This window comes from Lysobacter sp. GCM10012299 (assembly GCF_042649405.1).
Lineage (GTDB): Bacteria > Pseudomonadota > Gammaproteobacteria > Xanthomonadales > Xanthomonadaceae > Lysobacter_J.
This window is the reverse complement of record NZ_JBHRZC010000003.1, coordinates 288,358-344,678: the sequence shown is the minus strand read 5'-3', so window position 1 is coordinate 344,678 and position 56,321 is coordinate 288,358. Positions and strand designations below refer to the sequence as shown.

The following is a 56,321-nucleotide window of genomic DNA, read 5'->3' as shown; positions in this document are numbered from 1 at the left end:
CAAGATCCACCAGATCGATCCGGACACCGGCGCGATCGTGCGCACCATCGAATCCAACCGCTTCGTCACGGGCGTGGCATGGGTCGATGGCGAGCTGTGGCACGGCGTCTGGGACGGCGACGAAAGCGAGCTGCGCCACATCGATGCCGACAGCGGCACCGTGCTGGAGCGCCTGGAGATGCCGCGCGGCGCGGGTGTCAGCGGTCTCGAGTCCGACGGCGCCGGGCTGTTCTATTGCGGTGGCGGCGGGAGCGGGAAGGTCCGCGTCGTACGCCGGCCCGGCAAGTAGCGCCAACACCGAAACCCGCCTTGCCAACCAACTCCGGTCACCCGGCCGGAGACGGGAGCGCCTTGCCCGCGAATCGCGGCACCGGCGCACTCGCCACTCATGCGGAGAACATCATGAACATCGCGATTGACCGTTTCACCGAGAACGACCATCCCGTCGTCAGCAGGGACCGCTGGCTCGCCCAGCGCCTGCAGTTGCTGGCACGCGAGAAGGAACTCACCCGCCTGCAGGACCAGATCGCCCGCGAACGCCGCGCGCTGCCGTGGGTGCGCGTCGACAAGGACTACGTCTTCGACACGCTGCACGGTCCGCGCCACCTGGCCGATCTGTTCGACGGCCGCAGCCAGTTGCTGGTGCAGCACTTCATGTTCGCGCCGGGTTGGGAGCAGGGCTGCAAGAGCTGTTCCTTCATGGCCGACCACAACGACGGCGCCAACCTCCACCTGGCGCAGCGCGATGTCACCTTGATCGCGGTATCGCGCGCGCCCCTGGCCGACATCGAGCGTTTCCGCCAGCGTATGGGCTGGAAGTTCGACTGGGTGTCCTCGCATGGCAGCGACTTCAACCATGACTTCGGCGTCAACTTCAGCCACGAAGAGCGCTCCAGCGGCAAGGTCGACTACAACTACGTCCGTCAGCCGTTCCCGCACGAGGAAGCGCCGGGCATCAGCGTGTTCGTCCGCGATGACTCCGGCGAGGTGTTCCACACCTACTCGCGCTACGGCCGCGGCGTCGAGGTGATGATGCACACCTACAACCTGATCGAACTGACGCCCAAGGGGCGCGACGAGGACGGCCTGGACTACCCGATGGCGTGGGTGCGGCACCACGACCGCTACGAGCCCGAAGCACCGGCCAAGTCAGCCGCTTCCTGCTGCGGATGATGGCAACCTGGTGGCCATGGCTGGGCGTCGCCGGGCTCGGTGCACTGCATGGACTGAGCCCGGCTGGTGGCTGGATGTTCGCGGCCGAACGCGGCGTGCGCTCGGGCGACGTCGCGCAGGCGCTGCGTGCGCTGCTGCCCATCGCGGTCGGCCACACCGCGTCAGTGGCGCTGGTCGTCTTCGCGGTCATGCAAGGCGTGCTGATCGATCGCGTGCTGGTCCAGCTCGTGGCAGGCGCGTCACTGATCACGGTGGCATTGCATCGCTGGCTGGGTGACGCGCGGCACCGCAGCAACAGCCGGCAGGGCAGCGACGCCGGCATGGCACTGTGGTCCTGCGCGATGGCCACCGTCCACGGCGCCGGCCTGATGCTGGTGCCGGCGCTGGTGCCGTTGTGCATGAGCAACACGCCGGCGCGCGAGATCACGGCTTCGGGTTCGCTGGCCCTGGCCATGGCGGCGGTGGTCCTGCACCTGACGGCCATGCTTGCCACCACCGCTGCGATGGCCGCCGGCGTGTGCCGTGGCATCGCCCTGGTGCCCGTCCTGGTGCCGCGTACCGTGTTGCGTCACGCCTGGACTGCATCGCTGGCGATGACGGGTGCCGCGCTGTTGGTCCTTCGCTAGGCCCGGTTGCCAAATTGACCACGCCTGCACGCATGCGGGGCCATCGTCTGCGCACCAGCGAGGCCCCGCCATGCCCAAGTCGTCCAGCACATCCTGGTACACCCGTTTCGCCAAGTCGGCCGCCCACTTCTCCGGTCGGCCACGCGTGTTCGCTGCCGCCGCGCTGCTGATCCTGGTGTGGATCGTCACCGGGCCGCTGTTCGGCTTCAGCGATACCTGGCAGCTGGTGATCAACACCGGGACCACCATCATCACCTTCCTGATGGTGTTCCTGATCCAGAACACCCAGAACCGCGACACCGAGGCCATCCAGCTCAAGCTGGACGAGCTGATCCGCGCGACCAAGGGCGCGCACAACGCGCTGCTGGACCTGGAGGAGCTGGAGGAGATGACGCTCGACGAGTTCAAGGCCAGGTACCAGGCGCTCGCCACGGATGCGCGCAAGGAGCTTGGCCAGGGCGGGAAGGACACCGGCACGCCGGAGCCGTGACCTCGCTTACAGGTGGTACTTGAGCATCACGCTCACGGCATTCTGGTTGGTGTCGAAGAAGGGCGAGTTGACGATCTGGTACTTGTTCCACCACAGGTCGACTTCGACGCCGATGAACAGTTTCCCGGGCGTGTTCCAGATCTTCGCGCCCGCATCCCAGGAGATCTGCGGGTTGAGGTGGTAGCTCCAGTCCTCGGAGCCCAGCCCCATCACCCAGTCGAAGTAGCCATCGACCAGGAACGCCGAGTTGCCGATCTGGAACGGGTAGCTGGCGGCCAGCGTCATCTGCGCATCGTGGAAACCATGGCGGGCACCTTCGATCAGCTCCGATCGGCCATAGACGTTCAACTGCACGTAGTTGAACTTGCCCAGTCCGCCGAGCGGCCCGGCCTTGCGGACTTCGAGGTTCGATCCCAGCCCGACCAGCGCGGCCTCGGCGAGGTCGGGGTCCTCGCCGCGTTCGTACTGCATCGCCAGCAGGACGTCCTTGATCTCGAAAAGGCTGTGCTTGAACAGCGTGCGCGAGAGATCCTTGTCGAGCATCTTGCCGAAGCTCAGGCGCGGCCCGAACTCGCCGTACCAGGTGGAGTCCGTAGCTGGCTCGCCGTGGAAATCGGTGAAGTCGATGAACATGAAGAAGTCACCGATCTTCGACTCGTGCGCATGTTCGATGGTGAACGTCGACTGCTCATCGGGATCGACCGCGAAACCCTTGCCGTAAGCGAGCAGCGTGAAGCTCGTGTCGGTCCACAGGAAGAACGACGAGTCCTCAGCGGGCGCTGGCGCCTCCTGGGCGATCGCCGGGAACGCCGCCAGCGCCAGTCCACCCAGCAGCAGCCCGATGAGGACGCGCGCCGGCACGGCACGAGACCGCTACAACTTGCCTTCCGATCCGGTGTAGCTGACGTTCCAGACCTTGCCCTTCTGGTCGGTCATGCACGCCCAGGGCGCGTCCGCGCCGGGCACCTTCACCGAAACGGAAATGCCGGCCTCGCTGAACTCGGATGAGATCACCGAGAGCTTGCTGCTGGCCACGCTGGTCGATTTCGACACGGCGGCCAGGCAGGCCTTCTCCGACGCCGGGTTCGAGCTGCGCGGCGCCGCGGCCGGGGCAGCAGCGGCTGCGGGAGCGGCCGTGGTATCGCTGGCAATCCTGCACACGCCATTCGCGCGGTTCTTGCCGGTGTAAGACATGTCGGGCGAGCCGTCGGGATTGATCGAGATGGAGATCGTCGTGCCGGTCGCTGCGTCCTTGGCTTCGTAATAGTTGTCGTTGACGACCTTGAGCTTGGCTTCCTTGCCGTTGACGTAGACCGGCCCGCCCTGGTCGACGTGCACGTCGAGTTTGCCGGGGCAGGTGGCGTTGATCAGCGGCAACTTCGCATGGGCGCTGAAGGTGCACAGGCAGGCGGCGATCGCGAAGGGGATCAGGATCGATTTCATGACGGGTCACGCGGCTGGGGGACGGTGCTCATTACAGACTCCAGCGGTGATGCCTGCGTGATGGAATTGAAACACTGTGTCGCGGCCCGGACGGCGTGCGCACGGCATAAGATGTGGGCCTGATCGCACCGGAGCCCCTCCATGCCGCAGCTCGCGAACGTGAACCGTCGCATCGTCCTCGCCTCGCGCCCGAAGGGTGCGCCGACGCCGCAGGACTTCCGCCTCGAACAGACCGACGTGCCCACGCCCGGCGAGGGCGAGGTGCTGCTGCGAACGCTGTACCTGTCGCTCGATCCCTACATGCGCGGCCGCATGAGCGAAGCGCCGTCGTATGCGCCGCCTACCGCGATCGATGACGTGATGGTCGGCGGCACCGTCTGCCGCGTCGTCGCGTCGCGCCATCCGAAGTTCGCCGAAGGCGATCTCGTCCTCGGCGGATCCGGCTGGCAGGACTACGCGCTGTCGAACGGGCGCGACCTGATGCCGCTCGGCAAGACCGACCATCCTTCGCTGGCGCTGAGCGCGCTCGGCATGCCGGGATTCACCGCATACCACGGCCTGTTGAACATCGGCGAGCCCAAGCCCGGCGAGACCGTGGTCGTGGCCGCAGCCAGCGGCGCGGTCGGCGCGGTGGTCGGCCAGATCGCCCGGATCAAGGGCGCGCGCGTGGTCGGCGTTGCCGGTGGCGCCGACAAATGCCGCTACGTGCTCGACGAGCTCGGCTTCGACGCCTGCATCGACCGCAACGACCCGCAGTTCGCGCAGCAGTTGGCGGAGGCATGCAAGGATGGCATCGATGTCTACTTCGAGAACGTCGGCGGGGCGGTGCTCGACGCGGTGCTGCCGCTGCTCAACGATGGCGCGCGCGTGCCGGTGTGCGGACTGATCGCGCACTACAACGACGAGAAGCTGCCCGCCGGACCCGATCGCCTGCCGCTGCTGATGGGCCTGGTGCTGCGCAAGCGCATCCGCCTGCAGGGCTTCATCATCATGGATCACTACGCCGATGGCTTTGCGCCGTTCTACCGCGACATGAGCGGCTGGGTCGCAGCCGGCAAGGTGAAGCTGCGCGAGGACATCGTCGACGGCCTGGAGAACGCCCCCGACGCTTTCATCGGCCTGCTCGAGGGCAGGAACTTCGGCAAGCTGGTGATCCACGTCGCGGACTGACTTCACGACCGCCTAATGGCGGCTCGCCAAAACTGCTTGCCCGGGCGCCGGCACCTGGCGCGGTGGAGCGATGAGCATGGGCTTCGCAGTGCAGGTTGCGCTGTTCTCGGCTGGCCTGTTCGCGGGGATCGTGCTGTTCATCGAACTCGGGCGACGGCTGGGTGTCTCCCACCTCGCGCGTGAGAGCCGCGGGCTGACCAAGGGCGCCGATGCCGCTGAAGGCGCGGTGTTCGGCCTGCTCGCGCTGCTGATCGCCTTCACCTTCTTCGGCGCGGCCTCGCGCTTCGATGACCGTCGCCATCTGGTGGCCGAGGAGGCCAACGCCATCGGCACGGCCTACCAGCGGCTCGACCTGCTGCCGGACGAAGCGCAACCGGAACTGCGGGCGTTGTTCCGGCGCTACCTGGAAGTTCGCCTGGCAACCTACCGCGACGCCGAGAACCGCGAGTACACGAAAGCGGAGCTGGACCAGGGTTCGGCGCTGCAGGACGAGATCTGGCGCAACGCCGTGCGTGCGACCCGACGCCCGGATGCGTCGGCACCGGCGACGTTGCTGGTGATCAACGCGTTGAACGAGATGTTCGACATCACCGACACCCGCGTCGCGGCGACCCGCAGCCATCCGCCGCGCATCGTCTACTGGCTGCTGGCCGGCCTGTGCCTGGTCGCCGGGCTGCTGGTCGGCTATGCCACGTCGGTCAACCCCGACCGCAGCTGGCTGCACCGGTTCGTCTTCGCCGCGATCCTGACCTTGACGGTGTACGTGACGATCGAGATCGAGTACCCGCGGATGGGCCTGATCCGCGTGGATTCGGCCGACCAGGCCCTGGTGGACCTGCGCGAGCGGCTGCACTGAGCCGGCACGGCACTTCCGGCGGAAAGTTGACGTCCAAAGGCAAGTAATCGGGGTCCGGCCCCGCTCCAATTGCGGGATAATCGGCGGACTTCGTTTCCGCACCCGGTCAAGACCACAGCAGCCGCCATGAACAGCCAATACCGCAAGCCGCTCCCGGGCACCGCGCTCGACTACTTCGATGCACGCGCCGCGATCGAGGCGATCTCGCCCGGCGCCTACGACCGCTTGCCGTACACCTCGCGCGTGCATGCCGAGAACCTGGTGCGCCGCGCCGAGCCGGGCATGCTCGACGCTTACCTGACGCAGCTGATCGAGCGCCGTCGCGACCTCGACTTCCCCTGGTTCCCGGCGCGCGTGGTCTGCCACGACATCCTCGGCCAGACCGCGCTGGTCGACCTGGCCGGCCTGCGCGATGCGATCGCCGAGCGTGGCGGTGATCCGTCGCAGATCAATCCGGTGGTGCCGACGCAGCTGATCGTCGACCACTCGCTGGCAGTGGAGTACGGCGGCTTCGACAAGGACGCGTTCGCCAAGAACCGCGCCGTCGAGGACCGTCGCAACGAAGACCGCTTCCACTTCATCAACTGGACGAAGAAGGCGTTCCGCAACGTCGACGTGATTCCGCCGGGCAACGGCATCATGCACCAGATCAACCTGGAGCGGATGTCGCCGGTGGTGCATGCGCGCGATGGCGTCGCCTTCCCGGACACGCTGGTCGGCACCGACAGCCACACGCCGCACGTCGATGCACTCGGCGTGATCGCAATTGGCGTAGGCGGCCTGGAAGCCGAGAGCGTGATGCTCGGTCGCGCCTCGTGGATGCGCCTGCCCGACATCATCGGCGTCAACCTCACCGGCAAGCCGCAGCCCGGCATCACCGCCACCGACATCGTGCTGGCGCTGACCGAGTTCCTGCGCCAGTCGAAGGTGGTCGGCGCGTACCTGGAATTCCACGGCGAAGGCGCTTCGGCGCTGACCCTGGGCGACCGCGCCACGATCTCCAACATGGCGCCCGAGTACGGCGCGACCGCGGCGATGTTCTTCATCGACGACAAGACCATCGACTACCTGCGCCTGACCGGTCGCGAGGATGCGCAGGTCAAGCTGGTCGAAACCTATGCGAAGCAGGCGGGCCTGTGGGGCGATGCGCTCGAGACCGCCGAATACGAACGCGAACTCACCTTCGACCTGTCGTCGGTCGTGCGCAACATGGCCGGCCCGTCGAACCCGCACAAGCGCCTGCCGACCTCCGACCTGGCCGCGCGCGGCATCGCCGGTGCATGGGAAGACGTGCCGGGGCAGATGCCCGACGGCGCGGTGATCATCGCCGCCATCACCAGCTGCACCAACACCAGCAACCCGCGCAACGTGATTGCCGCCGGCCTGATCGCGCGCAACGCCAACGCGCGCGGACTCGTTCGCCGGCCGTGGGTGAAGTCGTCGCTGGCACCGGGCTCCAAGGCCGTGCAGCTGTACCTGGAAGAAGCCGGCCTGCTGTCGGAATTGGAAAAGCTCGGCTTCGGCATCGTCGCCTTCGCCTGCACCACCTGCAACGGCATGAGCGGTGCGCTCGATCCGGCGATCCAGCAGGAAGTGATCGATCGCGACCTGTACGCAACCGCGGTGCTGTCGGGCAACCGCAACTTCGACGGCCGCATCCACCCGTACGCCAAGCAGGCCTTCCTGGCCTCGCCGCCGCTGGTGGTCGCCTATGCCATCGCCGGCACCGTGCGCTTCGACATCGAGCGCGATGCGCTCGGCCATGACGCCGATGGCAACGCCATCACGCTCAAGGACATCTGGCCGAGCGACGAGGAGATCGACGCGATCGTCGCCAGCAGCGTCAAGCCGGACCACTTCCGCCAGGTCTACGAGCCGATGTTCCACATCAGCGAAAAGCACGGCGAGAAGGTCGGCCCCCTGTACGACTGGCGCCCGCAGAGCACCTACATCCGCCGCCCGCCGTACTGGGAGGGCGCGCTGGCCGGTGAACGCACGCTCAGCGGCATGCGCCCGCTGGCGGTGCTCGGCGACAACATCACCACCGACCACCTGTCGCCGTCGAACGCGATCATGGCGTCGAGCGCGGCCGGTGAGTACCTGGCGAAGATGGGCCTGCCGGAGGAAGACTTCAATTCGTACGCGACCCACCGCGGCGACCACCTCACCGCACAGCGCGCCACGTTCGCAAACCCGAAGCTGCTCAACGAAATGGTCCGCGACGAGGCCGGCAACGTGAAGCAGGGTTCGCTGGCGCGGATCGAGCCGGAAGGGCAGGTCACGCGCATGTGGGAGGCGATCGAAACCTACATGGAGCGTCGCCAGCCGCTGATCATCATTGCCGGCGCCGACTACGGCCAGGGCTCGTCGCGCGACTGGGCGGCCAAGGGCGTGCGTCTTGCCGGTGTCGAGGCGATCGCGGCCGAGGGCTTCGAACGCATCCACCGCACCAACCTGATCGGCATGGGCGTGCTGCCGCTGGAGTTCCTGCCGGGCACCAACCGCACCACGCTGGCCATCGACGGCACCGAGACCTATGACGTCATCGGCGAGCGCACGCCGCGCGCGCAGCTGACGCTGGTCATCCATCGCCGCAACGGCGAGCGCGTCGAAGTGCCGGTGACCTGCCGCCTCGACACCGCCGAGGAAGTGTCGATATACGACGCCGGCGGCGTGCTGCAGCGTTTCGCCAATGACTTCCTGGAGTCCGCGCAGGCGGCCTGAGGCCGCCGGCACGCTTTCAATAACTGCACGCCGTACCCGAACGGAACCGCTTGCCCATGTCCCATCTCCCCCAGATCCGCATCCCCGCCACCTACATGCGTGGCGGCACCAGCAAGGGCGTGTTCTTCCGCCTGCAGGACCTGCCCGACGTGGCGCAGGTCCCCGGCGCGAAGCGCGATGCCCTGCTGATGCGCGTGATCGGCTCGCCAGATCCCTATGGCAAGCACACCGATGGCATGGGCGGTGCGACGTCGAGCACCAGCAAGTGCGTGATCATCTCGAAGGCCTCGGTGCCGGACCATGACGTCGACTACCTCTACGGCCAGGTCTCGATCGACAAGGCGTTCGTCGACTGGAGCGGCAACTGCGGCAACCTCAGCTCGGCGGTTGGCCCGTTCGCGATCAGCGCCGGCCTCGTCGATGCCAGCCGCGTGCCCGCCGACGGCATCGCCGTGGTGCGCATCTGGCAGGCGAACATCGGCAAGACCATCATCGCGCACGTGCCGATGAGCAACGGCCAGGTGCAGGAAACCGGCGATTTCGAACTCGACGGCGTGACCTTCCCGGCGGCCGAGATCGCGCTGGAGTTCCTCGACCCGGCCGACGACAGCGACGGCGGTGCGATGTTCCCGACCGGCAACCTGGTCGACGACCTCGACGTGCCGGGTGTCGGCACGCTGAAGGTGACCATGATCACCGCCGGCATCCCGACGATCTTCGTCAACGCCTCCGAGCTGGGTTACAACGGCACCGAATTGCAGCCGGTGTTCAACGAAGATCCCAAGGCGCTGGCGCGTTTCGAGGCGATCCGCGCGCACGGTGCATTGCGCATGGGGCTGATCCAGAGCCTCGACCAGGCCGCCACCCGCCAGCACTCGCCGAAGGTGGCGATCGTCGCGCCGGCGCAGGATTACGTTTCCTCGAGCGGCAAGCACATCGCCGCCTCCGAGATCGACCTGCACGTGCGCGCGATGTCGATGGGCAAGCTGCACCACGCGATGATGGGCACGGCCGCGGTTGCGATCGGCACCGCTGCGTCCATCCCCGGCACCCTGGTCAACCAGGCCGCCGGCGGTGGCGAGCACGGTGCAGTCCGCTTCGGTCATCCGTCGGGCACGTTGCGCGTGGGTGCGCAGGCGCGCCAGGTCGATGGCGAGTGGACCGTCACCAAGGCCGTGATGAGCCGCAGTGCGCGCGTGCTGATGGAAGGCGCGGTGCGGGTTCCGGCGGGTTCGTTCTGATCGATCGGCCCGGGCGTCAAGCGCCCGGGCCTGGATGCGGATCAGAAGCTGGCGCGAACGCCCAGCGTGTACTGCGAGTAGCCGCTTCCCCCTTCGACCTCACCGGTGACGCCCCAGGTCGGACCGAACCGGACCTGCAGGCCGACGCTGGCGCTGAGCTCGGAGTCGTAGAACTCACTGGTGGTGTAGTTGCCCTTGCCCCAGATCTCGACCGTATCGGTCAGCGCCGAGCGCACACCGGCCGACAAGCGGGCACCGAAGCCGCTCGGGAAGTTGTCGTCGTCTGCGCTTTCGTCTTCGATGTCCAGGTCGGTATCGATCGCCGAGACTTCGGCCAGCAGGTCGGTGCGATCCGACAGGCCGTGGTGCAAGCCCACGCCAAGGTTGAGCCGCGTCATGGTGACGTCGGCGTCGTACGTCGATGAAACGACTCCCCTGAACGTGTCATGGACCTGCACTTCCACGGTGTCGGTGCCTCGATGGACGCTGCCGAAGCCGTAGAGCGATTCGCCCATCGCCACCGAGGCGGCGCCGAAGAATCCGCCGCTCTTCACTTCCCCCGGCTGCCCGTAGACGAACCGGAACATGTTGAAGCTGGGGACTTCGTCCTGGGCCATGTGGGCGTAGCCGCCCTCGACATACGTGTAGTTCAGCGAGCCGGCGAAGGCGCTGAACGGTGCTGCCGCCAGCAATGCTGCCAGTGCGAGTTCCTTCTTCATTGTTTCCCCTGTTATTGAGTCCATGCCTGCGGCCATTGCGCGCGCAGCGACGCAAGTATGCCCCGCCCGTTACAGGCAATGCTTCGCGACGCGTGACAGCCGTCACGCACCGCTGCAGTGGGAACCTGCGACAAAGTCTCATGGCCTGCACGATCCGGATATTGCGCGATCCGGAAAGCAGCGAGGCTGAGCGTCCCGCCTGCCGGACGCGACGCCGATGAAAACCCAGTTGCTGGTCGTCGCGTTCGTCGCGCTGGTGCACGTCTCGCCCGCGCGCGCCGACTGCACGCTGGCCTTCGCACCGCCTGCGCTGCGGCAGGCGGCCAGGGAGCACTACTACCGTTCGCACAAACGCGATGCGACGCCGCCCGGCCAGCTTCCGCCGGCGGGTGAAGCGGCCTCGGCCGCCCCTTTTCACGCTGCCGAAACGGCTGCCAGTGCATCAAGCGATGGCGCCGTCATGTGCGACCTGGAGGGAGTGGGCCATGAACCGTATCGCCTGGATGTCGTGTCTTGTTGCCCTGGCATTCGTGCCCAGCGCCTGCAAGCGTTCCACGCCGGAAGCGACGCCAACCGCGTCGACGCCGCCAACCCAGGCGCCTGCAGAAAGTAAGGCCGCCTACTCCGACCAGGACATCAGCGACGCCTGGATCTACCTGCTCGGCCGGCTGCTCGTGCTGCGCCAGCAGAAGGCCGACCTCGCCGAAGGCTTCAAGTGGAATGAAATGATCCATCGCAAGCCAGGCGCGGTCGAATGGCCGAATCCGAACCTCGATGTCGCGTACTCCGAAGCCTGGGTCGCCGTCGACGAGGACAGCTGCACGATCGTGACCGTGCCCAAGGTCAGCAAGCGCTACTACACGGTGCAGTTCCTCAATGGCTGGGGCGAAACGGTGGCCAACATCAACGAGCGCACGCAGGCCAAGCGACCCGCGGGCGACTTCGCCGTATGCCTGCAGGGCGCGAACGTGACATTGCCCGCAAACACGACACGCATCGACGTGCCGGTGAAGTACATGCGCGTGCTGGCACGCGTGGAGCTGGGCGATAACTGGGACCAGGCCGTCGCCCTGCAGCACAAGTTCTCGATGCACGCCACGGGCGAAACGACGCCGCCAAGCCTACCGGCGATCCCGGATTTCGACGTCCAGCACCTGCCGGGCGTGGAAGCCTTCGAGAATGCGCCCGCCGTGCTCGACAGCGAGAAGGACATCAACGCCGGCATGGACGCCGTCGCCGCGAAGGTGCGCGCGATAGCGGCCGGGATCCAGGACCCCGCCGAGCGTGCGCGCGTTGACAAGGTCATCCACGAGAAGGCGCAGGTCGACCTAGGCAAGGCCTCGGCCACGATTGGCCATGGCAGGGTCCAGAACAACTGGGTGCGCCCGGCCGTAGTGGGCACGTACAACGATGACTGGCTCGGTCGCACCCTGGTCAACCTTGGCGGCATCTGGGCGAACCGGATGGACGAGGTCGTCTACTACAAGGGCAACCTCGACGGCGACGGTGTGCAGCTCAACGGCAGCCACACGTACACGATGACCTTCCCGAAGGATGACCTGCCGCCGAAGTACGCGGACTACTTCTGGTCGGTGATCGCGGTCGACCCGGTGTTCGCGCGCGTGCTGCCCAATCCGAAGAACCGCTTCCTGCTGAACCGCGAGTCGGGACTGAAATACAACGCCGACGGTTCGCTGACGCTGTACTTCGCCCCGGAGAAGCCGGCCGACGCGCCCGATCCGAACTGGCTGCCGACGCCGGCGGGCAAGGACTATCGCCTGACGTTCCGCTTCTACGGACCGAAGGGCGGCGTCGCCGACGGCAGCTACTTCCCGCCGCCGCTGGTCAAGAAATCCTGAGGGAGATCCTGCATGCCACTCGTCAAGCCGATCACCCCGCACCTGTGGTTCGACAAAGAGGCGAAGGAGGCCGCCGAGTTCTATTGCTCGGTGTTCCCGGACTCGCAGATCGACTACGTCACCCGGCTGCGCAACACGCCGTCGGGAGACTGCGACGTGGTGGCGTTCACCGTGCAAGGGCAACCCTTCATGGCGATCAGCGCCGGGCCGCTGTTCAAGTTCAATCCGTCGGTGTCGTTCTTCGTCAATTTCGATCCGTCGCGCGATCCGGATGCGCGCGCGAAGCTCGACAAGCTCTGGGCAGCGCTGGGCGAGGGCGGCCAGGCGCTGATGCCGCTGGACAGCTACCCCTTCAGTGAGCGCTACGGTTGGCTGCAGGACCGCTATGGCGTGTCGTGGCAGCTGTTCCTGAAGCCGTCGGGCAGCGAACCCAGGCCGGCCATCGTGCCGGCGCTGATGTTCACCGGCGACGCCTATGGCAAGGCCGAGGCCGCGGGTGCCTTCTACCGTTCGGTCTTCGACGACTCGCAGGCCGGGCAGCTGGTGAAGTACCCCGCCGGCATGCCGCAGGACCGGGAAGGCACGGTGATGTTCTCCGACTTCCGCCTGGGCGAGACGTGGTTCGTGGCGATGGACAGCGGGCACCCGCACGGCTTCGGCTTCAACGAAGCGATCTCGTTCATGGTCACCTGCCGCGACCAGGCCGAGATCGACCGCTACTGGGCACAGCTGTCCAGCGTGCCGGAGGCCGAGCAGTGCGGGTGGTGCAAGGACCGGTTCGGGCTGTCGTGGCAGGTCACGCCGCAGCTGATGGACGAGATCATGGAAGCCGGTGACCAGGCCACCATCGACCGCGTGACCCAGGCGTTCCTGCCCATGCACAAGCTGGAGCTGGCAACGATCAGGGCGGCGGCGTCGGAGGACGTATAGTTGACCGATGCTGGCCGGTCGCCGACAGCTGCCATTCAATCGGTTGTTGTTAGCGTCAACGCCTGCAACGCGCGTTCAGCACACCCTGGAGACCCGCCATGAAGAAGGCAAAAGCATTCAGTCTCCTGAGCCTGTGTGGCGCGTTGGCCTTCGTGCCGGCGATGGCACAGGACGATGCGTCCGCCGCGTCCGCACTGGACCTGAGCGTGCCGGCGACGCCGATCGAATTCACCAACACCGCCGATTACCAGAAGCTTCCGCCGGGTGCCTCACCAGGCGATCCGGTCTGGCGCCCGTTCGCCAACCGGCGCATCAATCCCGATGCCGGCACCAGCAGCGACTGGCAGGTGCACGGCGGCCTGGGCGCGGGTGTGGGCTGGTCGAAGCAGGGCGGCAACAGCAACTGGCAGACCGCCGACATCAGTATGAACAAGACCTACGTCACCGATGACGGCGACACGGGCCATGTCGGCATGAACATCAGCATCGGCCAGTACGACGGCCCGCTGTATGGGCCGGGTTATGGCGCGCCCTACCCGGGTGCGTACTACGGGCCCGGACCGGGTCCGATGTCCGGGCCGATGCCCATGCCCATGCCGGTGGCGCCGTTGGGCCAGGGGCAGATGCGCCGCTGATTGGCGTCAGTTGATGCTGCACGACGACGCGTCGTAGTCGGCAAGGCGCGCGCCGTCGACCTCGACGAGGCGGTCAAGGCGCAGGATCTCTCCATTGCCCATCGACAGGAATTCCTCGCCGCTGCGGGCGAACACATCGGTGATGACGGCCTCGCGCTGCTGGATGGCGTCGTCGTCGTCGCGGAAGCTGATGCGCGCGGGCTTGCGCAGGGTCGCGAGGTCCTCGAGGCGATCATGGAACTCGCAGCTGATGGGCTGGTAGGCGGTACGCAGGTGGCTCATGGCGGTTTACTCGGATGTCCGGCCCGGTCGGCCTGCAGGGTGCAGGCCGACCGTCGGAAGCAATGCTTTACGAAGTGGTGACGTTGACGGCGACGTCGATGTTTCCCTTCACGGCCTTCGAGTAGGGGCAGATCTCGTGGGCGGCGCGGGCAAGCTTCTCGGCGACGTCCTGCGGCAGGCCCGGGATGCGGACCTCGAAGCGGGCAGCCAGCAGCCAGGCGGCACCGCTCTGGCCCAGGTCGACCTCGATGTCGACCGACGTGTCGGCCGGCAGCGTCACGCGCTTCTGCGAGGCAATCAGGCCGATCGCAGTGATGTAGCAGGCCGACCACGCGCCGGCGAACAGCTGCTCCGCGGTGGGGTGCGCTGCAACGGCGGTGAACTGCTGGTCGAGGTCGGCGTGGCCGGGGGCGGACAGCGCCAGGTTGACGTTGCCGTGGTCGGCAGCGGTCGGGACGCGGCCATAGGTGGTGTGGGTCTTGCCGGTGAAGAGAACTTTGTCGATGGTGGTCATGGTGGCTTGCTCTGGTGGGGAAGGTTTTGTCATCGCGTCCGATTACATCGTATGCGATGGATGCGCACTGTAGGGAGGTCGGTGGGAGCAGTCAATCGGTGGGGAGGGGGTGGTTCAGACTTTGTTTATCGCATCCGACTGAAGCGCATGCGATGTAAATATGCTCGCGCAAACTGCCGGGCATGTCAAAGCCATTGCCACCATTTCCGACAGGCGGTCATTCGCTGCGCGCATGGCCTGCGCGAGCCGCGCCATAACCCATTCAGATCGACGGGCACGCCATTGAGCAGCGGTCGCTGAGGGCTGGTGCATGAAGCGCACCAGATCTGTCCGTACTCGAAGGCCGTGAAGGGCAACATCGACGTGGCGGTAAACGTCACCGTCTGACACCGTGCATGCGATTGAACCGGCGGCACCACGGGAGCTGTCGCCGGCGTGCTGCTCGCGCGCACGCACACCGTCCGGTAACCTGCGCAACCAGTTCAAGCCGAAGCCGCTCCGCGGCCGGCCAACCAGGGGGAACTGAGTGACGCAATCTTCTCGTCGTTTCGCCATGCTCGCCATCGCGCTGGGCATGACACTCCACGGCACCGGATGCACCGTTGCACAGCCCGACCCGGGCGACGTCGCCGTCTACCAGGACCGCCCGTACCTGTTCGGCCACGAAGGCATCCGGCCCGAGGTGCTGGCGGAAGGCCGCGACGTGACCTGGATGTCGACCAACGTCATCTACGTCACCACCGCGCCGCAGACCCTGCACATCCCGTTCCAGGACCTCTCGTCCATGGACAACATCCTGCTCGACTTCGACACCAGCGTGCAGCTGCGCGTGATCGATGCGGCCGACACGCTCAAGCGCTTCGGCCCGCAGTGGTGGGCCAACAACGTGCTGTCGCCGTACAACTCGATCGTCCGCCGGGCGGTCAAGTCCGAGAAGATGGCGCAGATGATGTCCGACCCCGTGGCGGCGGAGAAGGTCGACCAGGAGGTCACCGAGCAGCTGCGCGCGCTGGTGAAGGCATCCGGCATCCGCGTGGAAGTGATGGCGGTCAACCTCGGCAAGGCCAAGCCGAACGAGAACGTGCTGACGCAGATGAACAACACCGCGGCCGAACAGCAGCGCAACCTGACGCTGGTCGCCGCCACCATCGCCGAGCAGCAGCGCAAGCTGGAGCAGGAAGCCAAGGCCGACGCGGACAACGCCTATCGCAACAAGATGGGCCTGTCGCCCGAGCAGTACCTGGCCCGCCAGCTGGCCGAGATCCAGGCCGAGGCCTGCAAGACCGCCACCGCGTGCTACCTCGTGCCGCAGGGCACCAGCATCGTCTCCAAGTGAGGCGCTGGCGGCTTCCTTCGGGAAGCCGCTTTGGTTAGCGGTCGCTTTCGAACGGCCGCACCATGGCCTTGAGCAGGCTCTGCTCGTCGTCGTCGCCGGTGAGTTCCCACATGAAGACGCCGCGCAGCCCGCGGTCCTTCGCCAGTCCGGCGCGCAGGCCAATCGACTTCGGGTCTTCGTAGCTGACGAAGATGCGCTCCGCCGGATTGAACAGCCACGGCGACTGCGCCGTGTCGTGCCAGTGCTGCTGCCACTTCGGATCGCTCAGCAGGCGCGCCTTGATGTCGCGCCAGTCGCCCGCCTGGAACGGGGCGCTGTAAGGCTGGTACAGGCCATCGCCGGTGTCGCTGGTGACGCGATAGCCACGGCCGTAGAACGGCACGCCCAGCACCAGCTTGTCCGCGGGAACGCCGTGCTGGAGGTAGTAGTCGACGCCGCCCTCGACATTGTTCCAGCGCCGCAGGTCCGGTTGCAGCGGATCGGCCGGGTCGGCGCGCAGGGGCGCGTTGAACGCGGCCACCGGCGAGAACGTCGTGCCCATGTCGTAGGTCATCAGGTTGATGAAATCCAGCGTCTCCGCCAGCTCGGCCAGTTCGAAGCTGCGCGCGGGATCGTACGGGCCGGCCGATTGCATGCGACCCACCGGCAGCGCGGCGGTCAGCAGGAACTTCTGCTTGCGCGCTTTGGCGGTGGCGTCGAGCTGGCTGCGGAACTCGCGCGCCAGCAGGGTCATGTTGCGCTGGTCGTCTGGCCGCGCGGCGAGGTGGGTGGGCCCGCCGTAAACCGGGAACTCCCAATCGATGTCGACCCCGTCGAACTCGCCGCGGTGCCGGTCGAAGAACAACGCCATGCACGACGCCACGAAGCGCTTGCGGCTGGCCGCCGTCAGCGCGGCATCGGAGAACCCGCCCGCTTCCCAGCCGCCGATCGAGATGAGGGTGCGCAAAGAAGGATGCTTGCGCTTCAGGTCAGCGAGCGCGTTGAAATGTGCGGCGGCCTCGGGCGCGACCGCGCAGCGTCCGTCCTCGATTCGCGCGAACGCGTAGAACACGTGCGTCAGCTTGTCGGCCGGAATCTGCGCGACCGGATAGCGCGACGCCGAGCCACCCGGGTAGTAGGCGCCGATGACATGGCTCGCAGGCGCGTCGCCTGCCTGTGCGGGCGCGAACGCGATGGTGGTCGCGGGGATCGCGAGGAGGAGGGTGGCGAGGGTCCGCAGGAAACGTCGGAGCATCGAGGGTTGCCTAACTGGAAGTACGCCGGCCGGAAGATGCCTGAAAAGAGAACGGCGGGGCAAGCCCCGCCGTTCCGATGGTCGATCCGACTGCGTTACTGCTTGGTCGGAACATTGACCTTGTCGATGCCATGGATGACGCCATTGCTCGAGCCGATGTCGGCCGAGGTGACGTTCGCGCCGTCAATGCTGACCTGGTCATCGGTCATCCTGATCGGAGCGGACTGGCCGTTGACGGTCTTGGCGGATTCCCACTTGCCGATATCGGCAACCATCTTGCGACCACTGACGACGTGATAGTTCAACAGGGATACGAGCTCTTGCTTGTTCTCGGGCTTGAACAGGTTTTCCAGGCGACCTGCCGGGAGCTTTTCGAACGCTGCGTCGGTCGGCGCGAAGATGGTGAACGGCCCGACGCCGCGCAGGGTGTCGCTCATTCCCGCGCGATCGATGGCTTGCCCGAACGTCTTGAACGAGCCATTGGCGGCGGCAGTATCGACGAGGTTCTTGCTGTTCGGGGTGTTGTTGACGGTATTCATGGAATTGGTGCCTTTTGTGCGATCCGTATTGCACGGAATCGAGGGCGGCCGAAGCCAGGCCCCTGCCAGTGGCGGGGCGATAGGGCTCAGTGCGGGTGGGGGATGGGACGTGCTGCGCGGCTGAGTGGCCGTTACGACTTTGCGTCGTAGTGCCAGCGGAGCTTGCGCCGCGAGCCGTTAGGTAATGGTGATCTGACGACCTGATCGCGATCATGTTCATCGCGCAGTGTGCAATTCGATTCAAGACCAATTTCGCTGGCCTGGCTGCGCCGGCAGCGGTATAACGCGGCTTCGGGCCTGTGGTGGTGGGGCGTCATGACAGATCGCATCGCTTCATGCAGTTGCGGAAAGCTCAGCGTTCGCACGCGGGGCGAGCCGATACGCATCTCGATCTGCCATTGCCTGGCATGCCAGCGGCGGACCGGTGGGGTGTTCAGTACGCAGGCCAGGTTCCCGCTCGACGCGGCGACGATCGACGGACCGAGCAGGGAGTTCGTGCGCGTCGGCGATGAGGGCACCTCGGCCCGGTTCCACTTCTGCCCGGAGTGCGGCTGCACCGTGTACTACCTGATGGACGCGTTTCCCGATGCGATCGCCATCCCGGTCGGTGCCTTCGCCGATCCGGAGTTCCCGCCGCCGCGCGTGTCGGTCTACGGGGTGCGCAAGCACGCCTGGGTTCGCCTTCCGGACAGCATCGAGCACTTCGACTGAACCGTCACGCGCCATCGCTGATTGATCAGCTGCGCAGGGCGCGCGCCGGCCTCGTGCGTACCTATGTGCTGCACGTCGTCTGGTTCACGGCCATGTGCTGCTTCGTCGGCTTCCAATGGGACCAGCGAGGCCTCACGACCTCGGTGATGCTGGCACTCGTCACCGTTCCGCCGGTGCTCTTCTATACCGTCCGCGTGCACAGGATCTGCCGCGCCATCGATCCCAGGGCCCGCACTGTCGGGCTGGTGCCGGTGCTGGTGACCACGATCGTGTTGAGCCCGTTCGAGTCCGGCCTCATCCTTCCGGCCAAGAACCTGTTTGTGGCAAGCCGCATTCTCAAGGCGCACGCAGTCGCCTTGCCCACGGCGCAGGAGGCGCCGCTCGAACCCGCATGAAGATAATTGCTGCCACCTACGGCACCGAGGGCGATACCCGTCCGCTGGCCGCGCTTTGCCATGTGCTGCGCAACGCCGGCCACGATGCGCGCCTGCTCGCAGACGCCGGGACGCTCGGCAGCGCGCATGCGCTCGGTGTGCCGACTACCGCGCTTGCAGGCGACATCCGCGGCGCGCTCGAGCCGGGGCAGGGCATCGGCACGGTCGTCGGCGGCAGCAGCGACCTCAATGCCACGGCCAAGGCGCTGGCCGCGATCGCCAACACCCATGCGTCGGCCTGGTTGCGGACGATCCTCGATGAAGCCCGCGACGCCGATCTGCTGCTGGTGTCCGGGATTGCCGCGTTCGTCGGGCTGGCCGCGGGCGATTGCCTGCGCATCCCGGTGATCGGCACGGGCATGATCCCGCTGTCGCCGACGCGAGCGTTCCCGTCGCCGTTCCTGCCGCCTTCGCTGGTGCCGCGCGTGCTCAACCGCGCCAGTCACCAGCTCGTCGCCTCGATGATGTGGCGCGCATTCCGCGCATCGACCAACACCGCGCTCACCCAGGTCGGCGGCCTGCCCGCGCGCAAGCGCATGTGGGAAGGCCATCCGATGCTCTACGGCGTGTCGCCTTCGCTGCTGGTCGCGCCGGACGACTGGCCGGCCAATACACTCGCGTGCGGGCAATGGATGCTGCCATCTCCGAACTGGACGCCACCGGCGGAGCTGGAGGCATTCCTGGCAGCAGGCGAGCCGCCGATCTACATCGGCTTCGGCAGCATGACCGGCTTCGATACTCAGCGGCTGAAACAGGCGATGGTCGCCGCGTTGCGCGGTCGCCGCGCGCTGTTCCACGCCGGCTGGAGTGGCGTCGACACGAGCGATCTACCGGCCAACGTGCTGGCCATCGGCGAGACCGCACACGACTGGCTGCTGCCGCGCACTGCGCTGGCGATCCACCACGGCGGGTCGGGTACGTCGCATTCGGCATGTCGCGCCGGAGTGCCGTCGGTCGTGGTGCCGTTCGCCGGCGACCAGTTCTTCTGGGCGGCGCAGATGCACAGGCGTGGCGTCGCCCCGCCTGCGGTCAAGGGCCGCGACATCAGCGGCGACGTTCTCGCGCAGCGCATCGACCAGGCGCTGGCGGCGCCCGTGGGCGAGCGTGCCCGCGAACTGGGCGCACGCATGCGCGAAGAAAACGGTCTGGCGACCGCGCTTGCGGCGATCGAACGACTCAGCGCACGCAACTGACCGATGCGACGGGCCGTCGTTACTCCTCGCGCCCGGTGGCATCCAGCACGCTGTTGCGCAGCGTGACGATTTCCTTCTGCAGCCGGGCGAAATCCTTCGCGGTCAGGCCCGTTGCATCGCCGAGGTCGATATCGACCCGGTCGCGCAGGCGCTGTCCGGCGCGCGTCACCCGCACGCGCACCTGGCGCTCGTCGGCAGGATCGCGCGCACGCTCGACATACCCCATCGCCTCGAGCTTCTTGAGGATGGGGGTGAGGGTGTTGGACTCCAGGAACAGCTTCTCACCGAGCCCGCCGACGGTCTGGTCGTCCTGCTCCCACAGCGCCACCAGCGTGACGTACTGGGTGTAGGTGAGGCCGAGCTCGTCGAGGATGGGCCGGTAGATCTTTCCGAAGGCGAGGTTGGCCGAGTAGACGGCAAAGCACAGGAACTCGGACAGCTTCCGGTCCGGGCCCCGTTCATTCGTTTTGGCTTTCATGGATGCCTCCGATGGAGCGCGATATGACGCCCGGACTCTAGCACGTATGCGATGCAATCGCTAGCGTGATATATTCCGTCCCGCCATTGAAATCGACCTGGCGGGCTCCATCTTCTGCATCGCGTCCGTTCCACACGCATGCGATTAACAAAGATTGAACAATTGGAGAGCATCGATATGACCACCGAGACTGCCATCCTGGCCGGCGGCTGCTTCTGGGGCATGCAGGACCTGCTGCGCCGCTACCCCGGCATCGTGTCCACGCGCGTGGGTTACAGCGGCGGCGATGTCGCCAATGCCACCTACCGCAACCACGGCACCCACGCCGAGGCCATCGAGCTGGTGTTCGACCCGTCGGTGATCAGCTATCGCAAGATCCTGGAGCTGTTCTTCCAGATCCACGACCCGACCACGAAGAACCGCCAGGGCAACGATGTCGGCCTGAGCTACCGCTCGGCCATCTTCTATACGAACGACGAGCAGAGGAAGACGGCGGAGAACACCATCGCCGACGTCGACGCGTCCGGACTGTGGCCGGGCAAGGCCGTCACCGAAGTCGCACCCGCCGGTCCGTTCTGGGAAGCCGAGCCCGAACATCAGGATTACCTGGAGCGCTACCCCGAGGGCTACACCTGCCATTTCATCCGGCCGGAGTGGAAACTGCCGGAACGCGCGTGATACCAGGCCAGTGACAGGTGCGCGCGGGCAACGATCACACAATGGTTGCCCGCGCGCGGTCCTGCACTTAGGCTTGGCATCGTCCTGCGCATGTGGAATACGGCGGGACCGGGCGGTGGGGACCGCCTGGCACGCTCGAACCAAGCTGGTTCGGACCACATCAATCAGGGGACGAAAGGATCATGCGGAAGCACTTGTTTTCCGTGCTGGCGGCGACTGCGCTCGTGCTGGCACACGGGCTCATGCCTGCGATGGCGCAGGACGCGGGCGGCGGTGAAGCGGATATCTCCAGCCTGCCGTGGCAGGTCGGCCCGGCCAAGGGCGTGATCGCCGACAAGGCCGTGATCGACGTGCCCAAGGGCTATGCCTTCCTCGGCGCGGCCGGCACGCGCAAGCTCAACGAAATGATGCACAACCCGTCCGGCGAAGGCGACGAGTACACGCTGGCGCCGAAGGACCTGAGCTGGTTCTCGTTCTTCAGCTTCGACGACGTCGGCTACGTGAAGGACGACGAGAAGCTCGAAGCCGACGACATCCTGGCCTCGATCAAGGAAGGCACCGACGCCTCCAATGAAGAGCGTCGCCAGCGCGGCTGGGAAACGATGCACATCCAGGGCTGGAGCTTCAAGCCGCAGTACGACAAGAACCTGCAGCTGCTGGAATGGGCGGTGCTTGCCGAAGTGCATCCGTCGAACCACAAGGTGGTCAACTACAACACCCGCCTGCTCGGCCGCCACGGCGTGATGGAAGTGGTGCTGGTCGCCAATCCGGAAGACCTCGACGCCGCCATTGCCGACTTCAAGGGCCTGGTGCCCGGCTACACTTTCAATGCCGGCGAGAAGTACGCCGAATACCAGGCGGGCGACCACGTCGCCGAGTACGGCCTGGCCGCGCTGATCACCGGCGGTGCCGCGGCAGTGGCGTCGAAGAAGGGTTTCTTCGCTGCGATCGCGGTGTTCCTGGCCAAGGCGTGGAAGCTGGTGCTGGTGGGCCTGGCCGGTGGCTGGGCGGCACTGCGCAAGATGCTGGGCAAGAAGGACGGCGCCTCGGAATGAACCTGCCGATGGAGTTGCTGCTGGTGTTCGGCGTGTTCGCGCTTTACCTGCAGGACTCCATGCTGCTCCTGCACTACGACGAGGTAGTGCTGGAGCGGTCCGGGTGGCGCTGGCGGGCTTCGACCGGATCCGGCTTCGAGCTGGCCGGTCGGCGCCTGTACCTGCCCGATCCGTGGCGTCCGACGACCGCGATGTTCCGCCTGACCTGGCTCGGCGAAGGCGACCTGTCGCCGCCGCCGCACTGGTCCGGTCTGAATCATTTCATTGCCGCGCTGGACGCACTGAAGGGCGGCTGCCGGTTGCTGTGGCTGCTCATGCTGCTGGTGCTGCCGCTTCTGCTGTGGCGCTACCCGCATCCGCTGGTGCTGCTGGCATTGCTGGCAACCGTGTATGCCACCTGTGGCTGGCTGGTGCTGCAGCTGTGGCGGTACCGGCGCGTGTTCGGGCTGAGCACGCGCGAGGTCGGTTCGATCGGCTTCGAAGCCGTGTGCTGCCCGCCGCATGCGATCAACCTGGTCCGGCGCCTGACACTGCGACGCGGACTGCGTGGCAATGCCATCGACGTGGCCAACCGCGTGCTGGACCGCGAAGATGCCACGCGGATCGGCCGCGCGATCGGTGAACGCATGGCGCTGGCGCTGGACTTCGCCGAAGGCGACGAACAGCTGCTGCAGGCAAGGCAGCGACTGGAGATTCTGCAATGACGACGACCGAACTGATGGTGATCGTGGGCGGTGGCGCGCTGGGCTACTGGCTGGTCGCGGTGATGTTGCCGAGCCTGCGCCAGGGCAAGGCCTCCGCGCCGCCGCCGCTGCCGCAGGCACAGGCGCCAGGCCAGATGTGGCACGAAGTGCTGGGCATCAGCGCCGATGCCACCCGCGAGCAGATCGAGGCGGCGTACCGGGCGAAGAAGGCCGAGTACGATCCGGCGCGGGTCGCGAGCATGGCGCCCGAGGTCGGCGAATTCATCCGGCATCGCAACGAGGAGCTGGACCTGGCCTTCGATGCCGCGCTTCGCGACCTGGAATGGCTGCGCCCGCGCGGACGGGAGTTCTAAGGGCTACTTGTAGGCGATCGCCGCACTGGCCGGTCCGCCCAGCGGCAGCACTTCGGTGCGCTCGAATCCGGCCTCCCTGCACCAGCCGTCGAAGTCGCGCGCGGTGAAGTCGAACGCATCGCCGAACTCGATCAGCATGTTCAGCGACATCATCAGGCCGAAGGCATTCTCGCGCCGGTCGTCGTCGATGAGGTTCTCGATGATGACGAACGCGCCGCCCTTGCGCAGCGAATCGTATGCAGCGCGGACGAGGTGGCGTTTCCCCTCCAGGTTCCAGTCGTGGAGGATCAAGCCCATCGTGATGATGTCGGCACTGGGCAATGGCTGGGTGAGGAAATCCAGCGACTGCGCGCGCACCTGGTCCGACAACCCCGCCTTCGCGATCTCGCGTTCGGCGATGGGCGTGACCACCGGCAGGTCGGCGCTGATGCAGCGCATGTGCGGGTGGCGCCTGGCCACGGCCATCGACAGCTGACCGGTGGCGCCACCGACATCGCACAGCGTGGTGTAGCGCGAGAAGTCGAACGCCTCGGCGAAGGCCTTGAAGTTGCCGGCCGAGATGCCCGCCATCGCCCACATGAACTGTTCCAGCCGGGCCGGATCGCGGTACAGCTCGTCGAACATCGATGCGCCGGTGCGCTTGATCTCGTTCTGCGGCTCGCCGCTGCGCAGCGCTTCGCTCAGGTCGCTCCAGAACGGGTACAGGCGATCGTTGGCCATCGACAGGAAGCCGCCGATGTAGCCCTTGCTGGCGCGGTCGAGGAACAGCGCGGTCTCGGCGGTATTGCGGTACAGCGCCTGCGGCCCGTCGCCGTCGCGCTCCAGGAAGCCCAGCGCCAGCAGCGTGTCGAAGAAGTCGGGGTTGGCGCGCGGGCTCAGCCCCAGCGAGGCCTGCAACTCGGCGCCGGTCATCGCACCGGCGGCCCCCAGCCGCGAGAACACGTCGAGGTCGACGGCCGACAGCAGCGTCTTGGCGGGCCAGAAGCCCATGCCGACCTCGATGATCCGCGCAGGGGACAAGTCGTTCATGGCGCACCTCGGCAGACCGGGATCTGCAGAACAACGCACCCCGGCCCCCTCCACGGCCACCCCAACTCACCGTAGCCCGGGTAAGCGAAGCGCACCCGGGAGCCGGCGCATCACCTCACCTCACCTCACCGATGAGCCGCCTCATCCCCATGCAGCGTCATCAACGACTGCATCAGCTGCTCGTCACTGCTCGAGCACACGCCCAGCAGCACCACCTCCTCGCACCCCTCCGCGGCCACATAGGCATGCCCCATGTTGGAGTCGATATACACCGACTCCCCAGCCTCCAGCACGATCGGGTCGTAGAACTCGGTGTGCACTTCCGCGCGCCCTTCGAGCACGTAGATGTACTCCTCGCCCGAATGCCGGACCAGGTCTCCGAACTCGCGGATGCTCTTGGCGCGCACGCGCGTGACCACCGGAATCATGCGTTTGCGGCGCAATTCCGGGCACAGGTAGTAGTAGTCGTAGTTGGTCGTGTTGACGCGGATCGAGTCGTCGAGGCGGCCGATGCTGCGGCGCGCGGTCACCGCCGGCTCGGAGGCTTCGTCGGTCTCGGCGAACAGCTCGGACATGCGCATGTTCAGCCGCTGGCTCAGCTGCAGCAGCTTGTCGTAGCTCAACGTCAGCCGGTCGTGCTCGATCTTGGACAGCGTCGACAGCGGGATGCCGCATTTCTCGCTCATCTCCTTGAGCGTCCAGCCGTTACGCGCGCGCAGCGAGCGCAGCAGGCTGCCAATCGTGGGGTGTTGCGAATTCATGGACGTGGGGGCTCCTGCCGGGCGGGTCCCGGGGTGTGCCTGGCGGCGGACCGGGGGACTGGTGGCCATGATCCCGCCTTTTGCCGACCTTGGCCAGAACGGGTTGACAATTCTCCGATTAGGATCATTAATGCCGAAACAGGTCGATAGTCGGCCTGAGTGCGCCCGGATTTCCCGGTTGCGCCAGCGGGATCCGCCCTTCGGGCATGAACTTGGGGAGTACGTGTCGATGCGTCTGACTGCAGTCTCGTGCCTGATCGGGATGATCCTGGCCGGTTCGCCGGCCTGGGCCCAGCAAGGGCAGGAAATCAAACCGCCGGTGTCGGTGCCCGACGCCCCGGCTGCGGTCGTGCCGCAGACGCCGGCCGTGGCCACCGATGTCCCGGTGCCGGGCGAGTCCGCGCTCAACCGCGCCGACGTCGAAGCCTGGCTGGACGGCTTCATGCCCTACGCGCTCAAGCGCGGCGACATCGCCGGCTCGGTGGTGGTGGTGGTGAAGGACGGCCAGGTGCTGCTGCAGAAGGGCTACGGCTACGCCGATGTCGCTTCGCGCAAGCCGGTCGATCCCGACAAGACCCTGTTCCGCCCCGGCTCGGTGTCCAAGCTGCTGACCTGGACCGCGGTGATGCAGCTGGTCGAGCAGGGCAAGCTCAACCTCGACGAGGACATCAACAAGTACCTCGACTTCACCGTGCCGGCACGCGACGGTAAGCCGGTGACGCTGCGCCAGGCCATGACCCACACCACGGGCATGGAAGAAACCGCGCGCGCACTGATCGCCAACGACCAGAAGGGCTTCCTCGACCTCGAGACCTACCTCAAGCACTGGGTGCCCACGCGCATCTACGACCCGGGCACCACGCCGTCGTACTCCAACTACGCCACCGCACTGGCCGGCTACGTGGTCCAGCGCGTGTCGGGCCAGTCGTTCGACGACTACATCGACCAGCACATCTTCAAGCCGCTGGACATGCAGCACTCGAGCTTCCGCCAGCCGTTGCCGAAGAACCTGCAGGCGCTGATGTCGAGCGGCTATTCGCAGGCGTCGGAAGGCAAGGCCAAGTCGTACGAGATCGTCAACCCGGCCCCGGCCGGCAGCCTGGCCTCGACCGGCGCGGACATGGCCAAGTTCATGATCGCGCACCTCAACAACGGCGCCTACGGCGACGCGCGCATCCTGTCGGAAGCCACCGCGCGGCAGATGCACGACACCACGCTGACGATCCTGCCGCCGCTCAACCGCATGGCGCTGGGCTTCTACGAGGCCAACATCAACGGCCACCGCTCGGTCGCCCATGCCGGCGACACGCAGTGGTTCCACACCGACCTGCACCTGTTCCCGGATGACGGCGTCGGCCTCTACATCTCGGTCAACTCCGGTGGCAAGGAAGGCGCGGCCCACGTGGTCCGCAACGAGCTGTTCCACGAGTTCGCCGACCGCTACCTGCCCGGCCCGAACGCCGAAGGCAAGGTCGACGAGGCCACCGCCAAGCAGCACGCCGCGCAGATCGCCGGCCGCTACGACAACAGCCGCCGTTCCGAAGATGGCTTCGTCGCCATCGCCTACCTGCTCGGACAGACCACCGTCGTCGCCAACGAGGACGGCACGATCACCGTGCCCGACCTGCTCGGCGCCAACGGTGCGCCGAAGAAGTGGCGCGAAGTCGCCCCGTATGTCTGGCGCGACCTCGACAGCTCCGACCGCATCGCCGCCAAGCTCGTCGACGGCAAGGTCGTGCGCTTCAGCACCGATCCGATCTCGCCCTTCATGGTCTTCGACCGCACGCCCTGGTACCGCTCGGGCGGCCTGTTCCTGCCGATCCTCGCCATTGGCCTGGGCGCGCTGCTGCTGACCGTGCTGGCCTGGCCGATCTCGGCCCTCGTGCGCCGCCACTACAAGGTTGCATACAAGCTCACCGGCGCCGACGCCACCTGGCACAAGCGCATCCGCCTCGCCTCGCTGGCCGTGGTGGTCGCACTGGGCGGCGCAGTGGCCATGGCCATCGCGATGCTGAGCAGCCTCGACATGCTGTCGCCGGCCAACGACAAGTGGGTGCACCTGCTGCGCCTGCTGAACCTGGTGGTGCTGCCGCTGGCGGCGGTGGTCGGACTGGCCAATGCATGGCACGTGCTGCGCAGCGGTCGCCGCTGGCCGGCCAAGCTGTGGAGCGTCGTGCTCGCGCTGTCGATGCTGGGGCTGCTGTGGTTCGGCATCGCCCAGAACATCGTCGGCTACGGCGCCAACTACTGACGACGGCAGGAATACATCAGTGGCTACTGCCGTCAGTGTCGAACTCCGCAATGAACTGCTTCGCCTTGCCAAGCCGTTCCGCATCTCCGGTCACGTCTTCCGCGATTCGCCGGTGACGGTGGTGACCCTGCGCCATGGCCCGCACACGGGCCGTGGCGAAGGGGCAGGGGTCTATTACCTGCGCGACGAGCCCGCCGACATGCTGGCGACGCTGGAGTCGCACCGCGACGTGATCGAAGCCGGCATCAGCCGCGAGGAACTGCGCGCGCTGCTGCCGCCCGGCGGCGCCCGCAACGCGCTCGACTGCGCGCTGTGGGAGCTGGAAGCCAGCCGCGCCGGCGTGCCGGTGTGGAAGCTGGCCGGGCTTGAAACGGCACGACCGCTGCTCACCACCTACACGCTGGGTGCGGACGAGCCGCAGGTGATGGGCGCCGGTGCAGTGGCCTACTCGCATGCCCGCGCGATCAAGATGAAGCTCACCGGCGAAGTCGACATCGACATCGACCGCGTGCGCGCAGTACGCGCCGCGCGTCCGGACGTCTGGCTCGGCGTCGACGCCAACCAGGGTTATGTCGCCGCCACACTGCAGCGCCTGATTCCGGTGCTGGTCGACGAGAAGGTCTCGCTGCTGGAACAGCCGTGCGCGCGCGGTGACGAATCCTGCCTCGATGGCCTGAGCTGCCCGGTCGACATCGCCGCCGACGAAAGCGTGCAGGGCCTGGACGAGATCGAGCCGCTGCTGGGCCGCTTCGACGTGGTCAACATCAAGCTCGACAAATGCGGCGGCCTCACCGAAGGCCTGCTGATGGCCGAGCGTGCACGCGCGCTGGGCCTGCAGGTGATGGTCGGCAACATGATCGGCACCAGCTGGGCGATGGGCGCCGGCTTCGTGCTCGGCCAGCATTGCGACATCGTTGACCTCGACGGTGCGCTGTTCCTGGCGCAGGACCGCAGCCCGGGGGTGATCTACGCCAACGGCCAGGTCGACTGCCCCGGCAACGTCTGGGGCGGTTGCTGACGATGGCGGCCAACGTGCGCAGCAGCCGGGACCTGTTCGGCCAGCCACGTGGCCTCACGGTGTTGTTCCTCACGCAGATGTGGGAGATCTTCTCCTACTACGGCATGCGTTCGCTGCTGGTCTATTACATGACCAAGCAGCTGTTGCTGGGGCAGCAGCAGGCGTCGCTGGTGTACGGCGTCTACACCGCGACCGTCTACTTCACGCCGATCATCGGCGGCGTCATCTCCGACCGCTGGCTCGGCCGTCGCCGCGCCGTGATCATCGGCGCTTCGGTGATGGCATTCGGCCATTTCCTGATGGCCTCCGAGAGCCTGTTCTACTTCGCGCTGGCGGCGATCGCGCTCGGCAACGGCCTGTTCCTGCCGAGCCTGCCCAGCCAGATCGACAAGCTCTACGCCAAGGACGATCCCCGCCGCGGCTCGGCCTACAACGTGTACTACGTCGGCATCAACGTCGGCGGCCTGCTGGCGCCGCTGGTCTGCGGCACCCTGGGTGAACTCTACGGCTGGCACTACGGTTTTGGCGCGGCCGGCATCGGCATGCTCGCCGGCCTGGTGATCTACGTGCTGGGGGCACGCCACCTGCCGGACGAGGGCCCGCGACGCCATGATGCGCCGGCAGCGCAGAAAGCCGCGCTGCAGCGCCACGAACTGTGGGCCCGCGTGCGCGTGCTGGCGGCGATCGCATTGACCGTGATGCTGTTCCGCGGCGCCTACGAGCAGCTGGGCAACACCATCGCGCTGTGGGCGGACACCGGCGTGAACCGCGTGCTCGGCGGCTTCACCATCCCGATGACCTGGTTCCAGTCGCTCAATCCGCTGCTGGTGATCGTGCTGACGCCGTTGTTCGTCGCGCACTGGACGCGGCAGGCGCGCAACGGTCGCGAACCGGCACCGGCACGCAAGATGGCAATGGGTGCGCTCGGCGTCGCCTGCGCCTACCTGATGCTGGCCGCGGTCAGCGCGATGACGCCGGCCGGGCAGGCGAGCTGGGTCTGGCTGGCGCTGTTCTTCCTCATCCTGACTTCCGGCGAACTCTTCATCCTGCCGATCGGCCTGGGCCTGTTCGCGCGCCTGGCGCCGGCGGGGCACGGCGCCACCACCATCGCCGCGTGGTTCTTCACCACCTTCGGCGGCAGCCTGCTCGCCGGCGTGCTCGGTACCTACTGGAGCGTGCTCGGTCCTTCTTCCTTCTTTGTACTCATGGGCGCGGTCGGCATCGCCGCCGGCGTCCTGCTGTTGCTGCTCGACCGTCCCACCCGCCGGGTGGAAGCGGTCGCGCAGTCGCCCGCGGCGGCCACGACCGTGGCCGCGGCAACACCTTAGTCCGCACAACCAGTCCACCAGCTTCCAGTTCACCAGGGGAACGAAGACATGTACGACGTTGACGCAAGCAGCAACAAAGCCAACACGAAGCGCACGTCGATGCGTACGCTGCGCCGCAGCCCGCTGGCGATGGTCATCACCGGCACGCTGGCGATGGCGGTGGCAGGCTCGGCCTTCGCCCAGGACGCCGCCTCGGCCGGCGGCCACAGCGCGACCGAGCTGGACAAGGTGGTCGTCACGGCCAACAAGCGCTCGGAGAACATCCGCGAGGTGCCGTCCTCGATCAGCGTGATCACCGAAGAGAGCATCGAGAACGCGCACGCCACCCAGCTCAGCGACTTCCAGGCCACGGTGCCGGGCCTGTACATCAGCACCAATGGTTCGCCTGGCAAGACCCAGGTCTCGCTGCGCGGCGTGTCGCCGCTGTCGTCCAGCGCCACGGTCGGCACCTACCTGGACGAAACCCCGCTGGGCTCCAGCGGCATCTACCAGGCCGCCAACTTCTTCGCACTCGACCTGCTGCCCTACGACATCGGCCGCATCGAAGTGCTGCGTGGCCCGCAGGGCACGCTGTACGGCGCCAGTTCGATGGGCGGCCTGGTCAAGTACGTGTCGGTCGCGCCTGACCTGACCACCACCGAGTTCCGCGTCGGCGGCGGCCTGTCCAGCGTCGAGGATTCCGGCGACGTGGGCTGGAACGCGCGCTTCGGCGCCAACCTGCCGATCGTCGACGACCGCCTCGGCCTGCGCGTGAGCTATGCGCAGAACGAACTGCCGGGCTACATCGACAACGCCGTCACCGGCGAGGAAGACATCAACTCGGGCAAGCAGACCAGTGCGCGCGTGGCGATGCGCTGGCAGGGCGAGACCGCAACGCTCGACCTCACAGCGATGCGCCAGACCGTCGACAGCGACAACAACGCCCAGGTCGCGCTCGACCCGGACACGCTGAAGCCGCTGTTCGGCGACCTCACCAACAACGTCTTCGTCGACGAGCCCTTCTACAAGGACGTCGACTTCTACTCGGCCACGGTCAACTGGAACCTGGGCTGGGCCGACTTCGTCTCCGCCACCGGCTATTCGGAGTCGCGCAGCAACCAGCGCCAGGATTCGACCATCCAGTTCGGCGGCGTCGCCGACCTGCTGCTGGGCCTGCCCGAGCCGGGCAGCTCGTCGTTCGACATCGGCCTGGACCTGGACAAGTTCACCCAGGAGTTCCGCCTGGTCTCGAAGGAGAACGGTCCGTTCGAATGGATGGCCGGCGTGTTCTACACCAAGGAAGACGCCCTGCAGACGCAGGTCGCCAAGTTGAACCAGCTCGACGGTTCGCCGCTGCCGGCGCCGTACGACAGCATCGCCGGCACCCTGGCGGTGATGGCGATCCCGAGCACGTATGAAGAAACCGCGTTCTTCGCCAACGGCGCCTACAACTTCACCGACGACTTCAAGATCGGCGCCGGCGTGCGCTGGGCGCGCAACGAACAGGACTTCTCGCAGAACGTCACCGAGGGCATCCTGCTGCCGATCGCCAACACGCCCAACAGTTCTTCCGAGGACGTGTTCACCTGGAGCCTGAGCCCGCAGCTGCAGCTCAGCGACGACGCGATGATCTACGCACGCGTCGCCACCGGCTACCAGCCGGGCGGCCCGAACGTGCTGGTGGAAGGGCTGCCGTCGCAGGTCGATTCCTCGACGCTGACCAACTACGAGCTGGGCCTGAAGTCGCTGTGGCTCGACAACCGCTTCCAGTTCGACCTGACCGGCTTCCACATCGCCTGGGAAGACATCCAGGTGGCCTCGGTGGTCAACGGCGTGTCGGGCCTGGTCAACGCCGGCAAGGCCAGCAGCACCGGCATGGAGCTGTCGACGGTGTTCCATGTCACCGAGAACTTCCAGGTCGGCGTCAACGGTGCCTACACCGATGCCAAGCTCGACGAGGACTTCCCGGTGATCCGCGCAGCGTCGCCGCCGTACCTGGTGGAGATCACCAGCGGCGCCAAGGGTGATGCCCTGCCGTACGTGCCGGAGTGGGCGTGGAATGCGACGGCCGATTACTACATGACGCTGTCCAACGGCTGGACCGCGCACTTCGGCGGCGCCCTGCGTTACGCCAGCGAGCGTCGCAACGGCACCACCACGCGCCAGGACATCCTCGACGGCACGACCACGCCGCCGGCGCTGCTGATGAGCGATGTCACGCCGCCGCTGGAACTGGACGCCTACACCGCGGTCGACCTCAATGCCTACATCAGCAACGAGAACTGGACGTTCCGCGCGTACGTGAAGAACGTCAGCGACGAGCGCGCCTACCAGTCGATCGGCGACGTCACCAGCGAGCTGACCGACGTCACCGAGAAGCTGGTCGCCTCGCCGATCCAGCCTCGCACGTTCGGCATCGAGGTCGACTACAGGTTCTGACCGAAGATGCAAGCCGCCCGCTCGTTGCACGAACCCGTGTCGCCCGCATTGCCCGCGCCGTACCTGCTGTTCCTGGGGGACACGGTGGAGCCCGGTTACGCCAAGACCGCCTTCGGTCTGCGTGACTGGGCACCGGAGCGGTGTGTCGGCGAGTACTTGTTACCCGGCGCCCGTGTCAGCACGGGCCTGCCGGCCATGTCACCGTCGCAGGCGCACGCGTTGGGGGCGCGTGCGCTTGTGATTGGTGTTGCCAATGCCGGTGGCGTCATTCCCGAACATTGGGAGGCGGCGCTGGTCGCGGCCGTCGAAGCCGGGCTGGACATCATCAGCGGCATGCACATGCGCCTGGCGGATCTGCCTTCACTGCAGCGCGCCGCCACGCGCCATGGTCGCCGATTGATCGACGTGCGGCGGCCGCCGGACAAGTTGCCGATTGCCAGCGGCCGCAAGCGCAGCGGCAATCGCCTGCTGACGGTGGGGACCGATTGCGCGCTGGGCAAGAAGTACACGGCGCTGGCACTTGCTCGCGGCTTCACCGCACGCGGGCTGGATGCGGACTTCCGCGCCACCGGCCAGACCGGGATCCTGATCGCCGGTGGTGGCATCCCGATGGATGCGGTCATCGCCGACTTCGCCGCCGGTGCGGCCGAGTTGCTCACGCCGGATGCCGCGGCGTCGCACTGGGACGTGATCGAAGGGCAGGGCTCGTTGTTCCACCCGGCCTACGCCGGCGTGTCGCTGGCGTTGCTGCACGGCAGCCAGCCGGACGTGGTGGTGGTCTGCCACCAGCCCGGTCGTGATCGCGTGCTGGGCCATGCGCACTACGCGGTGCCGAGCATCGAAGACACGATTGCACTGAACCTGCAGCTGGGCCGTCGCACCAATCCGCAGATCCGTTGCGGCGGCGTCAGCCTCAACACCGCCCACCTCGACGAGGACGCCGCGCGTCGCCTGCTGGCGGCGGAAAGCGACCGCCTCGGTTGCGCCGTCGCCGACCCGATCCGCGGCGGCGCCGAGTTCGAAGCACTGATCAACCAATGCCTGGGATGAACATGTCCGGTACGAAGCAACGAACCCTGCTCAAGATCGTACCGGCAGTCGCCGGCCTCGCCTTCAGCTTTGCCGCATGGGCGGCGCCGCCGGCCGACCTCGACGCGCACGTCAACGCGGTGATCCGCGAACAGGGCGTGCCCGGCATGGCCGTCACCATCGTCGAGCAGGGCAAGGTGGTGCACGCCAAGGGTTACGGTGTGCGCAAGCTCGGTTCGCCCGAACCGGTCGACGCCGACACGATCTTCCCGACCGGATCGACCGGCAAGGCGATCACCACGGCCGCGCTGGCCGTGCTGGTGGACGAAGGCAAGATCGGCTGGGACGACAAGGTCATCGACCACATCCCCGGCTTCCAGATGTACGACGCCTGGGTCACGCGCGAGATGACCATCCGCGACCTGCTCGTGCACCGCAGCGGCCTGGGCCTGGGCGCGGGCGACCTGATGTTCGTGCCGCGCTCGTCGCTGAGCCGCGCCGAAACCGTGCGCCGGCTGCGCTACATCAAGCCGGCGACCAGCTTCCGCAGCGGCTATGCCTACGACAACCTGCTGTACGCCGTTGCCGGCCAGCTGATCGAGGAGGTCAGCGGCCAGGACTGGGAAACCTTCGTGCGCGAGCGCGTGCTCAAGCCGGCCGGCATGCGCACCTCGACCACGCGCGACGTCGACCGCTGGGCCACCGCCAACCGCGTGCAGCCGCATGCGCGCATGGACGGCGGCTTCCGCGGCGTCGGCAAGCAGGAAGTGCTCGACGAGCGCCAGAGCCTGGGCGCAAATGCGTCGCCGGCCGGCGGCGTGTCGTCGAGCGCGAACGACTTCGGCCATTGGCTGCAGATCCAGCTCGCCCATGGCGCGTTGCCGGATGGCAAGGGCCGTCTCTTCAGCGAGGAGGCGTCGCGCCAGATGTGGACGCCGCAGGTGCTGATGCCGATCGACGCCTATCCGGCGCCGATTGCCGAGGCCACGCCGCAGTTCTCGGCGTACGCGCTGGGTTGGGACGTGCGCGACTACCGCGGCGTGAAGATTCTCGAGCACGGCGGCGCGGTGTTCGGCGTGCAGACGCTGGTGGTGCTGATCCCGGACAAGCAGGTCGGCTTCTCGTTGCAGATCAACTCCGAGGACGGCGTGGTCCTGCGCGGGCTCGGCTACGAACTGCTCGACCACTACCTTGGCGCGCCGCACCGCGACTGGGTGGGCGACTTCGTTGCGTACAAGAAGGGCCGCGTGCAGGGTGCGCTGGATTACCTGGCCAAGAGCAAGGCCGAGAAGAAGCCGTCACGTCCGTCGCTGCCGCTGGACGGCTACGCCGGCAAGTTCGCGGACCCGTGGTACGGCCCGATCGAGATCGCCCAGGAGAAAGGCCGCCTCCGCCTGAACTTCAAGCAGACGCCGAACATGGTCGGCACCCTGGAGCACTGGCAGTACGACACGTTCAAGGTCAGCTGGGACGATCGCACGGCCGAACCGGCTTACGTGAGCTTCGCGATCGATGCCGACGGCAAGGTCGACCGCATCACGATGAAGCCCGTGTCGCCGCTGGCGGATTTCAGCTGGGACTACCAGGACCTGCTATTCACGCCGCAAGGGGGCGGCTGAAGAACGTGCGGCGCCGGACTCTCTCCCGGCGCCGCACTGCAGGTTCGTGATGCTTACTGCGCCTGTGCGACCGGCGCGCCCGGCGGGAACGTCGCGAACATCTTGTCGACGCTGGCGAGCATGTTGGTGGTCTGCTGCTGCGGATTCGACGGCACCGTGCCCTGCGCGATGCCGCGCCAGATCGCGCGCTTGCTCTGCGCGTCGAACATGTCCAGCACCAGCGTGCCGTAGGTGTAGGCGCGGGTCGTGGTCGAGCCGTAGCTGGCACCCCAGCCCCAACCGCCGCAGCAACCCCAGCCGCCCCAACCGCCGCCCCAGCCCCAGCCGCCCCATGCCGGGCCGCTGTAGAAACTGTCGAGGCTGTAGCGCGTCTCGGTGGCGACGTTGGCGACGATGTCGATCTGCGCTTCGGTGGACTGTGTCCAGCCGCGCTCGCGCAGCTTGGCGTCGACCGCGGCGACCAGGCGCTGCTGCTCGAGCGGCGAATAGCCTTCCGGCTTCTGCGCCCAGCGGTAGGTCCGGTACTGGCCGAAGCTCACGCCCGGGTCGTAGTCGGTAAACACGGCCGGCGTGGTGACGCAGCCAGAGATCATCGCGATGCCCATCGCGACGACGAAAATGAGTGTGCGTTTCATGGCCGGCTCCCAAGTGGCGGCAACATCAGCATACGCCTGCGGCTGTCAGGCAAGCGAGAGGGGGCGAGGGGCTTTCTGAAGCATTCAGTCACGCTTCGACGGCCGTCACGATGGCGCCACGCGCCGCACCGCACTCGATCCGGGCTGGCTGTAATCTCCGCTGCTGCGCCCGGGGGTTCGGGGCGATCGTGTGACGGGGGCATTCACGATGAAAGCGACGTTGGCCGGGGTCACCCTGGCTGCAGCCATGTTCCTGCCGGGGGCGCAGGCGTTCCGCGATTCGCCGGTCAGCGCGCCGGCCATCGGCGCCTGCACGGCCGAGCAGCTGCTTGGCGCGGTGCCGGAACCAGACGAGGTCGAGGCACACCGCGGCGCGCCGCTGCCGGTGATCAGCTACCCATTCGGAACCGAACAGGACCTCTGGGGCATGGAGTTGACGTTGCGCGTCGACGAGGGCGGGCGCGTGGTTTGCCACGGCCAGCTGGGCGCGTTCGGCCAGCCACTGAACATCACCCCGCCGCGCCGGGAAGCGCTCAACGCCATCTGGTACGCGCCATTCGTACGCAACGGCCGGGCCGTTCCGGCGATCGTCAAGGAACGGGTCGCAGAGCAGGAACTGGCGGAAACGCATGTGTCGTTGCCGTCGGCTCCGCAGGACCAGATCCGCATTTCGCTGGAGCGAACCGGCTGCTACGGCAGCTGTCCGCAGTACCGGGTGCAGGTGCAGGGTGACGGCCTGGTCACCTACCAGGGCGGCGAGTTCGTCGATGTTGCCGGGCGCCATCAGTTCCGGGTTCCCCGCGGAGAGGTCACCGCGCTGATCGACAGCCTCAGGGCCAAGGACCTCTGGTCGCTCCGGTCCGGCTATCGCAGTGGCATCACCGACCACCCGACCTACGTGCTGACCTTCGAGATCGGCGGGCAGGTGAAGCAGATCGAAGACTACGTCGGCCAGATGGCGGGTATGCCGCCGCTGGTGACCGCGTTCGAGAACGAGGTCGACAAGGTCGCGCGTACGGACAAGTGGATAAGGATCTCCACCGAGTCAGTGGATGCCCTGGCGGCCGAAGGTTTCAGGTTCGATTCCGCTGACGGCGCGGAGATGCTGGCGCGAGCGGTGGCCAACGACGAAGGCAAGGACGACCTGGCGATGGCCAGGCTGATCGAACTGGGCGCTCCGATCAGCGGCGCCGAACCTTCCAGGTATCTGCTGGGGAGCCACGGCCCGTCGGTGCTGGGCGATGCGCTGCGCGCCCAGCGCGTGGCAGTCGTACAGGCCCTGATTGCAGAGGGCGCGCTGGCAACCAACGGCAAGCCCGACCAGGCCAAAATCGACGCCGCTTTCCGCGACGCCATCGCCGGCGGAAGCTTGGCGCTGGTCAGGATGATCTGGGACGTGCCTGGCGCAGGAGTGCATCCGGCACTGACTTTCGACGACAAACCTGAGGATGGCAGGCCGGACGACGGCAAGCTGGCGCAAGGCAAGCGCTCGGCGGTATCGCTGCTGCTGACGCACCCGGGCTGGAGCAAGACGGAGCGCTGGGAGGGGCTCGAGATCGCCCGATGGCTGGAGCTCCAGGGCGTGGACATCCACGCGTCACGCGCCGACGGCGACACGCTGCTGCACATCGCCGCCGAAGCGGACGATGCGCGCTTCGTGCGCTACCTGCTCGACCGCGGCCTCTCCGCTTCGGCGCCGGGCACTTACGGCTTGCCGCCGCTCGGGTCGGTGGGTGACGAGGAAGTCGCCCTGCTGCTGCTCGAGGCGGGGACGGACATGTCGCAAATGGGCGACTTCGCCGGATACGCCCGCGACCAGCATTGGCAGCGGGTCGTCGCCTGGCTGAAGGACCACCCGGCGGCACGGCCTCCGCGGCGCGGAAGCGCTGACCTTGGCGCTGACCGTTCGTCGGAACCCGCCCCAGAGCCGCTTGCGGATGTTTCATGTAAGTCATAGGCTCGATTACATGAAAGCTCCGCGTCCCAAGTCGTCGACTGAGTACGTCCGCGAATTCCGCGAGCGGATGCGGGGCGAGGGCTATGTAAAAAAGGACGTCTGGATCCTGCCCGAGCACGCCCAGGAGCTGGCCGCCGTCGAGCGCCGCCTGCGCAAGACGCCGGAGGCGATGGGGGTCCGCAGCGACAGCGGCGAAACCAGCGGCTGGACCGTGCGCTCGCTGCATACGGCCCTGGCCGAGACCGCCCCGGTGCAGTCGGGCAGCGTCGGCCTGGAAGTCGTGGAGGGCACCGAGCCCAGCCTGCACCTGGTGATGCACGACCACGGCGACCTGCCGGTGTTCATCGCCGTCAGCGGCGAGCAGATCATCGTCGAGTCGCTGATGTGGCCGGTCGAGGACGTCATCGACCCGGCCACCTTCAACCTGCACGTACTGCGCACGCACAAGGTGCTGCCGCTGTCGACGATGGGCATCGAAGTCATCGGCGGCGTCGCCTGCTACATCATGTTCGGCCTGCTCGACACGCATTCGAGCCTGGCCAACGTGCTGTTCGAGATCGAGACGCTGGCCGAGAACGTGCTCAGCGCCGCCGAGGCTTACCGGCCGTACCTGCGCCCGTCCGCATTCGCCGCGCAGGTGCCTCGATGAAGGCGTTCACGCGCATCTTCGGCCAGGTCCGCGAGCAACTGGCCGAGCTTGGCGAGACCATCGCCGGCCACCAGGCCCAGCGCGACCTCGACGAGGAGATCCGCGACACCGACGCGCACCTGCACGAGTGGCGCGCCAACCTCGCCGGCTTCCAGGCCAAGCGCCTGACCGCGCAGGAGCGCATCGACAGCACCACGCTCGCGATCACCCAGCGCGAAGCACAGGCACTGGCCGCGTTGCAGGCGGGCAAGGTCGCACTGGCCCGCGAAGTCGCGGCGGCCGTCGTGCAACTGGAAGAAGCGCGCGACGAAGAGCACGCCTTCGTCGCCCGGCTGGACGAGTGGATGGCGCAGATGCGCCACCTGATCGACCAGGGCGAAAGCAGCCTGCGACGCCTGCAGCACCAGCTCGATGCATTGCGCGCGGCCGAAACCCTGCAGCGCGCACAGGAAACCGTGGCCGGACGCCAGGCCGGTGCCACGACGCTGCCCCAGACGGCGATCGAATCGCTGCTGCGTGCCCGCCACCAGGGCGCAGGCGCGGCGGCGCAGGACGGCGGGCGCAACGAAGCGGTCGCCGCCAATCCGGAACTGGACGCCAAGCTTGAAGCGGCCGGCATCAACGAGCGCGATGCACGAACGCAGCTCGTGCTCGACCGCATCGGCCAACGCCTGTCGGAGCCCGGAATGGCCGGGCCTGCACCTCCCACGCGCAGCGGCGGTCGACGTGGCCGCGGCGCCGACGACACCACCAAGGGCAAGCGATGAATGCCTTCCTGCAGACCTGCCTGACCTTCCCGACGCTGGTGTACAGCATCGTCCTCGCCGTGTGCGTGGCGTACTGGGCGCTGGCCGCCACGGGGCTGGTCGATGCCGACGGACCCGACGCCCTGCTGGGCGGCGATGGCGATGGCGACGGCGACGGCGAAGCGGCCGGAGTCGCCGCGATGCTGGCCAAGCTCGGCCTGGCCGGCGTACCGGTGATGCTGGTGGCCACCGTGCTCAGCTTCATCGGCTGGCTCGGCACTTATTTCGTGCAGCTGCTGTTGCTGCAGCACTTGCCAGGGGCATTGCGGATCGTGGTCGGCATCGCCGTGGCGGTGGCCATGCTGGTGCCCGGCCTGTTCGCGACCTCGCTGCTGCTGCGCCCACTGAGCCGGCTGCTGCTGAAGCTGCGGCCGCCGGCCGACCCTTCGATCCTCGGCCGCACCGCGACCGTCAGCACGCCCTCCGTCGACGCCGGCTATGGCCAGGCGACGGTCGACGACGGCGGCGCCGGGCTGGTGCTGCAGGTCCGCCATCACGAATCCGGCCGTTTCAAGCGCGGTGACCGGGTCGTGCTCATCGAGTACCTCGATGCGCAACATGCCTATCGCGTGATTTCCGAACAACAGTTCAACACCCTGTAGAGATACGGATCCAACAAGGAGAAGTTGCAAATGAGCGTGTCCCTGGTCCTCCCGTTCCTGGTCGGGGCTGGCATCTTGCTGGTCGTGATGCTTGGCATCTTCGGCCTCTTCAAGGCCTTCTACATCAAGGTCGACCAGGGCACCGCCCTGATCGTCAACGACATGAGCTCGATGCCCAAGGTGCGCTTCACCGGCGGCCTGATCATCCCGGTGCTGTACCGCGCCGAGTACATGCGCATCAGCCTGATCACCCTGCAGATCGACCGCCGCGGCAAGGAAGGCCTGATCTGCCGCGACAACATGCGTGCCGACATCACCGTGGCCTTCTACCTGCGCGTCAACGAGACCCAGGCCGACGTGCTGCGCGTGGCCAAGGCGATCGGCGCCGACCGCGCCTCGGACAAGAACGCCGTCGATGAACTGTTCAACGCCAAGTTCTCCGAGGCGCTGAAGACGGTGGGCAAGAAGTTCCAGTTCACCGAGCTGTTCGAGCAGCGCCAGGAGTTCCGCGACGAGATCATCAAGATCATCGGCAACGACCTCAATGGCTACGTGCTCGAGGACGTGGCGATCGACTACCTCGAGCAGACGCCGAAGAACCTGCTCGACCAGAACAACATCCTCGACGCCGAGGGCATCCGCAAGATCACCGAGCTGACCGCGACGCAGAACGTGATCACCAACGAGCTCGAGCAGAACGAGAAGCTCGCCATCACCAAGAAGAATGTGGAAGCGCGCGAAGCCACCCTGGCGCTGGAGCGCCAGCAGGCCGAGGCCGAGGCCCGCCAGCAGCGCGAGGTCGAGACGATCCGCGCCCGCGAGGAAGCCGAGACGCTGCGCGTGAAGGAAGAGCAGCGCCTGATCTCCGAGCAGGCCCGCCTGCAGTCGGACGAGCAGATCCAGATCCGCGACCAGAACCGCCAGCGCGAAGTCGAAGTGGCCGAGCAGAACCGCCAGCGCGCCGTCGCCATCGAGGCCGAGCGCGTCGAGCGCGCGCGCAAGCTCGAGCAGGTCACCACCGATCGCGAAGTGCAGTTGCAGGGCGTGGAGCGCGACAAGGTCGTCGAGACCGGCAAGATGGACGTCGCCAACATCACCCGTGAGCGCATCGCCATCGACAAGACCGTGGCGCAGGAAGAAGAGCGCATCAAGGAAGTGCGCGTGGTCTCGCTGGCCGAGCGCGACCGCCAGGCCAAGGTGATCGCTGCCGAAGCCGAGGCGCAGGAAAACCTGGTGCGCACCGTCAAGGAAGCCGAGGCCTCCGAGACCGCGGCCAAGCACAAGGCCGTGGAGATCACGACCCTGGCGCAGGCCGAGCTGGAAGCCGCGTCGAAGGATGCAGAGGCCAAGAAGCTGATCGCCGAAGGCGTGAAGGCGGAGACCGCCGCGCCGGGCCTGGCCGAGAACCAGGTGCGCGAAGCCACCGCGGTGGCCATCGAGAAGGTCGGCATCGCCGAGGCACGCGTGATCGAGGCCAAGGCCGAAGCCAGCTACAAGCAGGGCAGCAGCGACGCCCGCGTCCTGGCCGAAAACCTGGCCGCGCAGGCCGACGGCGAGGAGAAGATGGGCCGCGCCAAAGCGACGGCGGTGGAATCGGTCGGCATTGCCAAAGCCAACGTCACGGTCAAGAAGCTCACCGCAGAGGCCGAAGGCCTGACCGCGAAGTTCGAGGCGATCGACTCGCTCAGCGACACCGCGCGCAGCCACGAAGAGTTCCGCATGACCCTGGAAACCCACCTCGAACAGGCCATGGCCGCGATCGAGGCCGGGCGCGAGGTGTCGAAGGAGAACGCGGAAGTCATCGCTTCGGCACTGCGCAACGCCAACATCGACCTGGTCGGTGGCGACGGCGGATTGTTCGAGAGCTTCTCCAAGGCGCTGTCGCTGGGCAAGTCGATCGAAGGCTTCGCCGGCAAGAGCCCGATCGTGCAGGACCTGATGGAGCGCTTTCTCGGCGTGGCCAGGCCCGACCCGCGCGAGCGCGTGATCGACTCGGCCGCCGCGGTCGTGCCGATCAACGCAGCCGACAAGAACAAGCACGAGCCGGTCGGCGCCTGACGCCGGCCGCAGCCTGACACACCACCCTTACCGAACGAGACCCGAGACATGAGCAAAGAAAACCGCGACTTCCTCGAGATGGCCTTCCAGTCCGTGCAGTGCTTCGGCAACGACGGCCGCCTGGATGCGACCGAGCTGGCCAAGATCATCGCCATCGCCGAGCGCGACGGCGTGACCGATCCCAACGAACTGCGCGTGCTGGGCAACATCATTGCCCGCATCCGTCCGGACGAGATCGATGCCGCGATGAAGGCGCAGCTGGCCGGAATCGCCAGCAAGTACGGCATCAAGATGCCCGAAACGGCCTGATCGCCTGCAACGGCCGGCGCCTGCGCATGCAGGTGTCCGGCCGGAGCGGCGGTGCGGTTTGAGTCACGCGTTGAACCCACGCAGTCACCCTCCAGGCGCCCCGGATCGGGCGAGGTAGAACGATGTCGCAGGCCATCACAGCCAATCAGGAAGGCACCGCCGGCGAAGCCGGCCAGGTCGACGCGGCCGTCGCCCAGGGTGGCGCCTACGAGGTGCTCAGCCGCCGCCTCGCCGAACAGGGCGAACGCCTGCGGCAGACCGCCGACGGACTCAACCGCCGTCGCCTGCAGGAGTTCGGCGACAGCGCGCTGGAAGTGATCGGCCGCCTGCGCATCCGCACCGAGAACAACTGCATCGGCCGCGACATCGTGCCGGTCGGCGACCAGCTGCTGTTCGGTTACAACGTCTTCATCGGCCTCAAGACCACGACCCGGGTCGAGGACGTGTTCGGGCTGTACCGGCTGGTCGAGGGCGCGGACGGCTTCGATGTCGTCGCGGTCGAGCACGCCAGCAGCTTCCTCGGCGATGCCGCGTTCGTGCGCGACTTCAACGAGCTCTACGCCTATTACAAGAATGCGCGCCTGCTGCAGCTGGACGTGGCAGGCAGCAAGCTGCTGGCCTCGTTCCAGATCGGCGAGCGCAGCACCGACGTGCGCGTGTTCCGCTGGGCGATCTCCAACCAGGGCGAGCTGACCTACATCGACGCGCGTGGCGAGCGCGACCTGGTGCTGCCGCCGCCGTTCGACTTCGAGTGGACCCGCGCCACGCGCGAACACACGGTCAACGGCCGCTTCGTTCACCTCAACATCCTCGACACGCTCTTCGTCGAGACCACCGGCGGCGACCTCACGCTCAAGGTCGAGAACAACACCGAGACCGGGCAGGGGATCTATTCCGAGCCGGTCGACGACAAGACCCAGTCGCTCGACGACGCCACGTTCGATTTCGCACGGGTCGGCTCGCTGATCCTGCTCAAGGTGCTGCCGTACCGAGAGACCACCTGGCGCGGCCTGGTCTACAACACCCTCACCGGCAAGGTCATCCGCAACGACGCCATCGTCCAGGCCTGCGTCCAGCTGCCCGAGGACCACGGAATCATCTTCCCGGGCGGCTACTACCTGCAGAGCGGCGAGCACAAGTCGTTCGACGCCAGCATGGACGGCATGCAGTTCCAGCGCGCCATCCGTTCGCCCAACGGCGAAGACGTGATGTACGCGTTCTACGAGCACGAACAGGGTCGCTCGGCGCTGTTCGTCTACAACATGATCCTGCGCAAGCTGCAGAACCCGCTGTTCGGCCACGGCCACGCCGTGCTGCCCGATGGCAGGATGGTGCTGTTCAACGCCGAGGGTGACGGTGCCACCCGCATCCACCCGATGCAGGTCTGGCGCACGCCCTTCTTCAGCGAGGAGTTCGCCGCGCAGCGACCGCCGGGCACCAGCTTCATGGGCCGGATCGGCAATGCCGAGCTCGTCCGCGGCATCTCCAGCCTATTCCACCTCGGCCGTGAAATCGAAAGCCAGGAAGTGTCGGTGCAGCGCTACCAGCTGCTGACCCACAACGCCCGACGCCTGTTCGACGCCCACCACTGGCTCGACGACGGCAACTGCGACGGCGTGGCCAGCCTGCTGCGCGAGATCACCGCCACCGGCGAATCGGTGCTCGGCGAGTTCGAGAAGGTCGAGAGCATCCGTCGCCAGTCCGATGCAGCGATGGCCAAGGCGCGCGCCGAGCACAAGACGTTGCTCGCGCGGCTGTTGCCCGAGAACTGGACGCAGGTGCAGGAGTTCGTCGATGCACTCGGCGAAATCGGCCGCCTGCGCGGTCACCTGCTGACCATCCGCGAGAATCGCTACATCGACACCGTCGCCATCGACGCGATGGGCGTGGAGCTGCAGGCCGCGCACGAACGCATCGGTGCCGCGACCGGCAGCTTCCTCGGCAGCGACAAGTCGCTGCAGCCTTATGCGGCGCGCGTGGCCGAGCTCGATGCGGCCGCGCAGAAGTCCGCCACCGCGCGGGAGCTGGCGACGCAGTTGCAGGCGCTGCAGGCGATCTCCGCCGACCTGGACATGCTGTCGGAGCTGATGGCGGGCCTGAAGGTCGACGACGCCAGCCAGCGCACGCGCGTCGTCGAGTCGATCTCGACCATCTACGCGCGCCTCAACCAGGCCCGCGCGCGCACAGAGCAGCGCCGCAAGACGCTCGGCTCGGCCGAGGCGGTGGCCCAGTTCGGCGCGCAGTTCACCTTGTTCGGCCAGTCGATCACCAGTGCCCTGGGCCTGGCCGGCGACCCGGAGAAGGCCGACGAGCAGCTATCGCGCCTGATGGTCCAGCTCGAGGAACTGGAGAGCCAGTTCGGCGAGCACGAGCAGTTCCTCGGCGACATCCTCGCCAAGCGCGAGGAACTGCTGGAAACCTTCGAGGCGCACAAGCAGGCGCTGCTCGACGACCGCCAGCGCAAGGCGCAGTCGGTGCTCGATGCGGCCAACCGCATCCTCGAAGGCCTGGGCCGGCGCGCGGAGAAGTTCACCAGCGCAGACCAGCTCAATGCCTTCTTCGCCGGCGATCCGCTGATCCTCAAGATTCGCGAACTGGCTGACCGCCTGCGCGGCTACAAGGACAGCGTCAAGGCCGACGACGTCGAAGCGCGCCTGAAGGCCGCGCGCGACCAGGCCGTGCGCGCGCTGCGCGACCGCAGCGACCTGTTCGAGGAGGGCGGCAATGTCATCAAGCTCGGCCGCCACCGCTTCAGCGTCAACAGCCAGTCGCTCGACCTGACCCTGCTGCCGCGCGGCGACGAACTTGCGCTGCACCTGACCGGCACCGACTTCATCGAGCCGTTGCGCAGCGAGGAACTGAACTCGTTCCGCGAATTCTGGAACACCGGCCTGGAGTCGGAGTCGACCGAGCTGTACCGCGGCGAGTATCTCGCCGGACAGGTGCTCGAGGCCGCCGACGCCGGTCGCGAAGGCCTGTCGCTCGAATCGCTCCAGCGTCAGCCTGGCGACATCGAAGCGCTCACGCGGACCGTGCGCGACTTCGCCGCGCCGCGCTACCGCGATGGTTACGAGCGCGGCATCCACGACCACGACGCCGCGCTGATCCTGCGGATGATGCTCACCCAGCGCGCCGCTGCCGGCACGCTTGTGCATGCGCCGCTGCCGCGCGCGCTGGCGGCGATGTTCTGGGCTGCACACGGCAAGGACGCAGCCCCGGGTGAGTGGCCGCAGCGCATTGCCAGCGCCCAGGCAATCGCCGCCATGTTCGGCACCCGCACCGGGCTGGATGCGCTGCAGGCGGAGATCGCCGGCGAGATCGCCGCGTACCTCCAGCAGACAGCGCTGGCGATCGATGCCGCGCGCGTGCCCGAAGCCGCCGGTTACCTGATGGACGAACTGGCCGGCGCCGACACCGGGCTGGTGCTGTCGCGCCATGGCCGCGAGTTGCTGGTGGCGCTGGAAGGCCGCATCAAGGCGGCCGGCACGCAGGACGCCTTCAAGCGTTCGATGGCCCAGCTCAAGGACCGCCCGCCCGTGCGCTGGCTGCACGCGATGCATTGGCTGGAAGGCCTGTGCACCGATCCCGCCTTCGCGCCGCTGGCCGGCTATGCCGCCGAAGCCGCGGCGTTCCTCGCCACCGAAGGTCAGCTGCAACGACGCGACAGCGATGCCGTGCTGCACGCGACGGTCGAGGGCCTGCTCGGCGAGCACGCCCGCATTGCCGGTGGCCGCATGACGCTGGCCATCGACGACCTGATGGCGCGCCTGCGCGGACACCATCGCGACGTGCTGCCGCGTTTCCGCCGCTACCAGGCGCTGCGCCAGGAGATCGTGGCGCGCGAACGCGAGGCGCTGCGGCTGGGCGAGTTCCAGCCACGCCCGCTGACCTCGTTCGTGCGCAACCGGCTCATCAACGACGTCTACCTGCCCGTCATCGGCGACAACCTTGCCAAGCAGATGGGCACCGTCGGCGAGAACAAGCGCAGCGACCTGATGGGCCTGCTGATGATGATCTCGCCGCCGGGCTACGGTAAGACGACGTTGATGGAGTATGTCGCCCACCGCCTCGGCCTGATCTTCATGAAGATCAACGGCCCGGCGCTCGGCCACGAGGTGCGCAGCATCGACCCGGCGCAGGCACCGGACGCGACCTCGCGCCAGGAACTCGAGAAGCTCAACCTCGCGCTGGAGATGGGCAACAACGTGATGCTGTATGTCGATGACATCCAGCACACGCATCCGGAGTTCCTGCAGAAGTTCATCTCGCTGTGCGACGGCACGCGCCGCATCGAGGGCGTGTGGAAGGGCCAGGCCAAGACCTACGACCTGCGTGGCAAGAAGTTCTGCGTGGTCATGGCCGGCAACCCGTACACGGAGTCCGGCGAGGTGTTCAAGATCCCGGACATGCTGGCCAACCGCGCCGACATCTACAACCTCGGCGACGTCCTGGGCGGCATGGAGGACTCGTTCACGCTGAGCTATATCGAGAACAGCCTGACCTCCAACCCGGTGCTGGCGCCGCTGGCGACGCGCGAGATGGCCGATCTTTACCTGCTGGCCGATAAGGCGCGCGGCAAGGAGGTCTCGCTCAATGGCCTGTCGCATGCCTACAGCGGCGCGGAGGTCAACGAGATCGTCGGCACGTTGCAGCGGCTGATGCAGGTCCGCGACGTGGTGTATCGCGTCAACCAGCAGTACATCGCCAGCGCCGCGCAGGCCGACAAGTACCGCACCGAGCCGCCGTTCAAGCTGCAGGGCAGCTATCGCAACATGAACAAGCTGGCCGAGAAGATCTCGCCGGTGATGAACGAAGCCGAGGTGCAACAACTCATCGGCGACCACTACCTGGGCGAAGCGCAGTTGCTGACCACCGGTGCGGAGGAGAACCTGCTGCGCCTGGCGGAGCTGCGTGGTGCGATGAGCGCCGACGACAGCGCACGCTGGGCGCAGATCAAGCGCGACTTCCTGCGCAACAAGGCGATGGGGGCCGACGACGCCGACGTCGGTGGCCGCGTGGTCGCGCAGCTGGCCGACATTGCCGGTGGCCTGCAGGAGATGGGGCAGGCGATGGAGCATGCAACGTCCAGCGCGGTCGCGCCGTTGCCGGCGCCGGCAGCCGAGCCGGCACCGTGGCACGAAGTGCTCGCATTGCTGCAGCGCGTGGCCGAGCAGCGCCGGGAACCGGCTGTCCAGCCGCAGCCGACGTCGCTGCCCGACGCACTGCCGTCGGCGATGCACGAGGCGATCGCGCCGTTGCTGGAGGCGATCCGCGCCAGCCACGACCAGCAGGAGAAGATCAACGCCGCGGTGCTGCACCTGGCAAATGCTTTCCGCGAAGACATCGTGACGCGGACGAAGCCGGCCACGGCCAGTCGCAGGCAGCATCGGCCGACGCCGGTCGAGAAGCCGCTCGACGAAGCGCTGCAGAACCTCGGCGACAACGGCAAGGACATCTGGCCGCCGCGATGACGTTACCCCGGCCCGACAGTGATGCCAGCCAGGGTGCTTCCGGCCCGGGCGTGCGCGAGACCGCCGATGGCGGCCTTGGCGCCGCACTCGTCGCGCAGGCGGACCTCGACGCGATCACCGCCTTGATCCAGGGCCTGCCAACCGTGCCCCTGCTGGAGCAGCTCGATGCCGCCGTGGCGGCACTGGACAGCTCCGATCCGGTCCGTGCGCGGCGGCGCGTCGGCTGGTTCGGGCGCCTGATGGGTCGCGATATCGTCGCCCAGGCGCAGGTCGATCCGGTCGAGCAGCGGGTGCGGGTTGCACTGTCGTCCGCAAAGTCGCTTGCAGACGAGCTGTCTGCACAACTGGTGAAACTGCAGGCCGCGGCCGACGGCCTGCAGCGCCAGCTCGGACTGCTGGATGCGACCGTCAGCGATACCCGAGCTTCCGGGCCCTCGGATGACGTGTCGGCGCGCCGGCTGGTTCATCTGGACCTGATCGCCGCCTCGTGGACGGCAACGCTCGCACACGTCGCGATGGTCCGCGGCCACGCCCGCCGCCTGATGGAGCGCCACGAGCAGGTGCGCGACGTGCTAGTGCCGCTTTGGCGGCAGCACGCGGCAGCCAACGCGACCGGCAAGCAGCTGCGCACCGACATTCGGCCCGATCGTTTCAGCCAGTTGCAGCGCGAACTGCGCATCGGGCTGGCATCACTGCACGACTCCACCGCCGTTCTTCCGTCGCCGCAAACCAAAGTCAACGCCTCACCCAAGGAGCCTTTGCCATGAACACGTCCGCCACGGATGTCGTGACCTCCGAGACCATGCCCGACGAGGCCGCGCTGCTGGCCCTGGGCCTGACATCGGCCGACCATGGCCGCATCGCCGAGATCGGCAAGTCGTTGCAGAACGTCGCGCCGGCCGACCTGCAGGGCTTCGGTCGCGAGGCGGCGACGCGGACCACGCAGTTCTCCAGCCAGTTGCTCGATCAGGTCCGCAACCGCGACCTCGACGCGACCGGCAGCAAGCTCGGCGAAGTGGTGCGCATCGCCCGCACGTTGAACCTGCAGAAGCTGGGCCGGCGCTCGAAGCTGCCCTTCGTCGGCCCGCTGATCGATCGCCTGCGCTCGTCCAAGGGCGAGCTGGTGCAGAAGTTCAGCAACACCAACCAGCAGATCGAACAGCTGATGGGCGATGTCTCGCGCCAGCAGGACGACCTTGCCGCGCGGGTCCGCGACTTCGACCGCATGCACGAGATCGTCCGCGAAGAGCGCCATGAACTGGCCCTGCACGTGGCCGCCGGCAAGCTGCGACTGGCCGAACTGGAACGGGAGCGCCGTGGCCTGGAAGGCGCCGAGGACCCGCAGTCGCGCACGCGCCGCGCCGAGCTCGATACCGCCACCCGCCTGCTCGACAAGCGCGTCGGCGACCTCGGCCTGCTGCAGCACTCGGCCGACCAGACGTTGCCGATGATCCGCATCATCCAGGCCAACGCCATCCAGCTGATCGAGAAGTTCACCGCGGTCCGCGACATCACCATCCCGGCCTGGAAGCGCAGCTTCGCCATCCAGCTGTCGCTGCAGGAACAGAAGGGCGCGGTCGAGCTGGCCACCGCCATCGACGACGCCACCAACGAGATGCTGCGCAGCAACGCCGACCTGCTGCACCAGAACTCGGTGGCGACGGCCAAGGCCAACCAGCGTGGCGTGATCGACGTGGAGACGCTGCAGTTCGTCCATGACCGCCTGATCCAGACCGTCGAGGACGTGCGCGCCATCCACCGCGAGGGCATCGAGAAGCGGCGCCAGGCCGAAGTCGAGCTGGCCAGGATGCGCGACGACGTGCACAAGCGCCTGGCTGCGCCGACCGTCGAAACGCGCTGACGGGACCGCCATGGACTTCACACAGCTCGACCGGACCCTGCGCGACTACGCGACTGATCTCAACCTGGACAACGAGGAGCGCTTCGAACTGCGCGAGCTGGGCGCGCGCATCGACGCCGAGCGCATCCGCTACCTGCGCAACCGCGCCTTCGACATGGCGCGCGAGATGATGCAGGCCGACCCGGCCAAGGTGCTCGACACGCTGCGCTGGCTGGAACAGGTCGTCAAGACACTGGACCTGTCCTTCGTCGCCGCGGCCGCCGGTACCACCGCGTTCTTCACACCGGGCGACAGCTGCCTGCGCAAGTTGCGCGAGCTGTGCCGGGGCAGCAGGCGCGCGATCGACGTGTGCGTCTACACCATTGCCGACGACCGCCTCACCGACGAACTGCTCGATGCCCACCGTCGCGGCGTGAAGGTGCGGATCATCAGCGACAACGACAAGCGCTTCGACACCGGCAGCGACGTACCGCAGCTGGCCGCCGCCGGCATCGAGGTACGCATCGACGACACGCCGTTCCACATGCACCACAAGTTCGCGCTGTTTGACGGCGAGCAGCTGGCCAACGGCAGCTTCAACTGGACGCGGAGCGCGAGCTCGTCGAACCAGGAGAACCTGGTGGTGAGTCGTGACGGTTATCTGGTGCGGTGCTTCGGCGGGCAGTTCGAGGAGCTGTGGGGCCGTTTCGGAACACTGTAAGCACCCGCGAGGCCTTCCTCGCGGGCTGGCGCGAGGCACCACGCAGCGTTCACCCGCATTGCGTTACCACTTCGGCCTGCTCGCGTCCCGTGGACGCGCCGACGCCGGCAACCAGGAAAGTTTTCGTCAGCCGGTGTCCACGCATAAAGGAGCGTGGCAATGTTGGGTCCGAGCCGGCACGATCCGAACGGCGCACGTGGCAGGCCCTGCCTGCGTCGACTCCCGCTTGCCCTCGGCATCGCCTCGGCGCTGCTGTCGCCAGTCCATGCGCAGACCTGCCCTACACCGGTCGTGGTCGCCGGCACCACCTGCGTGGTCGTCGGCGGCACCACCATCACGGTCGCCACGGCGAACAGCACCGGCGTAAGTGCCAGCGGCCCGACGGGCCAGGTCACGGCCGACGACGTCAACGTGCGCCTGGGCGCGGCGGGGACCACGGCGATCTTCTCGCAGCTGGGCGCCGACATTTTTTTCCGCCGCAGCACGGTGGCCACGACGTCGGTCGGCGCCGCCGCCAATGGACAGTTTGGCCTGCGCGCAACCGGCGCCGGCGGCCTCATCGAAGCCGCGAGTTCGGACATATCGCTGGCACCGGCATCGGGCACGACCACCAACCTGCGCGGTGTCAGCGCCGAAGCCGGCAGCGTCATCGCATTGGGCACCACCCGCGTGACCGTGCGCGGCGGCGCCAACGGCACCGGCAACTACGGCGTGCAGGCGCTCGGCCCGGGCAGCCTGGTCTCGGTCTCCGGCGGCAGCATCGACACGTCGTCGCGCGGTGCATTCGCCGTGCTGGCGCAGGACGGTGGCAAGGTCGACCTCAGCCACGGGACGCAGATCACCTCCGCAGGCGCGCAGGTGGTCGCGTCCAGTACCGGCAGCCATGCCCTGGTGGCCATCGGCAGCGGCAGCCAGGTCAATACCAACCAGGTCACGGCCAGCACGTCGGGAACGCTTGCCAATGCCGCCAGGGCGGAAGCCGGTGGCACCCTCACGCTCATCGGCAGCCAGCTGTCCAGCACCGGTGCGGGCAGCGCGCTTGTATCGTCGTCCGGCATCCGCGTGCTGACCGGCGGCACCTTGAACATGAGCGGCACCGGCAGCTCGGTGACCGCGACCGGGCTGTGGGGCAACGGCCTGCAGGTCGAAGACGCCGGGTCGACCGCGACCGTGTCCGACACCGCCATCCGCGTGGAAGCCGGGCGCGCGATGGGCGTGCTCATCAAGAACGGCGGCGCGGCCACCATCAGCAACAGCAGTGTGGTCAATGCGGGCCTTACCACTGGGCCGTGGGCGCCGGCGGTGCAGGTGGAAGGTGCCGGCTCCAGGCTGGTGATGACCGGCAGCCAGGTCAACACCGCGCAGCAGACGTCGTACGGCATCCGCGCGCTGACCGGTGCCGACATCGACGTGTCCAGTACTTCGATCACTACCGCCGGCGCATACTCGGCGGCGCTCCAGGCCGGAAGCTCGACGATCACCGGCACCGACCTCACCATCGTCACCACCGGCGACAACAACGCGATGGGGGCCCTGTCGGACGGCAACAGCGTGGTGACGCTGATCCGCGGCACGATCGATACCAGCGGCAACTCAGTGGCGCAGGCGGCCTACCCGCACGCGATGGGGGCACGCAATCCAGGCGCCGTGCTCAATGCCGACGGCACGATCGCCCACACCCGCGGTTTCATCGCCATTGGCGCCTGGGCCGACGACGGCGGCACCACCAGCATCGCCAACGTGCGCATCACCACGGAAGGGGAGCGCGGCATCGGTGCGATCTCCATCGTCGAACAGCAGGGCAGCCAGTTCGTCGCCAGCCTGACCGGCGACAACACGACGATCGAGACCTTCGGCGTCAACGGCCACGGTGCAGTGGCGCAGGCGCGCAACGACCTGCCTGGCCCTGTCGCCACCGTCACGCTCAACGACTCGGCGATCACCACCCACGGCACGGGCGCGCAGGGCCTGCGCGCGTTGCTGGCCAACTACGGCTCGACGCCGACCGGCCGCGGCGAGGCGGTCGTCGTCGCCAATCGCAGCACCGTCGTCACCGAAGGCGAGTCCGCGCATGGCGCGCTGTCGAAGGACGCGCCGACATCGGTGACGATGAACCAGACCTCGGTCCGCACCAGTGGCACGGCGGCGCACGGCGCAGTCGCGGCGATCGGCGGACGCATCATCGGTACCGATGCGGACGTGGCCGCCGCGGGCGCCGCGTCCATGTCACTGTTCGTCCTGGGCGAGCCGGATGCTGTCTCCAACGCGACTTTCACCAACAGCACTCTGGCCAACGTCAACGGGCCGAATGTCGGTGTCGCCGGAAACGGTGTCATCGCGCTCACCGACTCCACCGTCGACGGATCGGACGAATGGCTTCGCGTTGGCACCATCGACGACTTCCCTCCACCCGTCACGTCGGATCCGCCCGTGTCGGGCCCGGGCGACTTTCCCGACGACGAAGGCAACCCGCCCGTCGCCGGGCAGCCGCCATTGGACGCACCGCCGTACGCCGTCACGCCCGGGCTGGCAAACATCACGGCGACCCGATCGACCATGACCGGTTCGGCCTTCACCGCGGCGGGCAGCGTGTCCAACCTCACCCTGGTCGACGCGACCTGGAACATGACCGGCAGTTCCAATCTCACCAACCTGGTCAACGATCCGAGCCTGATCGATTTTTCCGCGCCGGTCGGCGGGGCGTTCAAGACCCTCACCGTGGTCAACTACAGCGGCGACGGCACCATTGCGTTGAACACCGTGCTCGGCGACGACAGTTCACCGTCGGACCTGCTGGTCGTCGATGGCGGCAGTGCATCCGGTTCCAGCCATCTGCAGATCAAGCAGGCCGGTGGCGCCGGCGCGGTCACAGTCGCCAACGGCATCCTCGTGGTCGATGCGATCAACGGCGCGTCGACCACGCCGACGGCATTCGCGCTGGCGGCCCCGGTGTTCGCCGGGCCGTACGAATACACACTGCAGCGCAGCAGCCGCGATGCCAGTGGGCCGCAAAGCTGGTTCCTGCGGTCGACGATCGACTGCTCCGCGGCGAATGCGCCATCGCCGCCGTGCCCGGCACCGCCGCCGCCGCCTCCTCCTCCTCCGCCCCCGCCCCCGCCCCCGCCTCCGCCTCCGCCCCCGGTTCCGCCTCCGGATCCCCCGCCGACGCCGCCAACACCTCCGATCCCCAACATCCGCGCCGAGGTATCCCTGTATGCCGCGCTAGCACCGACGGCATTGAATTACGGCCGCGCGCTGCTCGACACGCTGCACGAACGCGTCGGCGAACAGGAACTGCTGTGGGCCCGGAGCGACCTCGACGAGGACCGCAGCACCGCCGATGGCATGTGGGGCCGGTTGATCTACGTCAACGGCGACCGTGACGGCGCCGCCAATGGCATCTTCGGCCGTGGCCCGAGCTATGACTTCGTCACCGGCGCCGTGCAGATCGGCTACGACCTGTACCGCCACGAGGAACCCGACGAGCACCGCGACCACGCCGGTCTCTACGGTGCAGTGGGCTACGCCGAAACCGAGGTCGAGCATTTCGACGGCCGCCGTGCCGGCGACGAACGTGTCGATGGCTACACGCTGGGTGGCTACTGGACGCGCTATGGGCGCAAGCAGTGGTACGTCGACTCGGTGCTGCAGGCGACGTGGTACGAAGCGTCGGCCAATCCGCAGCCCGGGCGCATCTTCAAGCGCATGCGCACCGATGGCCTGGGGCTGGCGGCCTCGATCGAAGGCGGCTACCCATTCCGCAACAAGCACGACTGGGTGCTCGAGCCGCAGGGCCAGCTGATCTACCAGTGGATCGATCTGAACGACACCTCCGACCTTGCGGCGGATGTCAGGTTCGACGATGTCGACTCGCTGGTCGGCCGCCTGAGTGCGCGGCTGTCGCGCGACTGGTCGCACGACGAAACGACCGCACCCTTGTTCAGTACTGGCTGGGGCCGGGTGAGCGTGTGGCACGAATTCCGCGGTGACCCGATCACCAGCTTCTCGTCACAGGCCGGGTTCGTCCCCTTCCACGCCGACCTCGGTGGCAGCTGGTGGGAGGTCGAGCTGGGCCTGACCCGCGAGATCGACCGCAACGTCTTCTTCTACGGCAACGCCGGTTATTCCCAGGGCTTCGATGACGATCGCCACTCCTGGGAGGGCAAGGTCGGACTGCGCGCGAACTGGTAAGGGGCGCGCAATCGACAAGCTCCCGATCAGGCGCCGTCACAACAGATGGCGCAGCGTCGGCAGGTACTTCTCGCTGGAGCCGGTGTTGACCGCGACCACGCGCTCGCCGCGCCGGACCAGGCCGCGGTCGAGCAGTTGCGGCAGGGCCGCGAGGCAGGCTGCGCCCTCCGGCGAGATCCAGTCGTGCGTGCGGCGCCACTCCGCTGCGAGTTCGGTTTCAATCCCGGCTTCGTCAACCGCGACCGCCGCGCCACCGCTCGCCCGGATGATGTCCAGCACGCGGAAATGACCGACGCCGCCGGGCACGTTAAGACCCACGGCGAGGGTCTGGCCCGCCTCGACCACGGTCGTGTCCGCCGCGCCGTCGTCGAACGCACGCACGAGCGGGGCAGTTCGTGCGCTCTGCACGCACAGCATGCGCGGGCGGCGCGAACCGATCATGCCGAGTGCCTCGAGCTCGTCCCATGCCTTCCACATGCCCAGCACGCCGGTGCCGCCGCCGGTGGGATAGATCACCGCATCGGGCAACGACCAGCGTGTTTCGCCGGGTGCCGGCTCAGCGAGTTCGAGGCCGAGCGACTTCTTCCCCTCGATCCGCCACCCCGGCTCCTGGAACGTCGCGACGGAAAACCAGCCATTCGGGATGTAGCGCTCCTTGAGGAACGCGCCCGCCTCGCGGATGGTCGGGCCGACCAGCTCGAGGATCACCCGATCGGGATGGCGCTTGGCGGCCGCGGCGACGCCGCCGAGGATGGGCATCGGCGTGTCGTCCGGCATTGCGACAACGACGTTCAGTCCGCCTTCGAGCGCGTAACGCACGAGCGAATCGCCGGCGTTGCCCTGCGTCGGCACCGCGAGCCTGGTCAGGCCCAGGCGTCGCGCCTGGGCGGCGACCATCGCCATGCCGCGGTCCTTGAAGCTCTGTGTCGGGTTCGCGCCGTGGCCGGGATGCGCCTTGCCTTCGTCCTTGAGCTGGAGCGCAAGGCCGGCCTTTGCCGCGACCGGATGGGCCGAGTAGTCGAGCAGTGGCGTCGCCCCTTCGCCGAGCGGGACGAGATGTGCGGCGTCGACCGGATCGTCGGCATCGAGCGCCATCAACGCGCCGAAACGCCACAGGTCGCGACGCTGCGGGCGATACCACGCCGCATCCGGTTTCTCGCGCGCCAGTCGCTCGAGGTCGAGCACCATCTCGACCGGCCGGCCGTCTACCGGATCGAGGTTCATCGGTACATCGGCGGAATACTCGACACCGGAGGCGATACCGCGAACGCAGCGGACGTAGGACATGGGCGGACCCGATCGGAGATTCGTCGTTGTCGCAGCCTCGAGGCCGGATTGCAACCACGCGCGGTGCCGACCCTTCGATCTTCAAAGAAGCGCTTTATCGCCCAATGCCTGCTCTCGCACTTCCCGTAGCGACACGACGCTTTGATGAAACGACCGCTAATGGCCGATAGCAGGCATCCCCGAGATGCAATCCCGGGATTCTCTAAACCCTGGTGAGTTTCAGCCGGTCGATCACCGCTTCGAGGTAGTTCGGTCCGACTGGCACGTTGGCGCCGTCGCGCAGGGTGAGCGTCGTGCTGCCGTTGGCGTGCCGCTGGACGCCGGTGACGAGGCTGGGGCGGACAAAGGCGGAACGGTGGACGCGTATCAGCCCGGCGGGATCGAGGGTGCGCTGGAGTGCACTCATCGTCGTGCGGTGGATGTGGCTGCGGGTGGAGGTATGCAGCATGACGTAGTCGCGTGCGGCCTCGATCCAGTCGATCGTCTCGATGGGTACCCGCCGCGATCCGTTCCTCACCTGCACCCAGATCGCGTCGTCATAGGCGCCCGCGCTGCTGGTCGCGGTCGTAGCCGCTGCTTCGCGAAGTGCGCGGCGGCGCTTGGCACGTTCGACGGCTTGGCGTAACCGGTCAAAGCGCACCGGCTTGAGGAGGTAGTCCGTCGCATCGACCTCGAAGGCGTCCGGTGCAAACTGCTCGAAGGCGGTGACGAACACGATCTCCGGTCGCTCCTCCATTGCCATGTCGGCGGCCACGGCAAGCCCACTCTTCTCCGGCATCTGGACGTCGAGCATCACCAGGTCGGGCCGGAGTGTCGCGATCGCCTCGGCTGCCTCCTTCCCGTCGCCCGCGGTGCCGACGACCTCGACGTCCGGAAGCTGGCGAAACAGGGCGACCAACCGGTCGAGCGCCAGTGGTTCGTCGTCCACGAGGAGTACGCGCAACCGGCTCATCCTGCCTCCGCTG

Annotated in this window: 51 protein-coding genes (2 of these 51 only partly in view); 37 read left to right on the top strand and 14 right to left on the bottom strand. The window is 67.3% G+C overall.

Annotated features, from left to right (window positions below; translation table 11 throughout):
• The 4 genes from ACFOPO_RS09560 to ACFOPO_RS09545 all read left to right on the top strand — a co-directional run.
• Positions 1 to 289: the final stretch of a glutamine cyclotransferase gene (locus tag ACFOPO_RS09560; RefSeq protein ID WP_386702974.1), read on the top strand. 386 nt of this gene lie to the left of the window's left edge; the window shows 289 of its 675 coding nt (coding positions 387-675); its start codon lies off the left edge, out of view; its stop codon occupies positions 287 to 289.
• 113 nt (positions 290 to 402) lie between these two features.
• Positions 403 to 1,173: a DUF899 domain-containing protein gene (locus tag ACFOPO_RS09555; RefSeq protein ID WP_386702973.1), complete on the top strand. Its 771-nt coding sequence runs from the start codon at positions 403 to 405 to the stop codon at positions 1,171 to 1,173.
• Positions 1,173 to 1,799, top strand: a complete 627-nt coding sequence (locus ACFOPO_RS09550; RefSeq protein ID WP_386702972.1) for a hypothetical protein — start codon at positions 1,173 to 1,175, stop codon at positions 1,797 to 1,799. The genes ACFOPO_RS09555 and ACFOPO_RS09550 overlap by 1 nt, the downstream gene beginning before the upstream one ends.
• A gap of 70 nt (positions 1,800 to 1,869) precedes the next feature.
• On the top strand, positions 1,870 to 2,289 hold the full coding sequence (locus ACFOPO_RS09545; protein WP_386702971.1) for a low affinity iron permease family protein: 420 nt from the start codon (positions 1,870 to 1,872) through the stop codon (positions 2,287 to 2,289).
• Between the two features lie 6 nt (positions 2,290 to 2,295).
• Here the strand turns inward: ACFOPO_RS09545 and ACFOPO_RS09540 are convergent, their stop codons facing one another.
• Together ACFOPO_RS09540 and ACFOPO_RS09535 are read right to left on the bottom strand one after the other, a co-directional pair.
• Entirely contained in the window at positions 2,296 to 3,150 is an 855-nt protein-coding gene (locus ACFOPO_RS09540; protein ID WP_386702970.1) for an outer membrane protein OmpK, read from the bottom strand.
• A 12-nt stretch (positions 3,151 to 3,162) separates the two neighbouring features.
• Positions 3,163 to 3,732 (bottom strand): hypothetical protein, encoded by a 570-nt coding sequence (locus ACFOPO_RS09535; RefSeq protein WP_386702969.1) that lies wholly within the window; start codon positions 3,730 to 3,732, stop codon positions 3,163 to 3,165.
• Between the two features lie 141 nt (positions 3,733 to 3,873).
• On the opposite strand from ACFOPO_RS09535, the gene ACFOPO_RS09530 reads away from it, so the two are divergent.
• The 4 genes from ACFOPO_RS09530 to prpF all read left to right on the top strand — a co-directional run bounded on the left by ACFOPO_RS09530 (position 3,874) and on the right by prpF (position 9,723).
• A complete protein-coding gene (locus ACFOPO_RS09530; protein ID WP_386702968.1) occupies positions 3,874 to 4,902 on the top strand; it encodes an NADP-dependent oxidoreductase in 1,029 nt (342 codons plus the stop codon).
• Between the two features lie 76 nt (positions 4,903 to 4,978).
• Positions 4,979 to 5,758: a hypothetical protein gene (locus ACFOPO_RS09525; protein ID WP_386702967.1), complete on the top strand. Its 780-nt coding sequence runs from the start codon at positions 4,979 to 4,981 to the stop codon at positions 5,756 to 5,758.
• Positions 5,759 to 5,884: 126 nt separating this feature from the next.
• On the top strand, positions 5,885 to 8,482 hold the full coding sequence (acnD, locus tag ACFOPO_RS09520) for a Fe/S-dependent 2-methylisocitrate dehydratase AcnD (RefSeq protein ID WP_386702966.1): 2,598 nt from the start codon (positions 5,885 to 5,887) through the stop codon (positions 8,480 to 8,482).
• 56 nt (positions 8,483 to 8,538) lie between these two features.
• Positions 8,539 to 9,723 (top strand): 2-methylaconitate cis-trans isomerase PrpF, encoded by a 1,185-nt coding sequence (prpF, locus tag ACFOPO_RS09515; protein ID WP_386702965.1) that lies wholly within the window; start codon positions 8,539 to 8,541, stop codon positions 9,721 to 9,723.
• 41 nt (positions 9,724 to 9,764) lie between these two features.
• Here prpF and ACFOPO_RS09510 read toward each other — a convergent pair whose 3' ends face one another.
• Positions 9,765 to 10,442 (bottom strand): hypothetical protein, encoded by a 678-nt coding sequence (locus tag ACFOPO_RS09510; protein WP_386702964.1) that lies wholly within the window; start codon positions 10,440 to 10,442, stop codon positions 9,765 to 9,767.
• Between the two features lie 217 nt (positions 10,443 to 10,659).
• On the opposite strand from ACFOPO_RS09510, the gene ACFOPO_RS09505 reads away from it, so the two are divergent.
• From ACFOPO_RS09505 to ACFOPO_RS09490, 4 genes are all read left to right on the top strand, one after another.
• Positions 10,660 to 11,055, top strand: coding sequence for a hypothetical protein (locus ACFOPO_RS09505; protein WP_386702963.1), 396 nt, complete (start codon positions 10,660 to 10,662; stop codon positions 11,053 to 11,055).
• A complete protein-coding gene (locus tag ACFOPO_RS09500; protein WP_386703290.1) occupies positions 10,937 to 12,301 on the top strand; it encodes a DUF1214 domain-containing protein in 1,365 nt (454 codons plus the stop codon). The genes ACFOPO_RS09505 and ACFOPO_RS09500 overlap by 119 nt, the downstream gene beginning before the upstream one ends.
• A gap of 12 nt (positions 12,302 to 12,313) precedes the next feature.
• Complete coding sequence (locus ACFOPO_RS09495) at positions 12,314 to 13,231, top strand: VOC family protein (RefSeq protein WP_386702962.1); 918 nt, start codon at positions 12,314 to 12,316, stop codon at positions 13,229 to 13,231.
• Between the two features lie 98 nt (positions 13,232 to 13,329).
• Positions 13,330 to 13,866 (top strand): hypothetical protein, encoded by a 537-nt coding sequence (locus tag ACFOPO_RS09490; protein WP_386702961.1) that lies wholly within the window; start codon positions 13,330 to 13,332, stop codon positions 13,864 to 13,866.
• A 6-nt stretch (positions 13,867 to 13,872) separates the two neighbouring features.
• On the opposite strand, the gene ACFOPO_RS09485 is transcribed toward ACFOPO_RS09490, so the two are convergent.
• On the bottom strand, positions 13,873 to 14,148 hold the full coding sequence (locus ACFOPO_RS09485; RefSeq protein ID WP_386702960.1) for a hypothetical protein: 276 nt from the start codon (positions 14,146 to 14,148) through the stop codon (positions 13,873 to 13,875).
• Positions 14,149 to 14,215: 67 nt separating this feature from the next.
• Entirely contained in the window at positions 14,216 to 14,662 is a 447-nt protein-coding gene (locus tag ACFOPO_RS09480) for an Ohr family peroxiredoxin (protein ID WP_386702959.1), read from the bottom strand.
• Between the two features lie 553 nt (positions 14,663 to 15,215).
• On the opposite strand from ACFOPO_RS09480, the gene ACFOPO_RS09475 reads away from it, so the two are divergent.
• The gene (locus ACFOPO_RS09475) at positions 15,216 to 15,998 is read left to right on the top strand and encodes an SPFH domain-containing protein (protein WP_386703289.1); all 783 of its coding nucleotides are present in this window, start codon (positions 15,216 to 15,218) and stop codon (positions 15,996 to 15,998) included.
• A gap of 34 nt (positions 15,999 to 16,032) precedes the next feature.
• Here the strand turns inward: ACFOPO_RS09475 and ACFOPO_RS09470 are convergent, their stop codons facing one another.
• Together ACFOPO_RS09470 and ACFOPO_RS09465 are read right to left on the bottom strand one after the other, a co-directional pair.
• Positions 16,033 to 17,232 carry a glycoside hydrolase family 18 protein gene (locus ACFOPO_RS09470; protein ID WP_386702958.1) on the bottom strand — a complete coding sequence of 400 codons (1,200 nt, stop codon included), beginning with the start codon at positions 17,230 to 17,232 and terminating at the stop codon, positions 16,033 to 16,035.
• Positions 17,233 to 17,327: 95 nt separating this feature from the next.
• Entirely contained in the window at positions 17,328 to 17,771 is a 444-nt protein-coding gene (locus ACFOPO_RS09465; RefSeq protein ID WP_386702957.1) for a fasciclin domain-containing protein, read from the bottom strand.
• Positions 17,772 to 18,086: 315 nt separating this feature from the next.
• Between ACFOPO_RS09465 and ACFOPO_RS09460 the strand changes: the two genes are divergently transcribed.
• The 3 genes from ACFOPO_RS09460 to ACFOPO_RS09450 are packed head-to-tail and all read left to right on the top strand — an operon-like array spanning position 18,087 to position 20,109.
• Positions 18,087 to 18,482, top strand: a complete 396-nt coding sequence (locus ACFOPO_RS09460; RefSeq protein WP_386702956.1) for a GFA family protein — start codon at positions 18,087 to 18,089, stop codon at positions 18,480 to 18,482.
• Between the two features lie 53 nt (positions 18,483 to 18,535).
• Entirely contained in the window at positions 18,536 to 18,877 is a 342-nt protein-coding gene (locus ACFOPO_RS09455) for a hypothetical protein (protein ID WP_386702955.1), read from the top strand.
• Positions 18,874 to 20,109, top strand: a complete 1,236-nt coding sequence (locus ACFOPO_RS09450) for a glycosyltransferase (RefSeq protein ID WP_386702954.1) — start codon at positions 18,874 to 18,876, stop codon at positions 20,107 to 20,109. Before ACFOPO_RS09455 ends, ACFOPO_RS09450 begins: the two co-directional genes overlap by 4 nt.
• A gap of 19 nt (positions 20,110 to 20,128) precedes the next feature.
• Here the strand turns inward: ACFOPO_RS09450 and ACFOPO_RS09445 are convergent, their stop codons facing one another.
• A complete protein-coding gene (locus ACFOPO_RS09445; protein ID WP_386702953.1) occupies positions 20,129 to 20,587 on the bottom strand; it encodes a MarR family winged helix-turn-helix transcriptional regulator in 459 nt (152 codons plus the stop codon).
• A gap of 177 nt (positions 20,588 to 20,764) precedes the next feature.
• On the opposite strand from ACFOPO_RS09445, the gene msrA reads away from it, so the two are divergent.
• From msrA to ACFOPO_RS09425, 4 genes are all read left to right on the top strand, one after another.
• The gene (gene msrA / locus ACFOPO_RS09440; protein WP_386702952.1) at positions 20,765 to 21,265 is read left to right on the top strand and encodes a peptide-methionine (S)-S-oxide reductase MsrA; all 501 of its coding nucleotides are present in this window, start codon (positions 20,765 to 20,767) and stop codon (positions 21,263 to 21,265) included.
• A gap of 182 nt (positions 21,266 to 21,447) precedes the next feature.
• On the top strand, positions 21,448 to 22,320 hold the full coding sequence (locus ACFOPO_RS09435) for a DUF2167 domain-containing protein (protein WP_386702951.1): 873 nt from the start codon (positions 21,448 to 21,450) through the stop codon (positions 22,318 to 22,320).
• Positions 22,317 to 23,024: a hypothetical protein gene (locus tag ACFOPO_RS09430; RefSeq protein WP_386702950.1), complete on the top strand. Its 708-nt coding sequence runs from the start codon at positions 22,317 to 22,319 to the stop codon at positions 23,022 to 23,024. Before ACFOPO_RS09435 ends, ACFOPO_RS09430 begins: the two co-directional genes overlap by 4 nt.
• Complete coding sequence (locus ACFOPO_RS09425; RefSeq protein WP_386702949.1) at positions 23,021 to 23,377, top strand: hypothetical protein; 357 nt, start codon at positions 23,021 to 23,023, stop codon at positions 23,375 to 23,377. Before ACFOPO_RS09430 ends, ACFOPO_RS09425 begins: the two co-directional genes overlap by 4 nt.
• A 3-nt stretch (positions 23,378 to 23,380) precedes the next feature.
• On the opposite strand, the gene ACFOPO_RS09420 is transcribed toward ACFOPO_RS09425, so the two are convergent.
• Together ACFOPO_RS09420 and ACFOPO_RS09415 are read right to left on the bottom strand one after the other, a co-directional pair.
• A complete protein-coding gene (locus ACFOPO_RS09420) occupies positions 23,381 to 24,406 on the bottom strand; it encodes a methyltransferase (RefSeq protein WP_386702947.1) in 1,026 nt (341 codons plus the stop codon).
• A 125-nt stretch (positions 24,407 to 24,531) separates the two neighbouring features.
• Positions 24,532 to 25,167, bottom strand: coding sequence for a helix-turn-helix domain-containing protein (locus tag ACFOPO_RS09415; RefSeq protein WP_386702946.1), 636 nt, complete (start codon positions 25,165 to 25,167; stop codon positions 24,532 to 24,534).
• Positions 25,168 to 25,396: 229 nt separating this feature from the next.
• Between ACFOPO_RS09415 and ACFOPO_RS09410 the strand changes: the two genes are divergently transcribed.
• The 6 genes from ACFOPO_RS09410 to ACFOPO_RS09385 all read left to right on the top strand — a co-directional run bounded on the left by ACFOPO_RS09410 (position 25,397) and on the right by ACFOPO_RS09385 (position 34,830).
• The gene (locus ACFOPO_RS09410; protein ID WP_386702945.1) at positions 25,397 to 27,418 is read left to right on the top strand and encodes a serine hydrolase domain-containing protein; all 2,022 of its coding nucleotides are present in this window, start codon (positions 25,397 to 25,399) and stop codon (positions 27,416 to 27,418) included.
• 19 nt (positions 27,419 to 27,437) lie between these two features.
• The gene (locus tag ACFOPO_RS09405) at positions 27,438 to 28,436 is read left to right on the top strand and encodes a dipeptide epimerase (RefSeq protein WP_386702944.1); all 999 of its coding nucleotides are present in this window, start codon (positions 27,438 to 27,440) and stop codon (positions 28,434 to 28,436) included.
• A gap of 2 nt (positions 28,437 to 28,438) precedes the next feature.
• On the top strand, positions 28,439 to 29,764 hold the full coding sequence (locus ACFOPO_RS09400) for a peptide MFS transporter (RefSeq protein WP_386702943.1): 1,326 nt from the start codon (positions 28,439 to 28,441) through the stop codon (positions 29,762 to 29,764).
• A gap of 99 nt (positions 29,765 to 29,863) precedes the next feature.
• Positions 29,864 to 32,182 carry a TonB-dependent receptor gene (locus tag ACFOPO_RS09395; RefSeq protein ID WP_386702942.1) on the top strand — a complete coding sequence of 773 codons (2,319 nt, stop codon included), beginning with the start codon at positions 29,864 to 29,866 and terminating at the stop codon, positions 32,180 to 32,182.
• A gap of 6 nt (positions 32,183 to 32,188) precedes the next feature.
• A complete protein-coding gene (locus ACFOPO_RS09390) occupies positions 32,189 to 33,232 on the top strand; it encodes a DUF1611 domain-containing protein (protein ID WP_386702941.1) in 1,044 nt (347 codons plus the stop codon).
• Between the two features lie 2 nt (positions 33,233 to 33,234).
• Entirely contained in the window at positions 33,235 to 34,830 is a 1,596-nt protein-coding gene (locus ACFOPO_RS09385) for a serine hydrolase (RefSeq protein ID WP_386702940.1), read from the top strand.
• Between the two features lie 53 nt (positions 34,831 to 34,883).
• Here ACFOPO_RS09385 and ACFOPO_RS09380 read toward each other — a convergent pair whose 3' ends face one another.
• A complete protein-coding gene (locus ACFOPO_RS09380) occupies positions 34,884 to 35,465 on the bottom strand; it encodes a DUF4136 domain-containing protein (RefSeq protein WP_386702939.1) in 582 nt (193 codons plus the stop codon).
• Between the two features lie 208 nt (positions 35,466 to 35,673).
• On the opposite strand from ACFOPO_RS09380, the gene ACFOPO_RS09375 reads away from it, so the two are divergent.
• The 11 genes from ACFOPO_RS09375 to ACFOPO_RS09325 all read left to right on the top strand — a co-directional run bounded on the left by ACFOPO_RS09375 (position 35,674) and on the right by ACFOPO_RS09325 (position 54,069).
• A complete protein-coding gene (locus ACFOPO_RS09375; protein WP_386702938.1) occupies positions 35,674 to 37,422 on the top strand; it encodes a DUF6438 domain-containing protein in 1,749 nt (582 codons plus the stop codon).
• A gap of 10 nt (positions 37,423 to 37,432) precedes the next feature.
• Positions 37,433 to 38,071 (top strand): YjfI family protein, encoded by a 639-nt coding sequence (locus ACFOPO_RS09370; protein ID WP_386702937.1) that lies wholly within the window; start codon positions 37,433 to 37,435, stop codon positions 38,069 to 38,071.
• Positions 38,068 to 38,838 (top strand): PspA/IM30 family protein, encoded by a 771-nt coding sequence (locus ACFOPO_RS09365; protein WP_386702936.1) that lies wholly within the window; start codon positions 38,068 to 38,070, stop codon positions 38,836 to 38,838. The genes ACFOPO_RS09370 and ACFOPO_RS09365 overlap by 4 nt, the downstream gene beginning before the upstream one ends.
• Positions 38,835 to 39,479 carry a hypothetical protein gene (locus ACFOPO_RS09360; protein ID WP_386702935.1) on the top strand — a complete coding sequence of 215 codons (645 nt, stop codon included), beginning with the start codon at positions 38,835 to 38,837 and terminating at the stop codon, positions 39,477 to 39,479. Before ACFOPO_RS09365 ends, ACFOPO_RS09360 begins: the two co-directional genes overlap by 4 nt.
• Positions 39,480 to 39,509: 30 nt before the next feature.
• Positions 39,510 to 41,537: a hypothetical protein gene (locus ACFOPO_RS09355; RefSeq protein ID WP_386702934.1), complete on the top strand. Its 2,028-nt coding sequence runs from the start codon at positions 39,510 to 39,512 to the stop codon at positions 41,535 to 41,537.
• Between the two features lie 48 nt (positions 41,538 to 41,585).
• Entirely contained in the window at positions 41,586 to 41,846 is a 261-nt protein-coding gene (locus ACFOPO_RS09350) for a hypothetical protein (RefSeq protein WP_386702933.1), read from the top strand.
• 122 nt (positions 41,847 to 41,968) lie between these two features.
• A complete protein-coding gene (locus ACFOPO_RS09345; protein WP_386702932.1) occupies positions 41,969 to 47,317 on the top strand; it encodes a DNA repair ATPase in 5,349 nt (1,782 codons plus the stop codon).
• 50 nt (positions 47,318 to 47,367) lie between these two features.
• Entirely contained in the window at positions 47,368 to 48,084 is a 717-nt protein-coding gene (locus tag ACFOPO_RS09340; protein ID WP_386702931.1) for a hypothetical protein, read from the top strand.
• Entirely contained in the window at positions 48,081 to 49,178 is a 1,098-nt protein-coding gene (locus ACFOPO_RS09335) for a toxic anion resistance protein (RefSeq protein WP_386702930.1), read from the top strand. The genes ACFOPO_RS09340 and ACFOPO_RS09335 overlap by 4 nt, the downstream gene beginning before the upstream one ends.
• Before the next feature lie 10 nt (positions 49,179 to 49,188).
• A complete protein-coding gene (locus tag ACFOPO_RS09330; RefSeq protein ID WP_386702929.1) occupies positions 49,189 to 49,878 on the top strand; it encodes a phospholipase D-like domain-containing protein in 690 nt (229 codons plus the stop codon).
• Between the two features lie 159 nt (positions 49,879 to 50,037).
• Positions 50,038 to 54,069, top strand: a complete 4,032-nt coding sequence (locus ACFOPO_RS09325) for an autotransporter outer membrane beta-barrel domain-containing protein (protein ID WP_386702928.1) — start codon at positions 50,038 to 50,040, stop codon at positions 54,067 to 54,069.
• Positions 54,070 to 54,105: 36 nt separating this feature from the next.
• Here the strand turns inward: ACFOPO_RS09325 and ACFOPO_RS09320 are convergent, their stop codons facing one another.
• The 3 genes from ACFOPO_RS09320 to ACFOPO_RS09310 form a co-directional block, all read right to left on the bottom strand.
• On the bottom strand, positions 54,106 to 55,356 hold the full coding sequence (locus ACFOPO_RS09320) for a threonine synthase (RefSeq protein WP_386702927.1): 1,251 nt from the start codon (positions 55,354 to 55,356) through the stop codon (positions 54,106 to 54,108).
• A 202-nt stretch (positions 55,357 to 55,558) separates the two neighbouring features.
• Entirely contained in the window at positions 55,559 to 56,308 is a 750-nt protein-coding gene (locus tag ACFOPO_RS09315; RefSeq protein ID WP_386702926.1) for a LytR/AlgR family response regulator transcription factor, read from the bottom strand.
• Positions 56,305 to 56,321 carry the final stretch of a sensor histidine kinase gene (locus tag ACFOPO_RS09310; RefSeq protein ID WP_386702925.1) on the bottom strand. The gene runs 1,108 nt beyond the window's last position, so the window shows 17 of its 1,125 coding nt (coding positions 1,109-1,125); the start codon falls outside the window, past its right edge; its stop codon occupies positions 56,305 to 56,307. Before ACFOPO_RS09310 ends, ACFOPO_RS09315 begins: the two co-directional genes overlap by 4 nt.

Bases quoted from the DNA above. Each gene is read 5' to 3' on its own strand.
- ACFOPO_RS09335 (WP_386702930.1), top strand. From the start codon at position 48,081: ATGAACACGTCCGCCACGGATGTCGTGACCTCCGAGACCATGCCCGAC.
- ACFOPO_RS09420 (WP_386702947.1), bottom strand. From the start codon at position 24,406: ATGAACGACTTGTCCCCTGCGCGGATCATCGAGGTCGGCATGGGCTTC.
- ACFOPO_RS09545 (WP_386702971.1), top strand. From the start codon at position 1,870: ATGCCCAAGTCGTCCAGCACATCCTGGTACACCCGTTTCGCCAAGTCG.
- ACFOPO_RS09435 (WP_386702951.1), top strand. From the start codon at position 21,448: ATGCGGAAGCACTTGTTTTCCGTGCTGGCGGCGACTGCGCTCGTGCTG.
- ACFOPO_RS09350 (WP_386702933.1), top strand. From the start codon at position 41,586: ATGAGCAAAGAAAACCGCGACTTCCTCGAGATGGCCTTCCAGTCCGTG.
- ACFOPO_RS09555 (WP_386702973.1), top strand. From the start codon at position 403: ATGAACATCGCGATTGACCGTTTCACCGAGAACGACCATCCCGTCGTC.
- ACFOPO_RS09510 (WP_386702964.1), bottom strand. From the start codon at position 10,442: ATGAAGAAGGAACTCGCACTGGCAGCATTGCTGGCGGCAGCACCGTTC.
- ACFOPO_RS09380 (WP_386702939.1), bottom strand. From the start codon at position 35,465: ATGAAACGCACACTCATTTTCGTCGTCGCGATGGGCATCGCGATGATC.
- ACFOPO_RS09475 (WP_386703289.1), top strand. From the start codon at position 15,216: ATGCTCGCCATCGCGCTGGGCATGACACTCCACGGCACCGGATGCACC.
- ACFOPO_RS09415 (WP_386702946.1), bottom strand. From the start codon at position 25,167: ATGAATTCGCAACACCCCACGATTGGCAGCCTGCTGCGCTCGCTGCGC.
- ACFOPO_RS09355 (WP_386702934.1), top strand. From the start codon at position 39,510: ATGAGCGTGTCCCTGGTCCTCCCGTTCCTGGTCGGGGCTGGCATCTTG.
- ACFOPO_RS09410 (WP_386702945.1), top strand. From the start codon at position 25,397: ATGCGTCTGACTGCAGTCTCGTGCCTGATCGGGATGATCCTGGCCGGT.
- ACFOPO_RS09530 (WP_386702968.1), top strand. From the start codon at position 3,874: ATGCCGCAGCTCGCGAACGTGAACCGTCGCATCGTCCTCGCCTCGCGC.
- ACFOPO_RS09465 (WP_386702957.1), bottom strand. From the start codon at position 17,771: ATGAATACCGTCAACAACACCCCGAACAGCAAGAACCTCGTCGATACT.
- acnD (WP_386702966.1), top strand. From the start codon at position 5,885: ATGAACAGCCAATACCGCAAGCCGCTCCCGGGCACCGCGCTCGACTAC.
- ACFOPO_RS09490 (WP_386702961.1), top strand. From the start codon at position 13,330: ATGAAGAAGGCAAAAGCATTCAGTCTCCTGAGCCTGTGTGGCGCGTTG.
- ACFOPO_RS09395 (WP_386702942.1), top strand. From the start codon at position 29,864: ATGCGTACGCTGCGCCGCAGCCCGCTGGCGATGGTCATCACCGGCACG.
- ACFOPO_RS09450 (WP_386702954.1), top strand. From the start codon at position 18,874: ATGAAGATAATTGCTGCCACCTACGGCACCGAGGGCGATACCCGTCCG.
- ACFOPO_RS09485 (WP_386702960.1), bottom strand. From the start codon at position 14,148: ATGAGCCACCTGCGTACCGCCTACCAGCCCATCAGCTGCGAGTTCCAT.
- ACFOPO_RS09330 (WP_386702929.1), top strand. From the start codon at position 49,189: ATGGACTTCACACAGCTCGACCGGACCCTGCGCGACTACGCGACTGAT.
- ACFOPO_RS09400 (WP_386702943.1), top strand. From the start codon at position 28,439: ATGGCGGCCAACGTGCGCAGCAGCCGGGACCTGTTCGGCCAGCCACGT.
- ACFOPO_RS09365 (WP_386702936.1), top strand. From the start codon at position 38,068: ATGAAGGCGTTCACGCGCATCTTCGGCCAGGTCCGCGAGCAACTGGCC.
- ACFOPO_RS09360 (WP_386702935.1), top strand. From the start codon at position 38,835: ATGAATGCCTTCCTGCAGACCTGCCTGACCTTCCCGACGCTGGTGTAC.
- prpF (WP_386702965.1), top strand. From the start codon at position 8,539: ATGTCCCATCTCCCCCAGATCCGCATCCCCGCCACCTACATGCGTGGC.
- ACFOPO_RS09390 (WP_386702941.1), top strand. From the start codon at position 32,189: ATGCAAGCCGCCCGCTCGTTGCACGAACCCGTGTCGCCCGCATTGCCC.
- ACFOPO_RS09345 (WP_386702932.1), top strand. From the start codon at position 41,969: ATGTCGCAGGCCATCACAGCCAATCAGGAAGGCACCGCCGGCGAAGCC.
- ACFOPO_RS09425 (WP_386702949.1), top strand. From the start codon at position 23,021: ATGACGACGACCGAACTGATGGTGATCGTGGGCGGTGGCGCGCTGGGC.
- ACFOPO_RS09375 (WP_386702938.1), top strand. From the start codon at position 35,674: ATGAAAGCGACGTTGGCCGGGGTCACCCTGGCTGCAGCCATGTTCCTG.
- ACFOPO_RS09480 (WP_386702959.1), bottom strand. From the start codon at position 14,662: ATGACCACCATCGACAAAGTTCTCTTCACCGGCAAGACCCACACCACC.
- ACFOPO_RS09315 (WP_386702926.1), bottom strand. From the start codon at position 56,308: ATGAGCCGGTTGCGCGTACTCCTCGTGGACGACGAACCACTGGCGCTC.
- ACFOPO_RS09320 (WP_386702927.1), bottom strand. From the start codon at position 55,356: ATGTCCTACGTCCGCTGCGTTCGCGGTATCGCCTCCGGTGTCGAGTAT.
- ACFOPO_RS09550 (WP_386702972.1), top strand. From the start codon at position 1,173: ATGGCAACCTGGTGGCCATGGCTGGGCGTCGCCGGGCTCGGTGCACTG.
- ACFOPO_RS09430 (WP_386702950.1), top strand. From the start codon at position 22,317: ATGAACCTGCCGATGGAGTTGCTGCTGGTGTTCGGCGTGTTCGCGCTT.
- ACFOPO_RS09535 (WP_386702969.1), bottom strand. From the start codon at position 3,732: ATGAAATCGATCCTGATCCCCTTCGCGATCGCCGCCTGCCTGTGCACC.
- ACFOPO_RS09445 (WP_386702953.1), bottom strand. From the start codon at position 20,587: ATGAAAGCCAAAACGAATGAACGGGGCCCGGACCGGAAGCTGTCCGAG.
- ACFOPO_RS09495 (WP_386702962.1), top strand. From the start codon at position 12,314: ATGCCACTCGTCAAGCCGATCACCCCGCACCTGTGGTTCGACAAAGAG.
- ACFOPO_RS09370 (WP_386702937.1), top strand. From the start codon at position 37,433: ATGAAAGCTCCGCGTCCCAAGTCGTCGACTGAGTACGTCCGCGAATTC.
- msrA (WP_386702952.1), top strand. From the start codon at position 20,765: ATGACCACCGAGACTGCCATCCTGGCCGGCGGCTGCTTCTGGGGCATG.
- ACFOPO_RS09325 (WP_386702928.1), top strand. From the start codon at position 50,038: ATGTTGGGTCCGAGCCGGCACGATCCGAACGGCGCACGTGGCAGGCCC.
- ACFOPO_RS09385 (WP_386702940.1), top strand. From the start codon at position 33,235: ATGTCCGGTACGAAGCAACGAACCCTGCTCAAGATCGTACCGGCAGTC.
- ACFOPO_RS09505 (WP_386702963.1), top strand. From the start codon at position 10,660: ATGAAAACCCAGTTGCTGGTCGTCGCGTTCGTCGCGCTGGTGCACGTC.
- ACFOPO_RS09470 (WP_386702958.1), bottom strand. From the start codon at position 17,232: ATGCTCCGACGTTTCCTGCGGACCCTCGCCACCCTCCTCCTCGCGATC.
- ACFOPO_RS09460 (WP_386702956.1), top strand. From the start codon at position 18,087: ATGACAGATCGCATCGCTTCATGCAGTTGCGGAAAGCTCAGCGTTCGC.
- ACFOPO_RS09525 (WP_386702967.1), top strand. From the start codon at position 4,979: ATGGGCTTCGCAGTGCAGGTTGCGCTGTTCTCGGCTGGCCTGTTCGCG.